Consider the following 57,671-nt stretch of genomic DNA (forward strand, 5'->3'; position numbering starts at 1 on the left):
GCGCCGCCGCTTTTTTTTTTACCTGCCTGCGATCAGAAACGGTAGCGCAGCGTCAGCGACGCATTGCGCGGCGCGGCATAGGTGATCTGGTTGTAGGCGGCGAACATCGCGAACGTGTTGCGGTCGGTGACGTTGTTGAAGTTCAGCTGGGCCGACAGCTGCTTGCTGAACTCGTAGCGCGCCATCAGGTTCACCAGCGCGTACGACCTCTGCTCCACCAGGCCGCCACCGACCGGGGACGGGTCGAAGGTCCAGGTGCGGCCTTCGAAGTTGACGCCGCCGCCGACGGTCAGCTTGCTCCATTCGCCCGGCAGGCGGTAGGTGGCGAAGGTGCGCAGCAGCTTGCGCGGGTAGATCGAGTTGAAGTCGGCGCCGTCCGCGTCTTTGGCGCGGTAGATCGAGTAGCCCAGGCCGGCGTTCAGGCCCGGCGCGAGTTCGCCCGAGACGTCGATCTCGATGCCCTTGCTGGTGGCGCCGTCGGCGGCGCGGTAATAGGCTTCGCCGACCGGCCGGCCGCTGCCCGGCTCGAACACGCCGGCGGGCTGGCCCAGCTTGTCCTGCTTGATGTAGAACGCGGCCAGCGCGGCATTCACGCGGCGGTCGAAGAATTCGCCCTTGATGCCCACTTCCGAGCTTTCGCCGACGATCGGGTCGAGCAGGTTGCCGTTGACGTCTTTCAGGTTCTGCGGCTGGAAGATGTCGGTATAGCTGGCGTAGACCGAATAGGTGTCGTTCAGGTCCAGCGTCAGGCCTGCATACGGCGTGACTTCATTGTCGTACTTCATGCGGTAGGCGGTGGTGAACACGCCCACGCCTTCCTTGTCGTACCGGGTCAGGCGCGCGCCCAGCACCAGCTTGAGGGTGTCGCTCAGGTTCAGGCGCGTCATGCCGTACAGGCCCTGCTGGGTCAGTTCGCTGCGCTCGTAGAAGGCGCGCGGCGCCCAGGTCGGCTCGAGGTAGCTGCCGTCCCAGTTGTTGATGTCGCCCACCGGCGGCGCCATGCCGCCCGGCTGGCCCGGATAGGTGGCGGCGCGCTGGTCCGAGTTGAAGTCGTTGTTGGCGTGCAGGTAGCCGAACGCGGCTTCGTGGCGGCGCCCGCCCGCCTCGTAGTCGCCGTTCAGATGCAGACTGAAGTCGTTCTGCACCGAATGGGTCAGGTACGAGGCCGGGAACGAACCCAGGCCCTCGCCGCTGACGCGGTCGGGCACGCCCGACAGGTACAGCAGGTGCGAATCGCCTTCACGCTCGCCGCGGGTGTAGGTGGCGCGCAGGTTCCAGCCGTTGGCGAAGCGGTGATCCAGTTCGACGAAGGTGTTGTTGGCCGAGCTGGCGTTGCGCGTCCACGGCGTGGCGGTGGTCTTCGAGCGGTCCCAGTTGGTGAGCGTGCCGTCCGAGTAGCGGTACGGCAGGCCGCCCCACATCGAGCCTTCCGGCGAGATCTGCTGGCGGCTGAAGCCGGCGCTCAGCTTGCTACCCTTGGCCAGGTCGGCCTCGACGGTGGCGTAGAAGGTGTGTTCGTTGTTCTTGATGAACTGCACCCAGCTGTCGCTGTCGACGTATTCGCCCACCACGCGGCCGCGCACGCTGCCCGATTCGTTCAGCGCGGTCGAGACATCGGCCATCACGCGCCGCTTGTCCCAGCGGCCCACCGTCACTTCGGCGCTGCCGGCCAGTTGTTTGCTGGAAGCGCGCTTGCGGACCAGGTTGATCGCGGCCGACGGATTGCCGGCGCCGGTCATCAGGCCGGTGGCGCCGCGCACCACTTCGACGCGGTCGTACTGCGCCAGGCTGCCCATCACTTCACCCGAGCTCCAGGCCTGGTTCCAGGTGGTCGGGATGCTGTCGACCTGCAGGTTGTCGATGTCGAAGCCGCGCGACACGAAGCCGCCGCGGTGGGTTTCGTACTGGTTGACCGAGACGCCGGTGACGTTGTTGGCGACGTCGGTGATGGAGAGCAGGTTCTGGTCGATGATGCGCTGCTGGGTGATCACCGACACCGATTGCGGGGTCTCGCGCAGCGACATGTCGAGCGGGGTCGCGGTGCGGGTCGCGCCGATGGTGTAGGCGCCGTTGTCGGTGACCTTCTGGGCCTGCACTTCGACCTGCTGCATGCGGGTGGTGCCGGCGTCGGTGACTTGCGCCATGGCGACGGCGGGGAATGCCATGCCGAGGGCGAGGGCCAGTTTGCTCATGCGGGTAGTGCGGCGCCCTGCGGCGCTGACCTGCAGTTCCATCTTTTTTCCTGTTGTTGACGGTGAGTGGCTGCCGGACCCGGTTACAGAAGGGTAGCGCGATCCGGTTATCATGAAATCCCATGAATGATAACCATTCTCATTTAATTGTCAATACCAGGATGCAACATAGCGATTTTTGCATCGCCGTGCGAGGTAGATGCAACGGTATCGCCGGCCGCAACGCAGGCAGCCGGCGGTGGAGGGATGATCGGCCTGCTTCAGGCAGCCGCTTCTTTCTTGTTGGCCTCGGTGATGGTCCAGTAATAAATCGTGCGGCCGTCGACCTCGACCGTCTTCTCGGCCGGCCATTCGCTGCCCATGTCGAAGGCGTGCGACACCACGCGCGTGCCGACCTTCAATTGCTTCCACAGCTGAGGGCGCAGTTTGGCGTTGACGGTCGGCAGCAGGTAGAGCGTGACCACGGTGGCCGACGAGACGTCGGTCTTGAACAGGTCGCCGACACGGAACGAGGCACGCTCGGACACGCCGGCCTTCTTCGCGTTCTCCCTGGCCTCGGCGATGCGGGCCGGGTCGAGGTCGATGCCGGTGCCGCGCGCGCCACGTTCCTTGGCGGCGGTGACGACGATGCGCCCGTCGCCGCAGCCCAGGTCGTACAGCACGTCGTTCTTGCCGACCTTGGCCAGGTCGAGCATCTTGTCGACCACTTCCTGCGGCGTCGGCACATAGGGCACGTCCAGGCGCGGCGGCGTGGCGGTTGCGGTGGCGCCGGACTGGGCGAGCGCGCGCCCGAACGGGATCAGCGACGTGCCGCCCAGAGCGGCGGCGGACAACAACAGGGTACGGCGGCGTGGTTGCGGGTTCATGGGGACATCTCCTTGGGTGGGGGGGACGCTGCAGGGAAATCGTTATGCCTTATTTCGGCACTCGCCGGTCCTTGTGCGATCGCAGCAACAGCAGCAAGACGCCGCCGCAGGCCAGCACGGCGACGCCGATCCACGCCGCGTTCAGGCCGCCGAGCGTCTGGCTGGAGACGTAGGAAAGGCTCGACCACAGCATATAGGCGCAGCTGGCGCAGAACAGCAGCGGCAGGATCGGATACAGCGGCACCTTGAACGGACGCGGGGTATGCGGTTCGCGCCGGCGCAGCACGAACAGCGAGATGCCGGTGAGCAGGAAGAACAGCCAGAATACCGGCGCGGTGAATTCGACCATCGCCTTGAAGCCGCTGCCCAGCGCCGCGCCGATGCCGACCAGCGCCAGCGCGGCGACGCATTGCACGGTCATGGCAACCCTGGGCGTGCCACGCTCGCCATCCCATTCGGCCATGCGCCGCAGCGGGCCCCAATCGCAACCCATGGCGTAGCCGGTGCGGGCGCCGACGATCATGGTGGCGTTGATCGACGTCAGCGCGGATACCGCCACCAGCACCGAGATCAATTTACCGCCTGTTGGACCGAAGGTTTGCTGCATCACGTCGGCCGCCACCGCCTCCGAAGCGGCCATGCCTTCCATGCCGAGCACTTTCCAGTAGGCCCAGGTCACCAGCAGATACAGCACGGTGATGATGACGATGCCCGCCGTCAGCGCGGTGACCATGCCGCGCGGCCCGCTGCGCATCTCCGCGCTGATGTAGGCGGCCTCGTTCCAGCCGCCGTAGGTCAGCAGCACGAACACCATCGCCATGCCGAGCGAAGCGGTGAGAGCGCCGCCGCCGGCGTCTTCGGCCGGAGCAGCGCTTGAAGCCGCCACCGGCGCCGGATCGGCGAACAGGGCGGCCGCGCCGACGATCAACAGCAGGCCCAGGATCTCGGTCAGCGTCAGCACGGTCTGGGCCCCGGTGCCGGCGCGGATGCCGTGCAGGTTCAGCAGCGACAGCGCGACGATCACCGCCACCGCGTACGCCGTGCTGCCCCAGCCGGCCGGCAGCATCGTCAAGGGAATGGCTTGCTGCATGTAGTCGCCGAACACGAAGCCGAGCAGGGCGATCGAGCCGGTGGTGATCACCGAGAAGCGCGCCCAGCCGAACAGGAAGGAGACCGAGCGGCCAAAGGCGCGCTGCAGGTAATGGTAGTCGCCGCCCGGATGGGCATAGGCGGTGGTCAGTTCGGCGTAGCACAGCGCGCCGATCAGGGACACCACGCCGCCCATGATCCACAGGCCGAACATCTGGCCCGCGCCACCGCTCAGGCCGGCAACCAGCGAGGGTGACTTGAAGATGCCGGCGCCGATGACCACGCCGACGATGATGGCGACCGCTTCGCGCAGGCCGATGGTGGGCCGCACGCGCGTGCCGGGGGCGGCTGATGCGGTGCGTTCTGCTTCGATGGCATCCATGTCGAAAGGGGGCTGCGCAAGGCGCGGCGGCCGCAGGACGGCGCCGCACGTGGTTGACGGAGGGGAACGTGTGGAACCACCGCCGCTCGCCCGCTTTTCGGAACAGCTTTGGATCTTATCGAGCCTGTCCAGCAGGCGTCGCACATTTGAATGCGCGACCTTCAGGCGGGCGGCGCCGGGGGCGCGACCCCGCGTGCGTGTCAATTACGCCTGCGCCGACGCGCGTCATCTCATTGTGCGGCGGCCGGCGCGGCAGTCGGGGCTGCGCCCGGCGCCGTCAGCAGCGGCGTGGCCGCCGGCGCGCCCAGCCACGCGAAGATCTGCGGCCACAGCGTCGCGTGCGCACTGCGCCCAACCAGCACGCCCACGTGCTGCAGGTTGACGCCGATGTCGCCGCCATACGACAGCACCTGCTTGCGCTCGCTCCCGGCCGCCTCGTGGAACGGCAGCACCGACTGCGGAGGAATCACCTTGCTGCGGAAGTCGACTACCGTCATCAATGGCGCGCGCAGGTCTTGCGGACCGAGCGTGCGCGTGCCGATGAGCAGGCGCCCCTGCATGAAGTCGTCGCGCCGGTACAGCGCTTCGACGATCTCGGTGAACAGCTTGCCGGGAAGGGCGAACTCGTCGTGGGTCCAGCGCTCGACCCGCATGTGGGTCGTCATCGCCTGCGGGTCGAGCAGCGACAGGTTGCGGTCGATGATGCGCTCCCACTGGAAGGCTTGCGGCTCGGCCATGGCGCTCATCATGTTGAGGAATACGCCCGGCACGTGGCGGAAGGCATTCGCGATCGCGCGTGCGTCCGGCGTCGCCTTGACCAGCGGCGTGAAGCAGCAGTGGGCGTGGGCAAAGCGCAGCGGCGCTTCCAGCAGGACCGTGGCGGCCACCCGCTCGGGATGGGCGGCGCTGTAGATCGCAGCCAGGATACCGCCCAGCGAATGGCCGGCGATGATCATCCGGTCCTGGCCGCTGTCCTCGGCGATCTTGTCCTGGCACACGGTCAGCAGGCGGTCGCCGTAGTCCGCCAGGCCGACCTCGCTGTCGCCCTCTGGCGTCGGCACCCACTCGGCCAGGTAGACGCGGTAGCCGCGTTCCAGCCAGCGCCGCACCACGCTGATCTCGGGCGCCATGTCCCAGATGTACGAGCGCTTGATCGGCGCCGGTACCAGCAGCACCGGCGGGCCGTCGCTCCTTGCGCCGGCGTAGCTCAGCAGATTCAGGCCCGGCTGGGCATGCAGCACGTGCGAGGGGGTGCGCTGCGGGCCGTAGCCGGCGCGCTCGAGCAGCGCGCCCTTGGCCTGGCGCCGGCGGTCCATGTCCTTCAGGGCCTGCGGCCCGAGTGTATCCAGGGTGTTCCAGTTCATTGCGTACATGGCGATCCCATCCAAAAGGCAATCACGCGACTTTACGCCTGCTGCACGCGCTGTCCAAGCGCGCACGCGCGGAACCGCGCGGGGGTTTGCGATGGGCTAAATCCGGTGTTTTGGATTTTAGCCGTGAAGCTATTTCTCTTTCATTCGGGCAGCGGAAACCGTGCTCGCAGTCAGCGTTTGACGTCGAGCGCGCCATCCATGATCGCTTCGATCTGGGCGCGCGACGCGGGGCTGAAGTCGCCGGCGATCGAATGCTTCATCGCTGCCGCGCCCAGGCCGAACGCTGCGACCTCATCCGGCGCCGCGCCGCGCAGCAAGCCATCGAGAATGCCGGCGGCGAAGGCGTCGCCCGTGCCGATACGGTCGACGATGTGCTGCAGCGTGCACGGTCCGGCCGTGTGCGCGCCGTCGCGGGTGTGCAGGTGGGCGTCCAGCTCGTGGTGGCCGACGCCGTGCTGGCGGCGGCCGGTGTGCGCGATCCAGGCCAGGTGCGGGAAGGCGGCGAAGGCGGCGCCGATGGCTTCGTCCTCGCGTCCCGAGTCGGCCAGTTCGGGCCGGCCCAGCACCAGGGCGAAGTCGCGCGCCCCGGCGAAGGCCAGGTCGGCCTGCGCGAACAGTGCGCGCAGGGTCGCGGCGCCATCGTCGCCGCGTGCCGCCCACAGCGAGGCGCGGTAGTTGCCGTCGAAGGCGATCTTTATGCCCAGTTCGCGCGCCGTGCGCATCGCTTCCAGCACCGCGCGCGCGGGACCGTCGCCCACCGCCGGCGAAATGCCCGATACGTGCAGCCAGTCGGCGCCGCGCAGCAACGCGTTCCAGTCGTAAGCGTCCGGCGCGGCATTGGCAAAGGCGGAGCCGGCGCGGTCGTAGACGATCTCGGAAGGACGCAGCACCGCGCCCGGGGTCAGGAAGTACAGGCCCATGCGCCCTTCGGCGCGCGCCACGTTCGCCACGTCGACGCCATGCATGCGCAGCGCATCGACCGCGGCCTGGCCAAGCGCGTTGCCGGGCACCCGGCTGACCATCGCCGCGTCGTGGCCCAGGGTGGCGAGTGACACGGCCATATTTGCCTCGGCGCCGCCGACGCACAGGTCGAGCGCCGCGGCGTGCTGCAGCAGGCGGCCCTCGGGCGCGGACAAGCGCAGCAGCAGCTCGCCGAAACAGACGACGCGCGGACGGGTGGATCGGTTCGGGTCAAGCATGGCGGCTCCTCGCGGGACAAGAAAGCCAGTATAGACGAGGTCGTGCCGCCTACAGGTATTTCACCCAGGCCCTGGTCGTCACCCGCTTGTAGTCGCCGAAGCGGCGCGTCGGCCAGTACAGCAGCGCCGACACGACCGCCGCGCCGAGCCACACCTGCCACACGTGGTCGACGTCGGCGCGCGGCACCCCCAGCATGGCGGCCGCGATGTGTTGCGCGGCCAGCAGCAGGTACAGGTGCAGGATGTAGAAAAACAGCGGCGCGCCGCCGAACACCGCCGCCACGCGGGTCCAGCCGGCATCAAACCGTTCGAGCAAGGCCAGCAGCGGCAGGCCGACGCCGAGTGTCATCAGGATGAAATCGAGCGAGGGCGGATACTTGGTGAAGTTCAGGTACGACATCGCGCTGCGCACGACGTCGGCCTGCGGCGCCCACGGCTGAGTCTCGCCGTAGATGTTCCAGGTGCGCAGCACCAGCAGCAGCGCCAGGCAGGCCAGGCCGAGCAGCGCCAGCCAGCGCCGGCGCAGCTCGGGCGCGGTGGCGCGCGCATACAGTGGGCCGCAGGCGTAGCCGAGCAGGATCACGCCGATCCAGGCCAGCAGCGGGTAGCTGATCTTCACCCGCACCGGATCCTCCAGCAAGAAGCCGCGCTGTTCCAGCACGGTCCACAGCGACGCGGGCATGCCGCCCGGTTCGAACGACAGGCCGGCCAGCGCATTGTGGCCGCCGACGATGACCAGGCCCGCCACCGCGAGCACGGCCAGCGGCAGGCGATGCAGCAGCGCCAGCGCCAGCATCGACAGGCCGATGGCCCAGATCACCTGCAGGTAGATGGTGTGCGGCGTGAAGCTGCCGGTCCAGGCGAAGTTGACGACCACGATCTCGAGCAGGATCAGGAAGGCGCCGCGCTTGGCCAGGAAGCCGGTGGCGTCGCGCGGCCCGCCCGCCGGATTGGCGTACAGCCAGGCCGACAGGCCGGTGAGGAACACGAACATCGGCGCGCAGAAGTGTGCGGCCAGGCGGGTGAAGAACAGGCCCGGGTCGGTCGTGGCGGCGTCCATCGGGTCGCTGACCTGGTGCTGCAGGAAGAAAGTCTCGCGCACGTGGTCGACCGTCATCAGGAGCATGACCAGGCCACGCGCCACGTCGATCGAGGCAATGCGCTTGCTGGCGGCGGTCATGGGGCGCTCCTTGCTGATGGAAGGGCGGCGGCTGGGAAATCGGAGGTACGAATCAACGTCATGAGTCTCTGCTGTGGTGCGCCGCCTTGCAACTTGCGGCGCGGTCTTGAATGGCGTGCAGCGGCAGCCGTAAGCATGCGGCTGCGCGCGTCCATGGCGAACATGGACGCGCGGCGTCAGGCGGAGAGCTGGAACGAGGGCGGCGCGTGCGGTTGCGGCAGCAGCCGGCTGGCATGGATGACGAACGGACCACCGGCCTTCGTGGTCGTGACCAGTTGCAGCAGGATGGGTTGGTAAGCGAACGGCGCCAGCCCAAGGGCCGGCGGCGCGGCGTGGGCCTGCGCCTGAACGGCGCAGGCGACGCATTCCTGCGTCCTGGACTGCTTCTCGTGATCGTGGCCGACCGCAGCGAACAACTGCAGGAGCAGGGCGATGGCGGCGAGCCACGCCAGCAGCCGGCCGCGCGCGGCGGCCTGGGGCTGTCGGTGTCGTTGGGTGCCTGTCATCGTCGCTCTTGCGTGGATCAAGCCAAAAATTGTACTCCATATCCGGCAACGACAAAAAGCCACGGCCAGCAAGCCGCGAATCGCTCTGGCATACTCGACATCGATATTCTTACCGAATCACCGAGGAAGCGAACGAATGAAACCGGAAATGCTAGTGTTGGGAAGCGTATGGTCGGCCGAGGTGCGCGAGCAGATACAAACTGCGTTCGAGTGCCATTTCACGAGCGGCATCCCGCAGGCGGGCGACCCTGAATTCGACGCGATCGCGCCGCGCATCCGCGGCGTGCTCACCAGCGGCACCGTGGGCGTGACGCCGGCACTGGTGGCCAGCCTGCCGGCGCTCGAGATCGTGTCGGTGCACGGCGTCGGCGTCGATGCGGTGCCGCTGGACCTGCTGGCCGCGCGCGGCATCCGCCTCACCAACACGCCGGACGTCCTGACCGACGACGTGGCCGACTTCGCGGTGCTGTTGCTGCTGGCCGCGGTGCGCCGCCTTCCGCTGCTGGACCGCTACGTGCGCGACGAGCGCTGGCCCGCCAAGGCGCCGCTGACGCAGGCGCGCAGCCTGCGCGGCAAGGTGGCCGGCATCGTCGGTTTCGGCCGCATCGGCCAGGCGGTGGCCAATCGCCTGCAGGCGTTCGGCGTCGAGATCCGCTACTACCAGCGTAGCGCCGGGCCGATGCCCGAGCGGCGCAGCGAGTCGCTCTTGGGGCTGGCGGAGGAGAGCGACATGCTGGTGCTGTGCATGCCCGGCGGCGCCGAGACCACGCGCATGATCGGCGCCGAAGTGGTCGAGGCGCTGGGGCCGGAAGGCACGCTGGTGAACATCGCGCGCGGCTCGGTGCTGGATGAAGCGGCCTTGATCGCGGCGCTGGAAAGCGGACGGCTCGGCGCGGCCGGCCTGGACGTGTTCGAACGCGAGCCCGAAGTACCGGCCGCGCTACGCGCGCTCGAGAACGTGGTGCTGACGCCGCACGTGGGCAGCTTCACGGTCGAGGCGCGGCGGGCGATGGGACGGCTGGCGGTAGCCAACCTGACGGCGTATTTCGCGGGCCAGCCGCCGCTTACGCCGGTGGTGTGAACTTAGTCCAGATGCTCGTGGTGGTCGGGCACGCCGTGCTTCCAGTAGGCCGACACGCGGGTCGCCTGGCGCGGCAGTCCCTTGTCCAGCAACAGCTGGCGCACGCGCACCATCAGCGCCGCTTCGCCGCCGCCCCAGGCGATGCCGGCGCCCAACTGTAGGGGCAGGCCGCTCAGCACGGCGATCAATGCGTCGCCTGATCCGACCCAGTGGATGTCGGCGTCCGCATTCGTGAAGAAGCCGCGGCGGTCGGCGGCGTCGGCCAGGATCACCACCTGGGCACGTGCACCCTGCGGCAGCTCTTCCAGGCGGCGCGTGATCGCCGGCAGCGCGCTGTCGTCGCCGATCAGCAGGTGCCAATCCATTTCCAGCGGCAGGATCATCGAGCCGCGCGGGCCGCCGATGATGGCGCGCTGGCCGACGCTCGCATTGCGCGCCCACTCGGCCGCGCCGCCGTGGCCGTGCAGGGCGAATTCCAGGGTCAGTTCGCGCGCTTCACGGTCGAAGCGGCGTGGCGTATAGTCGCGCCGCACCTGCTGTCCGTCCGCGCCGTCGAACATGAACTTGACGTGGTCGTCGAACGAGAGCGAAATGAAGTCGGACAGCGCCTCACCCTTGAAGGTAATGGCGGCGAAACCGGGGCTGAGCTGGTCGATGCGGACCACTTCGACGTCGCGCATCTTGAGATCGTGGCGTACGCGTTCGATGACGGGGACATTGGCGGGAGTACTGAATTCCGACATGCTACACTCCAGAATTAGTTGATAGTGTCTACCATTATGCGAAAAGAAGTTGATAGAGTCAACCAAAAACACGAAGCCAAGCGGGACAGTGCAGGTAACGACCCGCTCGAGCTGATGCATGCGATCACGCATCTCTACCGTTCGCAGCAGCTGCGCGGGCTGCGCGCCGGCGCGCACGAACTCGCGCATATGGAAGTCAAGGCGTTGATGTATTTTGCCCGGAATCCGGGCGCGACGTTGTCCGAGCTGGTGTCGCACTCGGGGCGCGACAAGGCGCAGGTGGCGCGCCTGATCAAGGGTCTGCGAGACGCAGGTTTGCTCGATGCGGTGGCCGATGAAGCCGATCGGCGCAGTACGCGCTTGTCGCTCAGCGACGCGGGGCGGGAGGTGTTCGCGTCGCTGCACCGGCATAACGATGCGTTGAGCGAAGTGGCGCTGGCGGGGGTGTCGGACGATGAAAAGTCCGTGCTGATGTCGTTGCTCGGGCGCGTGCGCGCGAATCTGGAAGCGCGCGAAGACCGCTGACGTTCCTGTTTCTCCGCACCCTCAAAACCGTCGTCACCGCGAAGGCGGGGACCCAGGTTTGCACTAGCAGCCACCTGAGCAAACGTTAGTGGCTGCGCAACGAACTTGGATCCCCGCCTGCGCGGGGATGACGTTGCCGAGGGTGCGGGACTGGCGTGCGGCTGCGCTGGTCAGCCGACGGCTTTGCCGTTAGCCGGCCGTGTACATCGCGCTTACTCCACCCACGCATGCCCATCGCNCCGAGGGTGCGGGACTGGCGTGCGGCTGCGCTGGTCAGCCGACGGCTTTGCCGTTAGCCGGCCGTGTACATCGCGCTTACTCCACCCACGCATGCCCATCGCGCGCCATCAGCGCAAACGCCTCCGCCGGCCCCCACGATCCGGCCGCATACGGGTGCGGCTTCTCGTTGAGGGACTCCCAGCCATTGATGATCGGCTCCACCCACTCCCACGCCGCTTCAAGCTCGTCGCGGCGCATGAAGTGCGTCAGGCGCCCGCGCACGACGTCGATCAGCAGGCGCTCGTAGGCCTCCGCGCGACGCTGCGCAAACGCCGACTGCAGATCGAGATTGAGCGCCACCTGCTGCATCTCCATCCCGCTGCCCGGCTGCTTGGCCATGATCTGCAGCTTGATCGCTTCTTCCGGCTGCAGCTCGATCACCAGGCGGTTGGCGACGCTGCCTTGCGACTGCGGGAACAGCGGGAACGGCGGATTGGCGAATTCGACCACGATCTTCGACGAGCGGCGCTGCATGCGCTTGCCGGTGCGCAGGTAGAACGGCACCTTGGACCAGCGCCAGGTGTCGATGTGGGCGCGCAGGGCGACGAAGGTCTCGGTGTGGCTGTCCGCCGGCACGTTGCTCTCGTCGTGGTAACCCTTGGCTTCCTGGTTGCCGCTCACGCCCTTGCTGTACTGCCCGCGCACGGTGTCGCGCGCGATGTCGGCCAGCGTCATGCAGCGCAGCGAGCGCAGGACCTTCAGCTTTTCGTCGCGCACCGCGTCTGGCGACAGCGAGGTTGGCGGCTCCATGGCGACGATGCACAGCAGCTGCAGCAGGTGGTTCTGCACCATGTCGCGCATCGCGCCGGCGCTGTCGTAGAAGCCGGCGCGGCTGCCCACGCCCACTTCTTCCGCCACCGTGATCTGCACGCTGGCGATGTTCGGCGCGCGCCACAGCGGTTCCAGGATCGAGTTCCCGAAGCGCAGCACCATCAGATTCTGCACCGTTTCCTTGCCCAGGTAATGGTCGATGCGGTAGATCTGCGACTCGGCGAAATGTTTGCCGACCGCCTCGTTGATCTCGACCGCCGAGGCCAGGTCGCGGCCCAACGGCTTTTCCAGCACCACGCGCGCGTTGTCGTCGACCAGGCCGGTGGCGGCCAGCTTGTCGCAGATCATCGTGAACAGCGACGGCGCCGTAGCCAGGTAGAACACGCGCTGCGCGCCGTCGCGCGAGGCTTCGCGCAGGCTGTCGAACAGCGGCGCGGCCGACACGTCCAAGCGCACGTAGACCAGCAGCTCGAGGAAGCCGGCCCACGTTTTCTCGTTGAAGTTGGCTTCGGTGATGAACGAGCGCGAATGTTCCTCGACAAACGCCAGGTAGGCGGCGCGGTCGTAGTCCTGGCGGCCGGTCGACAGGATGCGGGTCGATGGCGGCAGGTTGCCGTGCAGGAAGGCCATGTACAGGGCGGGCAGGAGCTTGCGCATCGCAAGGTCGCCCATGCCGCCAAAGATGGTCATGTCGAGGGGAAGTCCGGTATCGTGCTCGGTCGAGGTGGTCATGGGTCTTTCGCTAACGGTTGGGATGAACGCTTCGGCGTGGTGCATGTCGCACCTGATTGTAGCCTAACTACGGCGATTCTCTGAATAAGCTGACATGTCGCAGCATGGCATTGCAGGACGAAAAAAGGCCCGCACGCGGCGGGCCAGGAGAGCACTACAGGAAGATCGGTCAGAACTTGTAACGCAGCCCGGCCAGGTATTCGCGCCCGGTCACGTTGTTCACCACCACGCTGTTGCGCGCCCGGCTGATGAACTGGTCGTTCTCCTCATTGGTCAGATTCACACCCTCCAGCGTGAACTCGAGCCGCTCGTTGACCTTGTACGAAATCGACAGGTCGACGTTGAAGGTCTCGTTCTTGCCCTCGACGTCATTGTTGTTCTGCCCCGGCACGCGGGTGATGAAGCCCGAACGCTTGGAACCCGACAGGCGCGCGCTGAACTTGCCGTCGTCATAGAAGAAGGTGGCGTTCCACGACTTCGGCGACAGGTTCAGCAAGTCGTCGGTGATGCTCTCGTTGCTGGTCGGCGAAACCGCGTAGTTGATCTTCGACGACACCTTGGTGTAGTTCAGCAGCGTGCCGAAGTTGCGGCCCCAGCCCGGCAGGAAGGTGAACGGCTGCTGCCAGTTGACCTCGAAACCTTTCAGCTTGCCACCGTCGGTATTCACCGGCTGCGTCAGCTGGAACATTTCCTCGCCCGTGAAGTTGGCCGGCAGCAGCGACAGCGGCAGGCCCGAGTCGCGGAAGGCGACGTTGGTGCGCAGGCTCTGGATGTAGGTGTCGATGTTCTTCTGGAACAGGCCCAGGCCGACGAAGGCCTTGTTCGAGAAGTAGTACTCGAAGCTGCTGTCGAAGGTCTTTGCGCGGAACGGTTTCAGGAATGGGTTGCCGGAGTTGATCGACAGGTTGCCGGTAGTGGCGATGCTGCCGCCCGGCGACAGGAAGCCCAGCTGCGGACGGGTCATCACCTTGGCCGCGCCGAAGCGCACGATGAACGCGTCGGTGACATTCGCCGCCACGTTGAACGACGGCAGGGTGTCCTTGTAGTCGTGCTCGACCTTGACGGCGGTGCCGCCGCCGGCCGCCTGGTAGCCGATGGTTTCCAGTTCGGTCTTCACGTGGCGCACGCCGAAGTTGCCGCGCAGCGGGATGTTCCACAAATCGGTGCGGAATTCGCCCATCAGGTAGATGCCATTCGATTTCTCGGTGACCGAGCGGTTGTTGCCGCGCGCATTGCCGTTCTCGATCGACGACAGCGTGAAGTCGCCGGGACCGCCCGCCGGGCCGCTCTTGATGCAGTTGCAGTAGATGTCGTAGGCGGCGGCGATCGCCTGCAGGTTCGGCACCACCCAGCCGGTGGCGTTCCCGGCCGGCATGCCGAGGTTGCTGCCGAAGCCGGTTAGATTGGTGGTCAGACCCGTGGCGCCGGCCGGCGGGGCGAAGATGGTGTCGTTCTGGTTGACGCGGCGGAACTCGTAGGTATCCGAGCTGTACTTTTTCGAATTGACGCCGCCCTTGAAGGTCAGCGCTTCGCTGGCTTCCCACGCCAGGTCGAACTGGCCGACGTTGTTGACGTTGTCGGTGCCTTGCGGACGGATGCGGATTTCGCTGGTGGTGGTGTTCGGCACCGTGGTCGGCTGGGCGCCGCTGGCCACCTGCGGCACGCCGATCAGGCCCATGCCGCTGCCGTTGACGTCGATCGGGTAGGTAATCACCGGACGGCGGTCGCTGCCGCGGAAGTCGATGGCGTAGCCGTCGACGTTGAGCGCATCGAGCGTCACCGTGGTCTGGATCGGATTGCGGAACTTGGATTCGGCGCGGCCGTACTTGGCGCTGAAGCTCAGGGTGTCGCTCAGCTTGTGTTCCAGCGTCAGGGTCGGCTGGGTGAAGGTGGTCTTCAGTTCGTCGAAGCGCTGCTCGGAGCGCAGGTCGACGTTATTGTAGCGGCCGTACAGCAGCTGGCCGCTCGGCGAATACTCGGCTTCCAGCACGCCGACCTGCGGCTTGCCGCCCTGGCTGCCGCTGCGGCTGAACGAGGTCGCCTGCAGGAAGTCTTCCTGGCGCGTCGCGTCCAGCTTCGAGTACAGCATGTCGAAGGTGAGCAGGGTGCCGCGCTGCGGGCGCCATTGCACCGAGCCGGTCAGGCCCAGGCGGTCCTGGTCGTGGGTCAGGCGGCCGTAGCGCGGCAGGCGCGGGTGGAAGTTGTTCGGGTCGCTGGCGGCGTTGTAGGCGGCGATGTTCTGCGGCGTGCCCGGCAGACGCTCGGCGCCTTGCGCGGCCGGGCCGCAGGTGGTCGCGGTCGAGTTGCTCGGGTTGGCGGTCACGCCCTGTGGCGCGCACCAGCCGCCGGAGGATGGACCGTTATCCCAGCGCACCGTGCTGAAGCCGTCTTCCAGCACGCGGCGCTTGGAGAAGGCGCCCGAGACCAGCACGCCCAGTTTGCGGTCGAAGAAGGTGTCCGACACCATGAAGGCGATGCGCGGATCGGTCTTTTTCGAGCCGTCGTTGTACTTGCCCTTGACGGCGATGGTGGCGTTGCGGCCGCGCAGGTCGAACGGGCGCAGCGTCTGCAGGTCGACGGTGGCGCCGAGCGAGCCTTCGTCGACGTCGGCCGACGAACTCTTGCGCACGGTGAGCGAGCTGAACAGTTCGGAGGCGAACACGTTGAAGTCGAAGCCGCGGCCGCGGTTGGTGCCGCCCGAGCTGTCGGTGCCGCCGGTGGTGGCCAGGCCCTCGATGCCGTTGATGCGCACCCGGGTAAAGTCCTGGCCCAGGCCGCGCACCGTGATGTTGCGGCCTTCGCCGGCGTCGCGGTCGATCACCACGCCCGGCACTCGCTGCAGCGATTCTGCAAGATTAGTGTCAGGAAACTTGCCCATGTCTTCGGACTTGATCACGTCGACGATGCCGTTTTCCTGGCGCTTGGCGTTCAGGGCGCTTTCCAGCGAGGCGCGCAGGCCGGTCACCACCACGGTCTGGGCGTTGCCCGGGGCGGCGGCCGGGGAAGCTTGCACCTCCTGGGCGAAGGCGGGGCCGAGCGAGAGCGCCGAGATGGAAGCGGTGCCGAGCAGGCACAGGGTAAGTTTGCGCAGCGTTGCGCGCGGGGCGGGTTGGGTCATGCTGTCTCCATGCGTTTTTGTCGGGGCGGTGTGAAGCCGGTGCCGCAATAACTTGCTTTTATTACTGTTTTTATTGCTTGAGTTCTGGTCGGGCCAGTTTTGGAATTCTATGGCAACTTTATGAGTTTTGGTCAGGCCAGATGAAAAATATTTACGCTACTGGCCTGACCTGTCGCCAATCAGGTCTTTTTGTTGAGAACCTGGTTGTAGCGTTTGCCCGCGATGGTGACGTTGTCCAGCGTGATGTCGACGGCGTTATGCACGAACCACGGCTTGTCCGCGTTGCGCGGCGTGCCGAAATCGGAATCGCTGATGCGCACGCGCGAGATCGGCAGGATCGGGGTGCCGGCCTTGCCGTTGAAGCTCGACGCCACCGGTCCCAGCAGCACGAAAGCCTGGTAGCACGAGAAGCTGCCCTTGCCGGTGTCGACGTTGGAGGTGCGCACGTTGCGGATGTCGATGTCCGACACCTGCGGCGGCCGGATGCGCATGGTGTCGTCGCCCGGCACATAGTCGCAGTCGATGGTGACGATGGCGCCGGCGCTGGAGGCCACCGGTTCCCTGATCTCGTGTGCGCCCGCCAGCGGCTTGTACAGCCCCGGCTCCAGCGCCACGCCATGCGGCAGCGTCACGTCGCGCACGTACAGGTGGCGCAGGAAGCCGCCGCGGTTCATATTGGTCTTGAGCCGGATCGCCGTGTTCAGCGGATCGTCCTTCCAGTGCGTGTTGCGGAACTCGAGCTTCTCGGCATACACGTGCTCGATGCCGCCCGCCATCTCGCTGCCCAGGGTTACGCCACCATGGCCGCTGTTCATCACGCAGTTGCGGATCACCACGTTGCGCGTGGCGCCGCGGCCGGTGTCCAGGTTCTTGCCGGCCTTGATCGCGATGCAGTCGTCGCCGTTGTTGAACTGGCAGTCGTCGACCAGCACGCCGTCGCAGCTCTCCGGGTCGAAGCCGTCGCTGTTCGGGCCCAGGCTTTCCATGTTGACGCGCCGGATCAACAGGTCCTTGCAGTCGACCGGATGGTGCAGCCAGAACGGCGCGGCATTCACCTGGTAACCCTGCAGCAGCACCTTGTTGCAGCCGATCAGTTCGATCATGCAGGGACGCAAAAAGTGGCCGTGGCCGAACACGCGCCGGGTCGCCGGCACGCCGGCCTCGGACAGCGCCGGCAGGTAGCGCGAGTCGGTCTGCCAGCGGTCGCCTTGTCCCTGGATGCTGGCCTGGCGCCGCGCGTCGATGCCGGGCGCCACCTTGTCGAGCGCCGGGTTGTTCGGGTTGGGGTAGACTTCGGTGCGCTTGCGTACCGGCTTGCCGCGGCCCTTCCAGTCCCACCAGCATTCGGGTCCTTCGGCGAAGCCCGGCTCGAACGGCACGCCGCCCTGGCCGTTCAGGATGCTGGTCCAGTCCTCGCCGGTGAGCGCGATATTGCTCTGGTTGATGGCGTACACCATCGGCGAATAGTTCAGGCAATCGTTGCCCTGCCAGCGCGACAGCACCAGCTTGCCGTTGGCGCCGCAATCGTGCTCTCCGTGGCGCGCGTAGTGGGCCGGATTCGCCGCGAAGTGCACGCGCGCGCCGGCCGCCAGGTGCACGTGCACGTTCGAGCGCAGCACGATCGGGCCGGCGCAGTACCACTCTCCCTTCGGGATCAGCACGCGGCCGCCGCCCCTGGCGTGGCAGGCGGCGATGGCGGAGGCGATCGCCGGGTAGCAGTCGGGCGAATTCGGGGCCGGCGTGTGCAGCGTGCCCTCGACCAGCGACGCGACCTGGCCCTTCACCTGCACCAGCGTGCACGGCTTGGCGCCGTGGGCCGTGATCGGGAAGTCCTCGTTGCGGAAGGCGAGCGGCGTGGCGAAGCGGGCGACGATGTCGGCGGCGCGCTTCCACGGGTCCGGATTGGCGCCACTGGCGACGGCAGCGGCAGCGGCGGCTGCGCCGTCCTGGGCCTGGGCCGCGCGATGCAAACCAAGCCCGGACAGCACCAGCGAGGCGGCGGGAACGGAGCGCAGCAGCGCGCGGCGTTTAGGGTGAAAAGACATGGGATTCCTTACGGTTGTCGTGCGAGGGTGACGCGCACCGGGCTGGCGTCGCGGGCAGCCATGTCCTGCGTGACCTGGGTCCACCTGGCGCGGCTGGTGATCTCGCCGGCCCGGCTCCAGGCGCCGCCGGCGTAGTAGCGCAGCGGCTGGCCGGGCGTGGCCTTGGCCACGATCAGTTCATTCAGGGCGTCCTGGGCGAAGCCTTCGGCCGACGGCAGCACGACCGCGGTGCCGAAGGCGTCGTTGCTCTTCTGTTCGACCCACTGCAGCAGCACCTTGCCTTCGCGCACGGTCTGGATCTTCGGTTCCTGGCCCTTGTCGCCCGGGGTCTTGTTGAGGCCGATGGCGACGGTCAGCGGCGCATTGTCGCCGGCGCCCGTGGTGAAGGTGCTGTCGATGCGATCGAGCCAGTGGCCGGCATCGACCGTGAAGCGCTTGACTTCACTGACCTGGCGTCCGCCCGCGTCCCACGGCGCGTAGTGCAGCTCGAACACGGCGCGGATCGGGCCGTTGGCCAGGATCTTGTAGCTGGCGTAGTTCACGCCGGTGTGCAGCGTCTTGCCGTCCCACACGCCGCTGCCGCCGGCGCCGCGCGACTTGCCGACGTTGTACATGTCCATGCCTTCGCCCTGGTCCTTGTGGTAGTGGTCATGGCCCTTGTTGTACCAGCGGTCGACGATCGGGTAGTCGACCCGCTTGAACCAGATATCCAGGCCACTGGTCACCAGCACTTCCTTGACCACGCCGGCCGGTGCCGGTGCTGCCAGGGCCGGGCCGTAGGTGCGGTGCGCGATCTTGTCGTTCTCCCACGCGAAATCGTCGAGCCGTTCCGGCACCTGGCGTGCGAACGCTTTGATCGGGAACGGCGGCGCCACGCCATCGATGCGCTCGATGGTGAAGCCGGCGCTCTTTTCGCCGGCGGCGAAGCTGTGCTGGAACAGCAGCTCGCCGTAGGCGATGCCTTCGTTCTTCGGGTCTTTCGCCTGCGGCGCGATGTTGGTCACCTGGTGCGGCAGCACGCGGCCGGATGCGTCCTTGACCGCGATCTTCTGGATCATGGCGCCGGGCAGGGCGGCGTTGACGTCCTTCCATGGGATCGAAATGGTTTCGGACGGGCGCGCGATGGACAGGTCGTGCTGCACGGTGACCGCGACGCGGTCGCCCGCGAACGCCGCTTGCGCGCCGAGGGCGAGCGGCGCCCCCAGCAAGGTGGCCAGCGCCGCTGCCATTGAAAGTCGTTGCATGGTTCCCCCGGATCAGTGGTGTTCGCGGTAGTCGGTGGTCCCGCCCTTGGGCAGGTAGTGATAGGTACGCACCTTGTGCTGGATCTCGAACTGCGGATTCGTCACCAGGCGGATGATCTCGGCGCCGGCCAGCAGCATCGGGCCGTAGCCGTGCAGGGCGTCGACGCTGGTCGGGCGGTGGTAGTAATAGACCATGTCGCTGGCCAGGGTGGTGCCGACGCAGGTGCCTTCGACCTGGCCCAGCGCAGTAATCCGCGTGCTCAAGGCGTTCCAGCCGGTTTGCGCGATCGAGCCATAGGTGGTGGCGCTGATCCAGCCTTCGTTCACCGCGTGCGCGAACACATAGGTGAAGATGGCGCTGGCCGAGGTCTCCAGATACGAGTCGTTCCGGTCCAGCATCTGGTGCCACAGGCCGCTGCCGCTTTGCAGTTCGGCGATGCCTTTCAGCGAAGCGCGCAGCTGCGCCAGCACTTTCGGGTAGCCCGGATGGTCTTTCGGCAGCACGTCGAGCAGGTCGGACATGGCCAGCACCGCCCAGCCATTGGCGCGCGCCCAGTAAAAGCGTGGCGCATCCGGGTGATTCGCGTGCCAGCCGTGGGTGTAGAGGCCCAGCTGCGGATTGAACATGCGGCTCGACATGCCGATCACGTTGTTGACGGCGTCATCGAAGTGCTCGCGCTTGCCGGTGAGGCGTCCCATCTCGGCCAGCGCCGGGATCGACATGTACATGTCGTCGGCCCACAGCGAGACTTCCTGCGGACGCTTGCGCGCCATGGTGCCGTCTTCCAGGCGGAACTGGCGCTTGGCCACCCAGTCGCTGCAGGTGTCGATCATCTGCTTCAGGTCCGGGCCGACCCTGGCCAGGCGCGCCCGGATCAGGGCCGCGCACATCGAGCCGCTGTCGTCGAGCGAGCGCGGATCGAGGAAGCGCGAGAAGCTGTTGGCGCGCTCCAGCTTGAACTTCTGTTCCTGGGCGCGGAAGTAAGGGAGGGTGTCGTTGAAGAACTGGAAGTGACGACGCGTCATGCCGGTGAAGCCGGCGTCGCCGGTAACCTGGGCCGCCTTGAGCAGGCCCGAATGGACCACGCCCATCTCGTACACCTGGATGCCGTAGTCGCCCGCGCTCTTCTCGAAGACGGCGTCCGCGACCGGGTTCTTCATGTCGGTGATCGGCTGGCCGCTCTTCTTGCCGACGATGCGGGTCGGCGTGGCGCGGTCCATGAAGCCCCGGATCGCCTGCAGCTGGGCCGTGACTTCGGCCACCACCGGCTTTTTATACGGGATCGGATAGGTGCCTTCGCCCGGGTCGCCCAGGTTGCTGTTGTCGGGATTACGGTACTTGCCCTCGGCCAGGGCGGGTCCGCAGGCGAGCGCGCAGCCGAGCAGGGCTGCAAGCAGGTGCAGTGTGGGGCCTTTCATGTGTCTCCAATCGCTTTGTTGTGTTACCGGATATCGGTACTGCTTTTCTTGTGATGCAGGTTTTGCCAGCGCCCGGGTGGTCCCGTGGTCGCCGTGTTATTGCGTTTTGGTCAGGCCATTCTAATTTGGTCCGGCCAAAATCGCAAGGTGGACTAGCCGCATTCGATTTATTTATGGCATACTAAAAATGAACCGTTGAATCTCCCAACTCACACAAGCCAACCGACAGGCCAAGAAACATGAACCACCAAGTTCCGCGCACCATCCGCATGCAGGCCAGCGACAACGTCGCCATCGTCGTCAATGACGGCGGCCTGCCCGCAGGCACCGTCTTCCCGGACGGCCTGGTGCTGCTCGAAGGCGTGCCGCAGGGTCACAAGGTGGCGCTATACGACCTGGCCGACGGCGACGCCGTGATCCGCTACGGCGTCACCATCGGCTATGCCGACGGCGCGATCGCGCGCGGCAGCTGGGTCTCCGAGCGCGTGCTGCGCATGCCGGCCGCGCGCTCGCTCGACGACCTGCCGGTCGGCACCCATGCGGTGGACGCCGGCCCGCGCCTGGAAGGCTACACGTTCGAGGGCTATCGTAACAAGGACGGCTCGGTCGGCACCCGCAACATCATGGCCATTACCAGCACCGTGCAGTGCGTGTCCGGCGTGATCGACTACGCGGTGCAGCGCATCAAGACCGAACTGCTGCCGCGTTATCCCAACGTGGAAGACGTGGTCTCGCTCGAACACGTGTACGGCTGCGGCGTGGCGATCGACGCGCCCGGCGCCGACATCCCGATCCGCACCATCCGCAACCTGTCGAAGAACCCGAACTTCGGCGACAGCGTGATGGTGGTCAGCCTCGGTTGCGAGAAGCTGCCGCCCGCGCGGCTGTTCCCGGCCGGCGCCATCCCGATCGGCACCGGCGCGCCGTCGGTGGTGACGCTGCAGGACGGCCAGCACGTCGGCTTCATGTCGATGATCGATTCGCTGATGGCCACCGCCGAAAAGCACCTGCAGGAACTGAATGCACGCAAGCGCGAAACCTGCCCGGCGTCCGACCTGGTGGTGGGCGTGCAGTGCGGCGGCAGCGACGCCTTCTCGGGCGTGACCGCGAATCCGGCGGTGGGCTTTGCCACGGATTTGATCGTGCGCGCCGGCGGCGCCGTGATGTTCTCCGAAGTGACCGAGGTGCGCGACGGCATCGACCAGCTGACCGCGCGCGCCGCCACGCTAGAGGTGGCGCAGGCGATGGTGCGCGAGATGCAGTGGTACGACGATTACCTGGTGCGCGGCGGCGTCGACCGCAGCGCCAACACCACGCCCGGCAACAAGAAGGGCGGGCTGTCGAACATCGTCGAAAAAGCCATGGGCTCGATCGTCAAGTCGGGCAGCACGGCGATTACCGGCGTGCTCTCGCCCGGCGACCGGCTGCAGCAGAAAGGCCTGATCTACGCCGCCACTCCCGCCAGCGACTTCATCTGCGGCACGCTGCAGATGGCGGCCGGGATGAACGTCCACATCTTCACCACCGGGCGCGGCACGCCGTACGGCCTGGCGGCGGTCCCGGTGATCAAGGTGGCCACCCGCACCGAACTGGCGCAGCGCTGGCACGACCTGATGGACCTGGACGCCGGCAGCATCGCCAGCGGCGCCGCCACCATCGAGGACGTCGGCTGGGAGCTGTTCCGCCTGATCCTGGACGTGGCCAGCGGGCGCAAGACATGGGCCGAACACTGGAAGCTGCATAATGCGCTGGCGCTGTTCAATCCCGCGCCAGTGACCTGAACAAGATACAAGAGGAGACCCGAATGACCGAAGCAGCAAAGATCAAACCCTTCAAGCGCATCCTGCTGACCGGCGCCGCCGGTGGCCTGGGCAAGGTGCTGCGCGAGCGCATCAAGCCGTGGGCCGAGGTGGTGCGCCTGTCCGACGTGGCCGAGATGGCGCCGGCGGGCGAGGGCGAAGAGGTGGTCCGGTGCGACCTGGCCGACAAGGAAGCCGTGCTGGCGCTGCTGGACGGCGTGGACGCGGTGCTGCACTTCGGCGGCATCTCGACCGAGAAGCCGTTCGAGCCGATCATGCAGGCCAATATCCTCGGCGTGGCCAACCTGTACGAGGCGCTGCACAAGGCCGGCACCCGGCGCGTGATCTTCGCCAGCTCGAACCACGCGATCGGCTACCACCCGGTGACCACGGTGCTGGACGCCGATTCGCCGACCCGCCCGGACAGCTACTATGGCCTGTCGAAGGTGTTCGGCGAGCAGATCGCGCGCTACTACTTCGACCGCTTCGGCATCGAGACCGTGTGCGTGCGCATCGGCTCGAGCTTCCTGGAGCCGGCCAACAAGCGCATGATGAGCACCTATCTGTCGTACGACGACCTGACCGAACTGCTGCGCTGCGCGCTGTTCGCGCCGCGCGTCGGCCACACCATCGTCTACGGCGTGTCGGACAACGACAGCGTCTGGTGGGACAACCGCCTGGCGTCGCACCTGGGTTACAAGCCGAAGGACAGCTCGTCCAAGTTCGCGCACCTGTTCCCGGACACGTCCGAGTATCCGGCCAAGGATGACGTGACCACGATGTACCAGGGCGGGAAGTTCCTGCTCGACGGTCCGCAATACTGAGCGCATGACCGGGCGGCTGATCGAGCGCATGCGCCTGCGCAACGACAGCCTGCTGGCGGAGGTCGTGCCGCAGGTGGGCGGCGGGTTGGCGCGGCTGGACTGGCTTGGCGGCGCGCAGCCCGAACCGGTGCTGCGCGCGCTGCCTGCCGATGTCGAAGGTATCCCGTTGCCGGGGCAGCTGGCCTGCTTTCCGCTGCTGCCCTGGTCGAACCGCATGGCGCCGTCGGGATTCATGTTCGAGGGCGACCGCCATGTGCCTGCGCCGAACCGTGACGGCGAGCCGTGTCCGATCCACGGCGATGGCTGGCAACAGCCGTGGCAGGTTTCTTCGCGTACCGATACGTCACTGCTGCTCACACTGGCGCGCGCCGATGCCGGGCCGTTTTCCTACCACGCCGGGTTGCGCTACACGCTCGACGGACCCGCGCTGCTGGTCGACCTTGCAGTGACCAACACCGGTGCGGCCGCGCTGCCGTTCGGGATCGGACTGCATCCCTGGATGCCCGATCCTGGCGGCGCAGTGCTGCACGCGGCTGCCGCCAGCGTGTGGATGAGCGGGGCCGACAAGCTGCCCGTGGAACGCGGCGCCGTGCCGTTGCCTTGGCGTTTCGATGTTCCGGCCGCGCTGCCGCCGGATGGCGTCGACCACGTGTTCGAGGGCTGGCCTGGTCGCGCGCGCATCGCCTGGCCGGCGCGTGGCGTCTCTCTCGAGATCGAGGCTGACATGGATTACTTCATTCTGTACGCGCCGCCCGGGCGCGACTTCTTCTGCTTCGAGCCGGTCGACCATCCGATCAATGCGCACAATCTGGCCGGCTATCCCGGCTTGAGCGTGCTGGCGCCTGGCGCCACGCTGCGCCGGCGTTGCGTGTTCCGCGGCGGGCCGGCATGATGCGCCTGCGCCTGCGCCGGGCGTTCGCGCTCGCCGCCATTGCCATCGCCGCGCCGGCGTTGGCCCAAGCGCCGTACAACGCCGAAACCACTTACCGCAAGCTGGAGCGCGACTATCCCTTCATCCGCATCGCCAGCGCCGAAGCGCCGGCGCCGGTGCGCGTGCGCAAGGACCTGGTGTACGTGCGGCGCGGCGAGCTGGCGCTGGCGCTCGACCTGTACCTGCCCGCGCCTGATGCTAAGCCGGCGCCGCTGGTGCTGCTGGTGCATGGCGGCGGCTGGAGCAGCGGGGAGCGGACCAATATGGCGCCGCTGGCCGCGCGTCTTGCCGCACGCGGCTATGCAGCCGCCACCGTCAGCTACCGACTCTCCGGTCAGGCCCGCTATCCGGCGGCGATCGACGACGTCAAGGCGGCGCTGGACTGGCTGCGCGCGCAGGCGCCCGGGTTCGGGCTCGATCCGGCGCGGGTTGCCATCGCCGGAGGCTCGGCCGGCGGCCAGATCGCGGCGCTGGTCGGCATGACCCGCCCGCGCGAGGTGCGCGCGATCGTCAACATCGACGGCCTGTCCGACTTCACTTCCGAAGAGGCGCGGCGCCACGAGGACGATCCGGCCAAGAAGCCGTCGGCGGCCGGGGCCTGGTTCGGCGGGCGCTACGCCGACAACCCGGCGCCGTGGCGCGAAGCATCGCCCCTGACCCACGCCGGCAAGGACAGTCCGCCGGTGCAGTTCATCATCAGTTCCGTGCCGCGTTTCTCGGTCGGACGCGAAGCACTGGCAGCCCGGCTGGGCGCGCACGGTATCGCCACCGACACCGTGGCGCTGGCCGGCGCGCCGCATTCGTTCTGGCTGTTCGATCCGTGGCTGGCGCCGACGGTGGACGCGATGGACCGCTTCCTTGGCCGCATCCTGGGTCAGCCTGCGCCGCGCGCACCGTGGTCGCCCGACCTGGGCGAAGGCCGCTATCGCAACCCGATCCTGCATGCGGATTATTCGGACCCGGACGCGATCCGCGTCGGCGACCGCTACTACATGGTGTCGTCGAGCTTCGCCAACGCGCCCGGCCTGCCGCTGCTGACCTCCAGCGACATGATCAACTGGGAACTGGTCGGCCACGCCGTGCCGCAGCTGGTGCCGACGACCACCTTTGCCACGCCGCAGCACGGCAAGGGCGTCTGGGCCCCGAGCCTGCGCCACCACGACGGCCGCTTCTGGATCTTCTATCCCGATCCCGACCACGGCGTGTACGTCACCACGGCCACCGACTTCCGTGGGCCATGGAGCGCGCCGCACCTGCTGTTGCCGGGGAAGGGCATCATCGACCCGGCGCCGCTGTGGGACGACGACGGCAAGGCCTGGCTGATCCACGCCTGGGCCAAGAGCCGCGCCGGCTTCAACAACGTGCTGACGCTGCGGCGCATGGCGCCCGACGGCCGCAGCCTGCTGGACGGAGAGGGCCAGGTCGTCATCGACGGCAACCGCCTGCCGGGTTACCGCACGCTGGAAGGCCCGAAGCTGTACAAGCGCAACGGCTGGTACTACGTGTTCGCACCAAGCGGCGGCGTCGAGCACGGATGGCAATCGGTGTTCCGTTCGCGCCGCATCGAAGGCCCGTACGAAGACCGCATCGTGATGGAGCAGGGCGCGACCGGCATCAACGGCCCGCACCAGGGCGCCTGGGTCACGACGGCGCAGGGCAACGACTGGTTCTTCCACTTCCAGGACCGGCGCGCCTACGGCCGTGTGGTCCACCTGCAGCCGCTGCGCTGGATCGACGACTGGCCGCTGATCGGCGAGCCGTCCGCCAAGCCGGGCGTCGGCCAGCCGGTGCTGGAGCATGCCAAGCCGGTGCCGGGTGATTTTGCGCGGCGCGAACCGCTCATCGGCGACGAGTTCGATGGACCAGCGCTGGGACCGCAGTGGCAGTGGGCGGCCAATCCGCAGCCTGGCTGGCATGCGCTGGATGCACGTAGTGGTCATCTGCGTCTGTTCGCCCAGCCGGCGATGCCGGTGCGCGCGCTGCCATCGGTGCTGACCCAGAAGTTTCCTGGTCCGGCCTTCGGCGTCACGGCGCGGGTAGAACTGCGCGCACAGCGCGACGGCGACCAGGTCGGCCTTGGCATCATGGGACTGGCCAGCGACTGGTTCGGCGTGCGGCGCGTCGATGGCCAGCCACGCATCGTGTCGGTGCGCTGCAAGCAGGATGGCGCCTGTGCCGAGATCCTGGGCGCGTCGCTACCCGGCTACGCGGCCACGCTACGCACGCACGTCACCCACGGCGCGCGTGTCGCTTTCTCGTACAGTACCGACGGCGTAAGCTTCACGACGGTCGGCGAGCCGTTCGATGCCGCCATGGGCCGCTGGGTCGGCGCCCAGGTCGGCCTGTTCGCCACCGGTGCGCAGGGCGCCTGGGCCGACGTCGATGACGTGCGCATCACTCCCTGAACCGAAAAACCGGATTTGCATGGCTGTGATAAGGTCGGTCTACGAATCTTATCGTCTATGCAATCTGGTTTGAAAGGGGAAGCATGAACCGTTTTAACGAAAAAACCGTCCTGGTCACCGGCGCCGCTTCCGGCATTGGCCTGGCAGCCGCGCGCCGATTCCTGGACGAAGGCGCCCGTGTCGTGATGCTCGACATCGACGAAGCGAAGCTGAAGGAAGCAACCGCACAACTGCCGCAGGACCGCATCGTGGTGCAGGTCGGCGACACCGCCGACAAGGCCACCGCTGCCGCCGCCGTCAAGGCCGCCGTCGACAAGTTCGGCGGGCTGCACATCCTGGTCAACAACGCCGGCGTCGCCACTGAAGGCGACATCACCAAGACGAGCGAAGAAGACTTCGACCGCGTCATGTCGGTCAATGTGGCCGGCTATTACCACATGGCCAAGGCGGCGATGCCGGAACTGGTGAAAGCGCGCGGCTCGATCGTCATGACCTCGTCCGTGTCGGGCCTCGGGGGCGACTGGAACATGTTCGCCTATAACACCTCGAAAGGCGCGGTCAGCAACATGGTGCGCGCGATGGCGATGGATGCGGAGAAGGATGGCGTGCGCGTAAACGCCGTCAATCCGAGCTTCACCAAAACCGGCATGACCGAGGACATGGTGAGCGATCCCGAACTGGTTGCCAAGTTCAAGGAACGCATGCCGCTTGGCGCGCCGGAGGATGCGGAGGGCGTGGCGGCGGCGATGGCATTCCTGGCGAGCGAGGATGCGCGCCTGATCACCGGCGTCAACCTGCCGGTCGATGCCGGGCTGATGGCGTCGAATGGGCAGCCGCCGCAGTAAGGCTTGCCCAGTCGTTAGCTGCTCGTAACGGCCCTCCGTGAAAACGGTCTGGCGCGTTACGAGTGCTGCGGGTTACGGACGCCAGGGATATATTGCATGCCTGGCGCATCATCCGGGCGTTTGGAGAAGCCGTTCTTCACGTAGAAGTCCGCTTTGCCCTTTGCGCAGAAAAGTTGAATGTCCGTGATGCCCGATGCGTGGCACTGTTCAACAAGCAGCTTCAATAACTGCTCTCCCAGCCGGCGGCGTTGGTATGCCGGGTCCACGATCATTTCGGTAATAAATGCATGTAGCTTGCCATCCGAAATTGCGCGCGCAAATCCAATCAACCTGTCGTCATCGTAGGCCGCAACCAAAGCCCACGAACCGCGCAACGCGTCGGCATAAAATCCAACATCTCGCTCGACCGGCCCCCAATTTGTCGTGTCGTAGAGACGCTTGAAGGACTGGGCGGCAGGTGCCTCCGTCGAAAAGATAATTTCCATTTGTCGACAATTATTGCTGAGGAAAAGTCACTTATTCTGAACGCTAAGTTCAACTTCAGCAACTTCCCTATCGCAAATAGCGGTGTCAGATCCGACAAGTCGACACGGACTGAGCAGAAGTTCGAATACGGCAAGAATATGAAGGCGGGATTTAATGATCAGTTCGCGTCCATTTGTCGGACCTGACACCAGCTTGGAAATTGCTAGCGCGATGGATAGGTTTGACGCGTTATTGCTTGCCGGCCCCCGCGCCGGCACGTACGTGGGCCGGAACGGCTGCAGCAGGTAGCGGCGTGAATGCGTAGGGCACGTTCCAGGACGGTGCCTGATTCGCACCGCAGGGCGCAAGAGGCGCGCCGTTGAGCAGCGAACCCTGGTCGCTGAAGCTCCCGGCATCCGCACCGCTCGCGAACGATTTCACGGCGTCGGTGCAGGTGCGTGCGCCGGCGATCTCGAACGCATTGGCATGCGACAGGATCCGCGCCAGTTTGGCCACGCCGACACTGTAGCCGTGGCGGTAGGTTGGATGCTTGCGATCGCCTACATGGTAATTGTTGAACAGGTGGACCTGGCCGAAGCGCACCCGCGGCGCACGGCTGGCGACGTATTCGAACAGGTTGTGACTGATGGTGATGCGCAGGTGGCCGGCGTCGCCTTCGGCCTTGTCGCTGGCGCCGATCAGCATGTTCTTGGCGTGCAGCGCGAAGTGGTTGTACGAGACGGTCACGTAGTCGCTCGCGTCGCGGATGTCGAGTGCGCCGTCGTGGCATTGGCGGGTCTTGCCGTTCTCGGTCGGCAGCTTGTCGTCGGTGAGCGGGGCGTCGGTGAAGCTGTTGTGGTCGACCCAGACGTGGCGCGCGGCGACGATCGAGATGGCATCGAACTCCGCGTTCCAGCCGCCATCGCCGTCTTCCGGATCCCACTTCGGCGCGACGTCGCAGGGATTGCGCAGGTTGAGGTTGCGGATGATGACTTGCTCGACCTTGGCCACGTGCAGATGCGCGTTGACGAAGCCGGACTGCGCGCCCAGTCCGACCAGCGTGGTGCGCCACGGCAGCACGACACGCCCACGGCGCGACTGGTCGGCATGGTCGACAAACGTCCGGCCTTCGCTCATGTCGATCACGCCCGAGACCTGCACGATGCGGCTGCCCTCGACCGATTTGTCGAGCGCCTTGCGCAGCTGCGCGGCATCGCTCACGGTGAAGACGTTGGCGACAGGCGCATCGGCGCCACCACGGGTGCCGCCGGCCTGCGCCGCCCAGCCGTCGGCCGGCGCTACCTGGCGTGCCAGCGGGGACGATGAAGGCGATGGCGCGACGTTCGCGCAACCGGCGACGGCAGCGCACAGGATAACGGTCGATAGGATGTGCTTCATAAGACTCCGGCCGTCGCGCACGGGCCAAGGCGCGCGACTCAGATGAACAAGAAAAAACGGGATGGAAGGCGAAGCCAATCCATCCCGCACCCGGTACGACTACCGCACTCAGAACGTGTAGTCGGCACGCACCGTGAAGGCGCGTCCGATCGGCTTGGCGATATTCTGCGCAAACACGACGCGCGACGACAGGCGCTGGTTCGAGAGCGGCGGATCGTGGTCGAACAGATTATTGACGCCGACGCCGAGCTTGAACTTCGGCGTCACCTTGTAGGTTGTCGACAGGTTGTACACGCGGTACGGCGCGATCACGTTGTAGAACGGCTGGCCGGGTTGCTGGGTCGGCAGGGCATTGGTGTCCTCGTAGGTCGACGAATACTGCTGCGTCAACTGGGCGAAGAACGGGCCGTAGCTCCAGTTGACGCGCGCCGTGTGCTTCCACTTGAAGATGTAGGTGTTGGCCGAGGTGGAGCCGGTGGCCAGCGCGCCGATGCGGCCGACGCTGTCCACCCACGGGCTGCCTTCGTCGTTCTGGCCTTCGTACTTGTCCGTGTAGGTGCCGTCGAGCGCGAAGCCGAAGCGGCCCCAGTTCCTGGTCGAGACCATGTAGTTCAGGCTCAGGTCGATGCCCTGGGTCTTCAGGCCGCCCATGTTCAGGCGCGTCTTGGTGATGTACTGCAGCGTGCCGTCGGCGTTACGCACGAACAGGTCCTGATAGCGATCGAGGTTGTCGAAGATCGAGTCTTCGTTGATCTGGGCGATCGTCTTCTTCATGTCGATCTTCCAGAAGTCGATCGTGGCCACGAAGTTCTTCACCGGCTCGATCACGAAGCCGACCGTATAGGTCTTCGACTTTTCCGGCTCCAGGTCCGGATTGGCGCCCACCAGCGTGGTCAGGCGCGTATTGCAGACGCGTTCCGGATCCAGTCCCAGGCCGGCGTAACGCGGGTCGGTGGTCAGGGTGCCGGAGCCGGCCACGTTCGGCGTCGCGCTCGGGCACAGCAGCGGATCATCCCAGCTCGACGTCGACGGGGTCAAGGTGCGCGGAGTGCCGTACAGTTCCGGCAGGGTCGGTGCGCGGAAGCCCGTGCTGACCGTGCCGCGCACCATCAGCGCCTTGAATGGCCGGTAGCGGAAGCTGGCCTTCGGGTTGAAGGTCGAGCCGAAGTCGCTGAAATGGTCGCCGCGCACCGCGAAGTTCAGGTTCAGGTCTTTCGTCACCGGCGCGTCGAGTTCGGCGTACAGGCCGGACACGCGGCGCTGGCCGCTCGGGTTGTTGCCGGGCGAGCCGGACACCCGCCACACCACCTCGTCGCCGATCATGGTCGCGTTTTCCTCGAAGGTCTCGCGGTGCCAGTCGCCGCCGACCGCGATGCCGAGCGCGCCGCCCGGCAGGTCCATCAGCGTGCGACTGAGGTTGAAGTCGGCGCCGTAGTAGCGCACGTCGGCTTCGCGGAAGTTCTGGCCGTCGGCCGAGATGCTGGCCAGGTAGTCGCGGCCGGCCTGGTCCTGGGCGCCGAACGGGTTCAGGATGCCCTTGGCCACGCCCTCGTACACAGCCGGGGTGCGCACGAAGTTCTCCTTGAAGCCGCTGTCGCGGTGGCTGTAGCCGTAGGAAGCGCCGACGCGGTAGTCCCAGCCCTTGACCTGGCCTTCGTCGGCCACCACCAGGCGGTGGTTGGTCTGCACGTCGTGCAGCTTGGCGGCGCCCAGTTCGTCCAGCATCCAGGTCAGCGCCAGGTCTTCGCCATTCAGACCGGCCACCGCCGGCACGCCGCCGCTGCCACCCGGATACCAGGGGCTGGCCTTGGTGATCATCAGCGGGCGGCGCGAGGCGGTCAGGCGGTCGTAGTCGGTGTTGGCGCCGAACGGCTGCGGCGGGCTGATGGCGTCGATGTAGGAGCGCGATAGGTTCAGTTCCACGGTCAGCATCTTGCCTTCGCCGTGCGCCAGGCTGGCCTTGGTGAACAGCGTCACCTGCTGGTTCTCGGGCAGCAGCTGCGGATAGATGCCGGGGTCGAGGATACAGGTGTTGGCGCCGTTGGCGTTGGTGCGGGTCGACGGCACCGTGGTCTGCGGCAGGCCCGGGGCTACGCAGCCGGACGCGAAGTACGGGTTGCCGGTGATGCCGGCCGGGCGGCCGTTGCGGTAGATGGTGAAGTTGGCGGGCGAGGCCGAACCGCCCGAAGTGTTCGAGGTGAACGGGGTGCCGCCGAGCGAGGCCAGCTTGTCGGCGTCCCAGATCTGCGGCCGGTCGCGCTGCAGCAGCGATTCGCGGCGCTGGGCGCTGAAGGCGGTGTACACGTTCCAGCCGTCGGTCGCCAGGTCGCCCTTGCCGGCGACGATGGTCACGCGTTTCTGGTCGCCGCCGCCGGATTGCTCCGGCTGCACGGTGCTGGCATGCAGGGTCACGTCCTGCACCGAGCGCCTGGTGATGAAGTTGACCACACCGGCGATGGCGTCGGTGCCGTACAGGGCCGAGGCGCCGTCGCGCAGCACTTCCACGCGCTCGATGGCGGCCATCGGGATCACGTCGACGTTGACCGAGCTCGCGCCCAGCGCTTCGTTGGCCAGGCGGCGGCCGTTGAGCAGCACCAGCGTGCGGTTGGTGTTCAGGCCGCGCATATTGATCATGGTGCCGCCACCGCCGCCGCCCACCGGTTCGTTGGTGGCGGCCACCGTCAGCGCCACCGCGACCTCGGACATCGTGGTCAGGCCCTGGTTGGTGAGTTCCTCGGCTTTATATGTGGTCAGGGGCAGGGCGTTCTCGGTCGCCAGGCGCTTGATCGAGGAGCCGGTGACTTCGACGCGCTGGGTCGACGTGTCCTGGTTCTGTGCCGACGCTTGCTGCGCCAGCATCATGGCGGCGACTGCGATGGTGGTGAGGATAAGGCGCGGCCTGGCCGCGGTCCGGTGGTTGGTCATTGCATGTCTCCAGCTGTAATCATCAGATGCGTCCGGATGTGCCTCCGGATCGCGCATGGTCGCCTGCGGGCGCAATGCAAGCGCGGACGGCGCCAGGCCCCGCGATTGATTGGTATGAAAACAATTGTAAACTGGTCCGACCGCTTAATCAATCTGGACGAGCCAGATTATTTTGGTCTATCCGGACGTGTGGCGAATCGGCGAACTATGGCAGCTGCATTGACGAGCCGCGACGTCAGTGGCAGAGGAGGGGAGGCGCGGGATCGGCCGGTCTGCGCCGGCCGAGTGGGTGTGGATGAACGCGAACGTTGCGCGAATGCGGCGCGGATCAGCCGCGCGAGAAGGTGCGCGTGACGCGGTCCAGGTGGGCGCGCATGGCGGTGCGCGCGCCGGCCACGTCGTGCGAAGCGATGGCGGCGAAGATGGCGCGGTGGTCGATCAGCGTCTGCTGGCGCAGTTCTTCGGTCTGGAAGTGTTCCTTCAGCTTGTGCCACAGCGAGCCGCGCTGGCTCCACAGGTATTCGATCACGCCGACCATCGCGCTGTTGCCGGTGGCGCGCGCGATCGCCAGGTGGAAGTTGCGGTCGGCCGACTCGTTGCCGCTGCGGTCTTCGTGGTGCTGCTCCATCTGTTCGACCGCCACCAGGATAGCGTCGATCGCCGAATCGCTGGCGTGCCTGGCGGCCATCGCCGCCATCTCGACCTCGATCAGGCGGCGCGCCGCCAGCACCTCGAACGGACCCGGGCCGGCGGTCGGAACGTCGGCCTGCGGCGCGACCTGCTCGCTGACGTAGACGCCCGAACCGCCGCGCACCTCGACCTTGCCGCTCAGTTCCAGGGCGATCAGCGCTTCGCGCAGCGAGGTGCGGCTCACGCCCAGCTTGGCGGCCAGTTCGCGCTCGGCCGGCAGGCGCTCGCCGGCGCGGATGTTCTCGGCGCGGATCAGGTCTTCGATCCTGGCCGCCACGACCCGGTATAGCCGCGGCTCGTTGGTGCTTGGTTCATTGGGCGCTGGGGTCTTCTTCATTGATCGGTTCGTCCTGGAATATTGGCAGCCGCTGCCAAAACTAGCGAATCTTAGTTTGCCACGGTTAATGTTGCAAGTGGGCTAAGTAAATAGTTGGGCTGCATGGCGCAGCGTACTACGGCTGGGGATTCCATGCCCGGCCGGCAAACACAGCGGCGCGGTTCGACAGGCGCGCCGCCGCCTGCTGGTCGAGGACGAAGCCGCCGTAGCTGCGCGCCTGGCCGTCCGGGCCGCGGTTGCCGTACTCGCGCCAGCCACCGTGCAACGGATTGGGCAGCGGACGACGCAGCCAGCCATCGGCGGCGATGTGCGGGCCGACCGTGCACTCGATGAAGGCCACGTTGTCCCAGGTGTTGGCGGTGCCGGGCGAGCGCGCCAGGTAGGCGCTGCCGTCGAGCGGCAGGTTGCCGGCCGGGCCGGCGCCGCGGGTCAGGCGCGAGCGCAGGAACACGAAGCCCGGCTGGTCGGGGCCCACGGTGCGCGCCTGCACGATGTAGCCGCCGCTGTCGGGGCGCGCGCTATCGCCGATGCTGCGGATCACGCTGTCCTCGAACAGGGCGGCGCGGTTGTTCCCCCAGATGAAGTCGACATTGCCTTCCACCAGCGATTTATGGAACCAGCTGTAGCCGGTCAACTGCAGCGTGTCCTGCTCGCTCAGGAAGTGGGCGTTGCGTACCGCCAGGCGCCCGTCCGGACTGCTGAAGTACAGCGTTTCGGCCTGCGCCGAGTGGCCGTCGCTGCGCAGCGTGCTGTTGTGGAGAAGGATGTCGCGGATCTCGAGCAGGTCGCTGTCCTGGGCCAGGAACAGCGAGCGTCCGCCCAGCAGTCCTGGCACGCCTGCTTCCTGCCCGGTGCCGGAGCCGGGATTGAGCGTGTCGCTGTTGGCGGCGCGGATGATGGTCGCTTCGCGGCTGGCGCCGCGTAGCGTGACGTTGTCCTTGTCGCGCAGGTACAGCAATTCGGGGTAGACGCCGTCGCGCACGTTGATCGTGATCGCGCTGGCGCGCGGCAGCGACATGGCGTGGTCGAGCGCGCCCTGCACGGTGCGGAAGTGGGCGCGGCCCTCGCCGTCGACCGTGATGCTGTCGCCGACCGGACGATGCGGCGTGGTGCGGAAGGTCCAGCGCGCGCCCTGGAACGCCGCCCCGCGCACCAGGCGCGCCTCGGCCACGGCTTCGTAGTCGGTGTCGTAGTCGAGCGCCTGCGGCAGGCGCACGCGCAGTTCATTGCCGGCGAGGCGGATCGGATGCTGGCGCACCAGGCGCCGGCGCGGCGCGGGGCCGAGCGCGGTGACGGCGTCGCCCGCGCGCACGATCGCGACCAGCTTGCCGTCGCGCTTACGCAGCACGCGCACGCTGCCTTCGCCGCTGAGCGTCGCGCCGTCGGGCAGCGTCAGGCGCAGCGGGGTGTCGGGCGGCACCCCGCGCTCGCCGGCGGCCGGGCGCATCGCGATGCTGCCGGAGGCCGATCGCGGCATCGCGAACGGCGCGCCGACCACGACTGCGAAACGGGTCTCGGCCCACGGATCGCTCGCGCTGCGCACGGTGACCGACGTGCTGCCGATGGCGCGCGGCGTCACCTGCACGGCGCCGTCCTTGACCTCGACCGTCGCGATGCGCGGATCGGCGCCGACGGCGCTGAAGTCCGATGCGCCGCCGATGGCAACGCTGTCGGCCGGATCGCCGGCCTGCAGCGCGAGGCGCCCGCCGGCCACCTGCGCGGTGAGGCGCGCCGGCGCAGTTCCGGCGGGACTGCTGCGCAAGTCGAGCAGGGTGTGTACGCCCGCGTCCCAGTCGAGCGGTTGCTCGGCCGGCAGCGGCGTGGCGAGCGCATTGGTGACGCGCTCGCCGTTCACCAGCGCCTGCAGCTGGCCGTTGTCGGCGGCGAAGCCGAATACCAGCGGCCCGGAGCCCGGCGGGATCGTGCGTTTTACCTGTTTCAGACGCTCGACGGCGCCGCCACGCGCGGCAAGCAGTTCGACCTGCAGCGTGTCGCCACCATCGACCAGCTGCAGGCTGACGCCTTGCCAGTCGCCGTTGGCCTGGCGCCGCGCGCGCAGCACAAACGGCGCGCCGGCGGCCGGCGTCAGGCGCGCTTCGGCGAGGCCGCCGGCGGCGGCGCTCGCGGGACGCGGGCCGGCATTGGCGCGCACGTGCTGCGCCACTGCCTGCGCCGGCAGCGCCGCAAACGCGTAGGGAACGCGCCAGCCGGCGTCGCCGCCGAACGGGCAGCCCGACAACGGTTGGCCGTTGAGGATCGAGCCGCGGTCGGCGAACAGGCCGGGGCTGGACGCCGGGTCGCGCACGATCTGGGCGCAGCCGCTCGCTCCCGCCACTTCGAAGGCGTTGGCGTCTGAGATCAGGCGCGAGGCGTGCGCCACGCCGATGCTGTAGCCGTGGCGATAGACGGCGCGCCCGCGGTCGCCCACGTAGTAATTGTTGAGCAGGTGGACCTGGCCATAGCGCACGCGCGGGGAACGTTCGGCGACGTCCTCGAACAGATTGCCCTTGAGCGTGATGCGCAAACGTCCCTGGTCGCCGGTAAAACGGTCGCCGGCGCCGATCAGCATGTTCTTCTCGTGCTGGGCGAAGTGGTTGTAGGTGACGCTGACCAGGTCCGAGCCCTGGGTGATGTCGAGCGCGCCGTCGTGGCATTGCTTCATCTTGCCGTTGACGATTGGCGCGCGGTCGTCGGTCTCGGGCGCGTCGGTGAAGCTGTTATGGTCGATCCAGACGTGGCGCGCGTCGCGCACGGTGATGCCGTCGAATTCGGAGTTCCAGTTGCCCTTGGCGCCGTCCTTCGGATCCCATTGCGGGCCGACGTCGCACGGGTTGCGGATCGCAAGGTGACGCACGATCACCTGTTCGACGCCTGCCACCATCAGGCTGGCGTTGGCGAAGCCGGCGCCCGGCGCCACGCCGAGCAGGGTGGTGTTGGACGGGATGCGCACCACGCCGCGCCGGGCCTGGTCGGCGCTGTCGGCGAACGGACGTCCTTCGCTCATGTCGATGGTCGCCGCCACGCGCACGATGCGCGCCGGCGCGGTCGCCGCCAGCGCATTCACCAGCTGCGCGCGGTCGCGCACCGTGTACACGTGGGCGGCGGCGGCCATTGCGCCGCCACGGGTGCCGCCTTCCTGCGCGGCCCAGCCATCGGCCGGCGCGTGCTGGCGCTCGGTGACGGCGGCGGGGGCGGCGACCGGTTCGGTGGCCGGGTTGGCGATGGCTAGGGCGAGCGCCGCAGCGGCGGCGTTCATTGTGCACCCCGCGCGGCGGTCAGTTCGGTCGCGAAGGCAGGTTTCAGTCCCGGCACCTGGCGCACCAGCTCGCGCGCCATGATGTCGGCGAAGCGCTCGGCGCCGGCCGGTCCGACGTGGGTGTAATCGAAGTTGGCGCCGACCCGGGCCAGCTGGTCCGCCTCCTTTTCCCCCATGGCCTGGACCGCGGCCAGGGACAGGGCGTTCAGGTCGACCAGCGGCGCCTTGGTGACGGCGGCGATGCGGCGCACCGTGCCGGCCCATGGCGCCAGGTCGTTGTGCACGTAGCCGGCCTTGAAGCTGCGGCGGGTCAGCGGCGTCACCAGCACCGGCACCGCGCCCAGGGCGCGCGCCTCCTCGACATAGCGCGTCATATTGGCCGGGAACTCGGTCGCGAAGTCGGTTGAGCGTCCCGGTTTGCCCGGCTGGTCGTTGTGGCCGAACTGGATCAGCACATAGGTGCGGCGGTAGCCGGCGCCGTCGCGCAGCAGGCGCGTCACCTCGTCCCAGCGTCCCTCGGCGCGAAAGCTGCCCGAGCTGCGTCCGCCGCGCGCCAGGTTCAGGCAGGCGGTTTCCGGCGTGAGCCTGGCGCACAGCGCGTCGCCGTAGCCGGTGGTGCTGGCCATGGTCGAATCGCCGACCAGGATCACGCGATCGTGGGACGCCGGCGCCGCCCAGGCCTGAGCAGCAAACAAGAAGGGCAGCACGGGCAGCAGGGAGCGAGGGCGGGCGAACGGCATGGAGTCTCCTGGATTTTTTATGTTCGCTGATTCTAGTTTGGTTGGGCCAATTGCGCAACGTGGCCTAACCAGCATGTTCCATGCATGAGTACAGGTAAATGAGATGTCCTACAACTAGCGATATCGGCAACTATTCATTCGCGTATAATCGCGCCCATCCTGTCATTTTACGTAGACGAACCATGAATCTTCCCCAGCGCAAGCACCGCAGCCTCGCCCAGGGCGTGGTCGAGCAGATCAGCGGCACCATCCGCCAGGGGACCCTGAAGCCGGGCGACAAGCTGCCGACCGAGTCGTCCCTGATGAGCCAGCACGGGGTCAGCCGCACCGTGGTGCGCGAGGCGATCTCGCACCTGCAGGCGGCCGGCCTGGTGCAGACCCGGCACGGCATCGGCACCTTTGTGATCGAGCGCGCCCAGCCCAACCTCGGGCTCGAAGCCGAGAACATCCTGACCCTGCGCGACGTGCTGTCGATCCTCGAACTGCGCATCGGCATCGAGACCGAGACCGCCGGCCTGGCGGCCAGCCGCCGCAGCGAAGACCAGGTCGACGAGCTGGCCGCGGCGCTGGCCGAGATGCAGCAGGCGATGGCTGAGGGCAGGTCGGCGGTGGAAGCGGACAAGCGCTTCCACCTGTTGATCGCGCAAGGCACCGGCAACCGTTATTTCGTCGAGATGCTCGAGCGGCTCGGCAACGCCATCATCCCGCGCGCGCGACTGAACACGCCGGTACTGGAACAGTCGGTGCGGGCCGAAGACAAGCCGGCCGATTTCCTCGAGCGCGTCAGCCGCGAGCACGACGACATCTTCCGCGCCATCGAGCGGCGCGACCCGGAAGCGGCGCGCGCGGCAATGCGCACCCACCTGTCCAACAGCCGCGAACGCCTGCTGCAGGCGCAGCGCCGCCTGGAGAGCAAGCTCAACTAAAAATTCGTTTTTTTGCTTGCGGTCCAACCAATTGGGTTGTACGATGACTTACAACCTGACGCCATGACGTCAGATCAGTCCAACAACACAGACCCTTGGAGACCCCGCAATGCAACCAAACGAACTCAAGCAAGTCCTGTCGCACGGCCTGCTGTCCTTCCCGATCACCGACTTCGACGCCCAGGGCGACTTCGACCCGCGCGGCTACGCGGCGCGTCTGGAATGGCTTGCGCCGTTCGGCGCGACCGCGCTGTTCGCGGCCGGCGGCACCGGCGAATACTTCTCGCTGCATGGCGAAGAGTACGGCCAGATCATCAAGACCGCGGTCGACACCTGCGCCGGCAAGGTGCCGATCCTGGCCGGTTGCGGCGGCCCGACCCGCACCGCGATCGCCCACGCGCAGGAAGCCGAGCGCCAGGGCGCCAAGGGCCTGCTGCTGCTGCCGCACTACCTGACCGAAGCCAGCCAGGACGGCCTGATCGCCCACGTCGAAGCGGTGTGCCGCTCCGTGAGAATCGGCGTGGTGGTCTACAACCGCGCCAACTGCCGCCTGACCCCGGACTCGCTGGCCAAGCTGGCCGACCGCTGCCCGAACCTGATCGGCTTCAAGGACGGTAATGGCGACATCGAACTGATGGTCTCGATCTGGCGCAAGATGGGCGACCGCTTCAGCTACCTGGGTGGCCTGCCGACCGCCGAAGTGTATGCCGGCGCCTACAAGGCACTGGGCACCCCGGTGTACTCGTCGGCAGTGTTCAACTTCGTGCCGCAGATGGCGATGGACTTCTACCACGCCACTGCCGCCGGCGATACCGACACCACGAATCGCCTGATCGACGAGTTCTTCCTGCCGTACCTGGAGATCCGCAACCGCAAGGCCGGCTACGCGGTCAGCATCATCAAGGCCGGCGCGCGTCTGGTCGGCCATGGCGCCGGTCCCGTGCGTCCACCGCTCACCGACCTGACGGCCGAAGAAGACGCGATGCTGCTGGCACTGCTGCAAAAGAACGGAGTGCTGTGATCATGTCGATCCTCGGTGAAATGATCATCGGCCGCGCGTGCCTGCGCGGCAGCGCCGGCCAGGCCTTCGGCTACAACCCGGCCACCCGCGCCGACCTGGAACCGGCCTTCGGCCAAGCCAGCGGCGACGACGTCGAGCGCGCCTGCGCGCTGGCGCAGCAAGCGTTCGACCCGTACCGCGCGCTGCCGCTCGAACGCCGCGCCCGGTTTCTGGAAGCGATCGCCGAACAGATCCTGGCCGTCGGCCCGCAGCTGATCGAGCGCGCGATGCAGGAGAGCGGCCTGCCGCAGGCGCGCCTGGAGGGTGAGCGGATGCGCACCGTGAACCAGCTGCGCCTGTTCGCGAAGGTAGTCCGCGATGGCTACTTTATCGATGCGACGGTCGACAGCGCGCTGCCGGACCGCGCGCCGCCGCGTCCCGACCTGCGCCTGCGCAAGATCGGCCTCGGCCCGGTCGCCGTGTTCGGCGCCAGTAACTTCCCGCTGGCGTTCTCGGTGGCCGGCGGCGACACCGCGTCAAGCCTGGCCGCTGGCTGCCCGGTGGTGGTGAAAGCCCACGGCGCCCACCCGGGCACTTCGGAGCTGGTCGGCCGAGCCGTGCAGCGCGCCGCCATCGAGTGCGACATGCCGGAAGGCGTGTTCTCGATGCTGTTCGGCGACGGCCGCACCGTCGGCCAGCAGCTGGTGGGCCATCCGGCGATCAAGGCGGTCGGCTTCACCGGTTCGCGCCAGGGCGGCACCGCGCTGATGCGCACCGCCGCCGCGCGCAGCGAGCCGATTCCCGTGTATGCCGAGATGAGCAGCGTGAACCCGATGTTCCTCTTGCCGTCGGCGCTGCAGGCCGGCGGGGCCACGCTGGCGCAGGGCTTCGTCGATTCGCTCACGCTCGGCGTCGGCCAGTTCTGCACCAACCCGGGCCTGGTGTTCGCGCTAGCCGGCAGCGACCTGGATGCGTTTGTATCCGCCGCCGCCGAAGCGCTGGCCGCGAAGGCCGCCGGCACCATGCTCACCGCCGGCATCCACGAAGCCTACAACAGCGGCATCGCCAGGTTCGGCGCGCTCGACGGCCTGCAGCTGGCGGCCCAGGGCGGCGAGCAAGGGCAGGGCTGCGCCGCGCGCGCCGCGCTGTACGTGTGCGACGCCGATGCCTACCTGGGCAACCCGGCGCTGGAAGACGAAGTGTTCGGCCCGGCCGCGGTGCTGGTGCGCTTCACGGACGAAGAGCAGCTGCTGCGCGCCGCCGAAGCGCTGCACGGCCAGCTCACCGCCACCGTCCATGCGGGGGAAAGCGACCATGCGCTGGCGGCCAGGCTGCTGCCGGTCCTGGAGCGCAAGGCGGGCAGGGTGCTGTTCAACGGCTTCCCGACCGGCGTCGAGGTCTCGCATGCGATGGTGCACGGCGGCCCGTTCCCGGCCACCAGCGACAGCCGCACCACGTCGGTCGGCGCCAGCGCGATCGACCGCTTCCTGCGTCCGGTGTGCTACCAGAACATCCCGGCCAGCCTGTTGCCGCAAGAGCTGAGCGACGACAACCCGCTCGGCCTGGCGCGCCTGCTGGACGGGACATTGAAAGTCGGAGGGGCAGCGTAACGCAGTAGCTTCGATTGCAGCACCAGCCGGGGGAGACACCGGCTGCATCACACTTGAAAAGAACTGATCACCATGAATCAGCAAGTCATCACCCTCGCACCGCCACAAACGGTGGTGGGCAAGTATCGCTGGACGATCTGCGCCCTGCTGTTCTTCGCCACCACTATCAACTACCTCGACCGCCAGGTGCTTAGCCTGCTGGCGCCGGTCCTGACCGAGGAATTCGGCTGGTCGAATACCGACTACGCCAACATCACCGCCACCTTCCAGTTCGTGTACGCGATCTCGATGCTGTTCGCCGGCCGCGTGATCGACCGCATGGGCACCAAGCGCGCGTACGTGCTCGCGATCGTGGTCTGGTCGCTCGGCGCCATTGGCCACGCCTACGCGATCGCCATCGGCGAAGCGGTCAATACCGTGTTCACGGCGGTCGGCCTGGCCGTGGTGCCGGTCTCGATCGCCGGCTTCATGATCGGGCGCGCGGTGCTGGCGATCGGCGAGGCGGGCAACTTCCCGGCCGCGATCAAGGCCACCGCCGAATACTTCCCCAAGCGCGAGCGCTCGTTCGCCACCGGCATCTTCAACTCGGGCGCCAACGTCGGCGCGATCCTGGCGCCGCTGTCGGTGCCGGTGATCGCCGAGTTCTGGGGCTGGCAGGCGGCCTTCATCGTGGTCGGCGCGGTGGGCTTCTTCTGGATGGGACTGTGGATCTGGCTGTACGACGCGCCGGAGCGCCAGCCCCGCCTGAGCCGCGACGAGCTGGCGTACATCAACAGCGACGCCGCGACGCCGGCCGGCGCCTGCGAGGTGGCGCAGCGCTCGTCGTGGTTCAAGCTGCTCGGCTGCCGCCAGACCTGGGCCTTCGCCTTCGGCAAGTTCATGACCGACGGCGTGTGGTGGTTCTTCCTGTTCTGGCTGCCAAAGTACATGTCGGCCCACTACGGCCTGTCCGGCACCGAAATGATCGTGCCGCTGGCGGTGTTGTACAGCATGACAATGGTGGGCAGCATCGGCGGCGGCTGGCTGCCGACGTACTTCCTCAATCGCGGCGCCGACATCTACCAGGGCCGCATGCGGGCGATGCTGATCATCGCCCTGTGCCCGCTGGTGGTGCTGCTGGCGCAGCCGCTCGGCTACCTCGGCTTCTGGTTGCCGGTGATCCTGATCGGCATTGGCGCCTCGGCGCACCAGGCCTGGTCGGCCAACCTGTTCACCACCGTCTCCGACATGTTCCCGAAACACAGCGTCGGTTCGGTGGTCGGCATCGGCGGCATGGCCGGCGGCCTGGGTGGCGTGCTGCTCACCAAGCTCGGTGGCTGGCTGTTCGACCACTACGGCGCGCTGGGCCAGCTGCAGACCGGGTATATGATCATGTTCTCGATCTGCGCCCTGGCCTATATGGTGGCGTGGCTGGTGATGAAGGCGCTGGTGCCGCGTCACAGCGAGATCACTCACCTGTAAGGACAGCGATGGAGATGCAACGAATCGCCGGCGTGCACTGCGCCACCGGCGAATGCCCGATCTGGCACGCGGGCGAACAAAGCTGGTACTGGGTCGACATTCCGGCGCGCCGCATCTGGCGCATGGCGCATGCCGACGGTGCGCTACGTCGCTGGCAGGCCGACGAGATGGTGGCCTGCATTGCAGCGGCGGCTGGTGGTGGACTGGTGGCGGGGATGGAGACCGGCATCTACCACCTCGACCTGAACGACGATGGCGGCGTCGCGGCGCAGCGCCTTGCCGCGCCGCCGCCGCACGAGTTGGGCGAAGGGATGCGCTTCAACGATGGGCGCTGCGACCGTCAGGGGCGGTTCTGGAGCGGCACCATGTTCATGGACATGGGCGCCGCGCGCGAGGTCGGCGGGCTGTATCGCTACAGCCGTGACGGCGGCCTGCATGGGCCGGTGGTCACGCGGCTGCTGACCCAGAACGGCCTGGCATTCTCGCCCGACGGTCGCACCATGTACCTGTCCGATTCGCATCCACGGCGGCGCGTGGTGTGGGCCTACGATTACGACATCGAGGCCGGGCTGCCGTCGCGCGAGCGCGTGTTCCTCGACCTGGCGCAGCAGAAAGGGCGGCCCGATGGCGCGGCGGTGGATGCCGATGGCTGCTACTGGACCTGCGCCAACGACGGCGGGCTGCTGCAGCGCTTCACGCCGCAAGGAGCGCTTGATCGCGAGATCGCGCTGCCGATGGCGAAACCGTCGATGTGCGCGTTCGGCGGGCCGGATCTGCAGACGCTGCTGGTGACGTCGATCGATCCGGCCGGAGCCGGTGGCTCCGAGGGTGACGCCGGGGCCGTGCTGTTGCTGCGGCCCGGCGTGCAGGGGATTGCCGAGACGCCGTTCGGCGCCTGAGGTCAGCCGTCCAGCCCGAGGCGCGCGGCCTGTTTGCGCAGGAAAGCGATGTGTCCTTCGCGTGTGGCCGGGCCGTCGTAGGGCAGGATGGTCCAGCGCTCGGATGCCGCCATGCTCTCGTTCGGCGCCAGGCGCAGGTAGGGCGCGTGCACTTCCATCTCGAGCAGGCCTTGGTCCGGCGTCGCCGGATCGGCGTCCAGGTACAGCTCGACCTGGCCCTGTTCCGGATGGATCGCGGCGCGTGGCTGGTGCGCGAACTGCACGATGAAGGCCTGGCCGCCGTGGAAGCCGGCCATCCACCCGGCGGACGGCTGGGCGAACAGCTTGCCCTTGCGCGCCGCCTGGCCACGCTGCGGCAGGTCGAGCGACAGCACGCCGTCTTGCAGTTTGTACGGCAGCGCGGCGGCCGGTTCGATGCGCACGTCTTCCTTTGCGGCGACCGGCACGTAGACCATGGTGTCGGGCCGGACGCGAGTGTTGAACCACAGGTCCCAGGCGACCTCGGTGGCGCGGCGGTTGGTGGCGTCGGCCTGCAGTTCCAGCGTGTTCGGCTGGCCCTCGACCAGGGAGTAGCGCTTGCGCAGGGCGATGCCGTTGACCGGACTGGCGGGGCTATCCAGTTCGATCTGGCGGTCGCTGTGCGATGTGATCGTATACCTGGCGAGGCTCAGGTAGGGATCGGGCGGCCATGGCGCTTTCGCGGCGGCGCGGGCCGGATTCACGCTCTGGTGCTGCCACCACTGGCTTTGTGGACCGATCCAGACTTCGTGGCCGAGGTAGCCGATGTTGTTCGTGGTCGCGTCGACCGGAGCGTGCGGATCGCCCGCCGTTTCCTTCACCAGCAAGAAGTTCGGTTTCCCGACCAGGCCGAAGGACAGCAGCCGTCCGCCAATCGCTTCGGTAACCGAGGCGCGGATCGTGCCATTGTCGAGATGATGGACCGGGAGCCGGGCGTAGGCGCCGTTGGTCGCCAGAGCAATAGCGATGCCCAGCGCCGGGGCGACGTAGCGGAAGATGGACATCGGAACCTCTGTTCAAGAACGATGCCGCCCAGTGTAATGCAGCAGCCGGGCCGTGAATACGATGATCCGGCCGCAAAAACGCGCACGCCGTTCCCACTTGCGCGGGAACGGCGTGCTCACGGTGCCGATTGATGCGGACAGCGAATTACTTCGAAGCGTCCTGCATTTTTTCGCCGGCGCGTTCCACGCTACGGCCAGCCGCAGCGGTTGCGTCGCTGGCGGCAGCCTTCGCGTCCTGGGCGGCTTCTTTCGATTCCTGCTTGATTTCCTGGCCGGCAGCGTCGATGCGCGCGCCGGCACGGTCGGCAGCGGCTTCGGCGCGGTCGCCGGCAGCTTCGATCTTGGCGCCGGCGGTGTCGGCAGCGGCTTCCATCTTGTCGCCGGCGCGTTCGGCGGCGGCGTCGGCAGCCTGCACGGCTTCGCGCGATTCGGTCGCCACGGCGGCGCCCGCGTCGTCAACGGCCTTGCCTGCTTCTTGTGCAGGGCCCATGCCATCGTTCTTGTTGCACCCGGTAACCAGCACTGCCACTGCCAGCATGATGCCCGAGATAGTCGTCGTTTTCATGGTGTACTCCTTTAGTCAATGTTGTAATTTAGCTTACACTGTTTTGAAAAAAAGTGGCTCACGATACGGTTGTGTATCGTGCGCAACAACTTGACAGAAAGTTTCTGAAGCCTTCAACCGTTCGGTCCAAGGTAGCGGAGCAGGCGTTCGGCGTGTGGCGACAGCAAGCCCGGATCGGCGAAACAGACCCGCAATTCGCGGATCGCCCACGGATCTTCCAGCGCCACGATCCGCACCGGCATCTCTTTCGCAAACCTGGTCGCCGCGGCTTCCGGCAGCATGGCGATGCCGGCATCGCCCGCCACCAGCTGGGCGATCGCGTCGAAGCTCGACGCGCGCACCCGGATCTTCAATTCGCGCCCGCTGCTTGACGCCATCGCTTCGATGAAACGCTGCATGGCGCGTTTCTGCGGCAGGCAGATGAAGGCGTGTTCGAGCGCGTCGCGCAGGCGGATCGCCCCGCGTTCGGCCAGCGGGTGGTGCTGCGCCACCACCAGCACCAGCCGGTCGCTGCGAAACGGCAGCGAGGTGATGGCGTCGCCCGCCACGTTGCCGTCCAAAATGCCGAGTTCGACCTCGCCGCTGCGCACCGCCTGCAGCACCTCCGGGCTGCCGCGTTCCAGCAGCTGCAGGTCGACTTCCGGATGGTCGGCCAGGAAGCGGCCCACCGCCGCCGGCAGGAAGGTGCTGATCGCCACCGTGGTGCCGGCCAGGCGCAGCGTCACGCGGCGCTCGCCGCGCAGCTCGCGCACCGTGTCCTTCAGCTGCTCGACTTCGCTGGCCACGCGCGCCGCGCGCTCCAGGATGAAGCGCCCGGCCGCGGTCGGGGTCATGCCGTCGGCCGAGCGCGCGAAGATCTCGACCCCGCACGACTGCTCGAACTTGCGCAGGCGGTTGCTGGCGGCCGACAAGGCGATCGGGAAGCGCTGCGCCGCCTTGCTCAGGCTGCCGGCGTCGGCGATGGCCAGCAACAGGCGCAGGTCGATGAGTTCGAAGTGCAAGGTTTCTCCTGGCGAGAAGGGTGGCTAAAGAATTTGCGTATTCTACCGTCCGCGGCTTCGCGGCAGAATAAGGCTTTACCACCAAAGTACAATCATGGACGGTTCGACGACACGACTGGCGCGCTGGATGCAGGACGGGCGCTTCTATGCGGTACTGGCCGCCGCCGGTTTCAGCATGAAGGCGGTCTTCGTCAAGCTCGGCTACGCGGCGGCGCCGGTCGAGGCCTTGACCCTGCTGGCGATCCGCATGGGATGCGCGCTGCCGCTGTTCCTGTGGCTGCTTTGGATGGCGCGCGAGCGCGGCGCGGATCGCCTGAGCGCGAAAGACATCGGCCGCATCCTGCTGCTCGGCTTTACCGGCTACTACCTGGCCAGCCTGTTCGATTTCTTCGGGCTCGAGACCGTCACCGCCGGCCTTGAACGGCTGATCCTGTATCTCTACCCCAGCCTGGTGCTGATCTTCCAGGTCTGCCTCACCGGCGAGCGCCCGACGGCGCGCACGCTGCAGGCGATGGCGATCTGCTACCTGGGCCTGGGTGTGGGCTTCGTGCACGACATGCAGCTGGCCGGCTGGAGCCATGAAGTGCTGGCCGGCGCGGCCTGGGTGTTCGCCAGCGCGGTCAGCTACGCGCTGTACTACATCGGCACCGGCGCCGTGGTGCAGCGCATCGGCTCGATGCGGCTGGCGGGACTGGCGGGCAGCGCTTCGTGCGTGCTGGTGCTGGCGCACTTTCTGGCGTTGGGCGAGCCGGCCGCCTTGCCGGCGTTGCCGCCATCGGTCTGGCTGTATGGCGCGCTGATGGCGCTGGTGTCGACGGTGCTGCCGATCTACTGGACGGCGTTGGCGATATCGCGTCTGGGCGCGGCGCAGACCGCGGCCTTCGGCAACCTGGGGCCGGTGCTGACGGTGTTCGCGTCGTGGCTGCTGCTGGGCGAGCCGCTGTCGGTGTGGCAGCTGGGCGGCCTGGCGCTGGTGCTGTTCGGAGTGATGCGGCTCAAGCCGGCCCCTAGGAGGCCGGCGCCGGATCGAACAGGCCAGCCCCGTCCCAGCGTGGCGCAGCCGGGTCGGCGCGTGCCGTGACCGCTCGCCGCGCGTAGCGCGGGCCGAGGTTCTTGAGCAGGCGGGGAAAGGCGCGGCAATAGCTGGTCTGGATGCCGGCCAGGTGCGCCAGCCGCGCATAGGTCACGACGCTGCCCTCCGGCGCGGCATCGAGCACGCGAATCAGGCGCTCGCGCCAGTCGTCCGGCCAGGGATCGAGCAGCACGCCGAGGTCGTGGACCGGATCGCCTGTCTGTATCTCGCCGCCGCGCAGCACGCGCGTCAGGATGCCGCGCCGGGCGCCGATGCGCGCTGCCAGCCGTGCGCCGTGCCGGTCCAGCTGTCCGCACGCCTCGCAGGTAAACATCGCCCTGACCAGGGCCCGCTGTCCGATCCGCAGCACCGTGCCCGATGCGAGTGTGGACACGTCCGCCTCGAACAGCAGGTTTTCGCGCAGCGAATGCGGCGCCAGGCCGAATGCCGCATACGCATCGGCGCCGGCCAGCAGCAGCTGGCGCGGCGACAGCGCATCGGCATGGCGGTCGCCGTCGGCGCCGATGCCGGTCAGCAGGCGCATGCCGTCCACCGCGACCGGCGCCGGGGAACCGGCGGGCCGCAGCGACAGGCCGGCGACTTGCCCCAGGGACGACATGCGACGTGACGTGCTTACTTCGCCGCCTTCAGCGCGCGCGACGCGTCCAGGTACTTGGCGGCGTTCGGCACATTGGTCCAGCTGGGCGCGACGCGGTTGTTGGCGATGTCGCGCAGCGCCACCGCCACCATGCGGTTCACGCGCGCCATATTGTCGTAGTCGATCTTGTCCCAGGTGTCGTCCTTGCCGTGGTAGTCGGGGAAGCCGAACGCCACGCACAGGGTGTGGGCCGGCACGCCGGCGTCGGCCAGCGCCTGGTTGTCGCTGCGCGCAAAATAACGGTCGCTGTTGACCGGGTGCTTGTAGAAGCGCACGCCGGTCTGCCGGCCGGCGCGCTGCAGCGTGGCGCCGATGGTGGAGTAGTCGTAGCCGGTCATGGTCGCCGAATTGACCTGCGCCCCTTCGCTGTCGTCGGTGCGTCCCACTTGTTCCAGGTTCAGGTTGGCGACCGTGTCCTTCAGCGGGAACACCGGGTTGCGCGCGTAGTAGCGCGATCCGAGCAGGCCCAGTTCTTCGCCGAACAGCGCGATGAACACGATGCTGCGGCGCGGACGCTCCTTCTGCGCCGCCATCGCCGCCGCGATCTCCAGCACCGACACGGTGCCGCTGCCGTCGTCGTTGGCGCCGTTGAAGATCTCGCCGTCGCGGATGCCCAGGTGGTCGTAGTGGGCGCTGAGCATCACATAGGTGTTCTTCAGCGCCGGGTCGGAGCCGCGCAGCACGCCGATCACGTTGCGCAGCTTGACCGGCTTGATCTCCGGCGCGACCACGTTGGCGGCTACCGTGGCGGCGCCGCCGGCTTCCAGCGCCGCCGCCGCGTCGGCAGCGTGCAGCAGCACCACCGGCGGCGCGCTCTTGTTGACCGGTTGCGCCGGGTCGATCAGCCAGCCGCCCGCGCCGCGGCTGTGGCGGCGTTCGCGGTCGATCATCACGATCAGGGCCGGTGTCGATTTCAGCTTCGATTGCAGCTGGGCCGCGGCGCCCGAGATGGCCGGCGCCGGCACCACCAGCACCTTGCCGTTGGCGGCGCCGCTGTCGTCGAGCGCGGCCTGCCAGCTCATGAACACCGCCGGCGTGGCCGCCAGCGACACCGGATCGACGAAGTTGCCGCTGGCGCCGTTTGCGGGCAGGGACATCGTCTTGCCGCCGGCCGTGATGGTCAGCGCCACGTCGCCGTCCTTGCGCTGCGCGAACTGCCAGTTGGCGCTCTGGAAGTAACCGTCGTCGCCCGCCGCCTCGAGCCCGGCGCGGCGGAACTGGGCCGCGATGTATTCGGCCGCCAGGTCGACCCCGCGCGACGGCGTGCCGCGTCCTTCGAGCAGGTCGGACGACAGGAACGACAGGTGGCCGCGCAGCGAGTCGGCCGAGATGCGCGACGTCAGCGCGTCGAGCGGCAGGGCTTTCGACGCGGTCGGGGCTTCGGCCAGGGCGCTGGAGCAGGCAATGGCAAGGGTGAGGGCGGAGACGATGTGACGCATGTGCGAACGATCCAGGGATGGGAAGAATGGCAATATGACATGGCGGCGCGATCGGGGTCAACTGCTTGCCGAATCTTGCCGAATCTTGCCGCGCGTTGCGCGGTTGGACGGTGCGAACAATCGGGTCGATCGGACAGCCGCTTGGCGCCACGATTTCGCGACCTCGTCGCAATGGGCTTGTCCGGGATCGCCTTGCTGGGCACAATGAACCACATCGTTGCCTCTTTCACCAAGCGAGACCGCATGCCCCATGCCGCCAGTTCCACCAGCATCACCACGACCCCGCGCTCCGGCCTGCGACGCGTGCTCGCCGAACTGCCGCTCACGGTCGTCGTCAGCACGCTGCTGGCGGCCCTGATCACGCTGGTGATCGGCAAGCCCGAAGTGTTCCTGGAAAACCTGCTGTTCTCGGTGATGATCGGCGCGGTCGCCTTCGTGCTGCTCAACGGCGCGCGCCTGCTGTTCTGGGATTTGCCGGTCTGGGGCTGGCGCCAGTGGACGCCGTTCCTGGCGCTGACGGTGGTGGTGGCGCCGGTAGCGCATTTCACCGGCACCCGGGTGGTCGGCCTGCTGCTTGGCCTTCCGATGCCGACGCTGGCCGAGTACCCTTCGCGCGCCAGCGCCAGCATGATCCTGTTCACGCTGGGCGGCACCAGCATCATGACGGTGCTGCTGCGCCACCGCGAGCGCCTGCGCCGGGTCGAGGCCGACCATGCGGCGGCGCGCCTGCGCGCCGAGGTCCAGGAACGCCAGGCGCTGCAAGCGCAGCTGCGCCTGATGCAGGCCCAGATCGAGCCGCACATGCTGTTCAATACGCTGGCCAACCTACAGGGACTGATCGCCATCGACCCGGTGCGCGCCGAGGCCATGCTCGACCATCTGATCCAGTACCTGCGGGCGACGCTGAGCGTCTCGCGCGCCGAACAAACCACGCTGGCGGAAGAATTCGACGCCATGCGCGCCTACCTTGGATTGATGGGCGTGCGCATGGGCGCGCGGCTGGCCTACCGGCTCGAGCTGCCGCCGGCGCTGCGCGCGGCGCGCCTGCCGACCATGCTGCTGCAGCCGCTGGTGGAGAACGCGATCGTCCACGGCCTGGAACCGAAGGTCGACGGCGGCGAGATCGTGATCGCGGCGCGCGAGGACGCGGGGCGCCTGAAGCTCACGGTGCGCGATACCGGCCTGGGCCTGGGCCAGCCGCATGGCCGCCGCAGTAATGGACACAGCGGTGGCGTCGGCGTCGCCACCACGCGCGAACGGCTCGACGGCTTGTATGGACCGCGCGCCACGCTCGACCTTGCCCCGGCGCAGCCGCACGGCACGCTGGCCCGCCTCACCTTACCCCTGGAGACCGCATGACCCCGCGCGCACTGATCGCAGAAGACGAACCGATCCTGGCGGCCACGCTGGCCCGCACCCTCGGCCAGTGCTGGCCCGAACTGCAGATCGTGGCCAGCGTGCCGAATGGCCTGGCCGCGGTGGAACAGGCGCTGGCGCTGCGGCCCGACATCCTGTTCCTCGACATCCGCATGCCGGGCCAGAGCGGCCTGGAGGCGGCCGAGGAACTGGCCGAGCGCTGGGACGGTCCCGCGCCGTTCCCGCACGTCGTGTTCGTCACCGCCTTCGACGACTACGCGGTGCAGGCCTTCGAACAGGCCGCCGCCGACTACGTGCTCAAGCCGGTGAGCGCGGCGCGCCTGGGCAAGACGGTGGCGCGCTTGCGTGGACTGATGAATGAGCGGGGCGGGGGCCGCACGGAGCAGGGCGCCGCGCTCGGCCAGCTGCTTGGCCAGCTGCAGGCCTTGCTGCCGCAGGCGCCTGCTCCGGCCCCGCAGGAGCGCCTGAGCACGATCCGCGCCGCCGTCGGCAACGTGGTGCGCATGATCCCGGTCGAGGAGGTGGTGTTCTTCCAGGCGCTGGATAAATACGTCAACGTCGCCACCCCCGATGGCGAGGCCTTGATCCGGGTGCCGCTCAAGGACTTGCTGGCGCAGCTCGACGAGAAGCGCTTCCTGCAGATCAGCCGCGGCACGGTGGTCAATCTCGATTGCGTGCAGAGCGCGGCGCGCGACGACCTGGGCAAGGTGATGCTGGCGCTGCGCGGGCGGCCCGAAAAACCACGCGTCAGTCCCGTGTACGCGCACCATTTCCGCCAGATGTAGCGGTTCGCATGCGTGATGGGTAGGCGCGCCGGCCGCGTTGCCGTGCGCGCCGCAAATGGGTAGCATGGCGAACGACGAACCCTCGCCACGATGTTGGCGCACCCATTGGAGGATTGCTTGGTCTTCGACTTTTTCCAGAAAGTGTCGCGCGCCCCGACCAACCCGCGCACCACGACCGCGGCCCACGAATTCGACGTCGCCGACCTGTACCGGGGGCCGGTCGCCGCGGCAGGCGACGGCGCCGACGCGGCGCCGCGCGCGCTCGACGAAAAGCTGCGCCAGGCCTACTTCTGGATCGTCAACAAGGCCATCATCAGCCCGCACTACGACATCGAATACAACGACGGCCCGGCGCAGACCTTCGTGGTCGGCGACAGCAAGCGCGTCCTGACGCTGCCTTCGGGCCAGAGCTACTCGAGCTACGTGCTGCTGCCGCTGCTGACCTTCGCCGTCCGCCGCAAGTGCCTGTTCGTCGGCGGCCCCGGGCGCGGCAAGACCGCCAGCGCGATCCTGATGGGGGTGCTGGCCGGCTCTCCGGTAAGCGAAGTGCGGCGCGCCATGCAGCACGGCCACCCGCAGATGACGATCGCCGACCTGCTCGGCAATCCGCTGCCGGCCGACCTGGTGGCGGCGCAGAGCATGGACCAGATCCGCATCGCCTGGCGCGCCTGGCTGTCGATGCGGGTCAAGATCATCGACGAATACAACCGCATCCCGACCCGCACCCAGAGCGCGCTGCTGACGGTCATGGGCGACAACTACGCCGAGGTGCTGAACCAGGTGTTCGAGTGCCCGGAGTCGGCCTGGTACCTGACCGCCAACGACGACCAGGGTGGCGGCACCTACCAGGTGATCGACGCGCTGCGCGACCGCATCGACGTGGTGGTGCAGGCGCTGGCGTTCAATCCGCGCTTCCTCGAGGAGCTGCTGGTGCGGATCGAAGAAGACGCCCGGCCCGAGGAGCTGGTGCCGCACGAACTGGTGTTCGGCGAAGACGAGATCGACGCCATGGGCCGCGCCGTGCGCGCGGTGGCGCTGCCGCACGACGTGCGCCGCCGCCTGGAGTTCTTCGCCAGCCAGTTCGAATTGTCCGAGGCGGCCGGCGGCCAGTTCGAGTACATGACCAAGGACACCGCGCGCCTGTCGGGCATGGAGTGGCGCGAGGTAACCGCGCTAGACGCCGGGCGCGATCGCCTCAAGGATCTGGGCTGCCAGACCCGCAACGGCGTTTCGGTGCGCAACCTGATGACGCTGATCCTGTACGCCAAGGCGCTGGCCTGGTTCCGCGGCAACGGCGAGGTCGAACTGGAAGACGTGCGCCAGGTACTGCCTTTCGTTTTGCACGACAAGCTGCATCCGGATCTCGACGCGCCGTTCTTCGCCGCGCCCGAAAACGCGGCCTACCGCTTCGACCGCGTCAGCTGGCTGCGCCGCCTGTTCGATCTGTCGGGCGCGGAATTCCTGCGCCTGGACCTGGAGCGCGACGATCCGGTAGGCGAGCTGGCGGCGCAGTTCGCGCTGGGACTGGACGACGTGTCCGAACGCGAGACGCGCGCGCGCCTGGTGAAGATCGAGAAGCTGGTCGCGACGCTGACCAAGGGCCGCAAGCTGTATGGACACCTGTACGACGATCTGCTCAAGCTGAAGTACCTGCACCAGCGCTACACCAACTACCTGGCGTGGCTGCGCGCGCAATAGCACCGGCACGGAGCGAGCGATGATTTCCGGCGCCTTCGGCGCGGCGCTGGCCGCGCAACGCGATCGCTTCAATGCGCGCATGCGCGAAGCGCGCCGGCGCACGCCCGCGCTCGCGCCCGAGGTCGTCGCCGTCTTCCTGCAGGAGTGCGCGGCGCCGCTGGTCGATGCGGTGGCGGCGCAGGCGCCGGCGCGCGTGGACGCCGTGGTCGATGCGGTCTATGAGGCGGCGCTGGCGCTGGCCGCGCGCAAGTCGATCGGTCCGGGCGCGCGCAGCCAGCTACTGGCCGAAGCCTGGGCCGGAACCTTTGCCGCGTTCGCACCGCTGGTCGCCGCCCAGCCGGCGCCGCTGCTCGGCATGCTGAGCAACGCCATCGTGTACCTGGAAGCGCTGCCTGGCACGCGGCCGCGCCAGTGGCTGGCCGAGACGGCGGCGCTGGCGCCGCGCATCGAGAGCGCCGCGCAACTGGCGGTGGTCGGGCAGATCTCCGCCTGGCGCGCCGGCGCCGCCCACTTTCGCGAGGGCGCGCTCGGCGCCGCCGATGGTTTACCCGCCGCGCTGGCGCTGGCGGCGCTGGGCGCTCCGGCGGATAGCGATCTGCAGGCGCTGCTGCTGCGGATGATCGACGATCCCTGGTGGCGCGGCGCCGGCGACGCGGCGCGTGAGGACGTGGAAATCGGCGCATTCACCGGTTTCGGCGGCGCCTTCGCGACGCCGCCGCAGATCCGGGCGGCGCCGGATCGCTTTGTGGTGCGCTCCGGCGAGCGCTATTTCACCTTGATGGTCGACGCCTACGGCGCCGTGCTGCAGCCGGCCGGCGCGGACGATTTCGACCGCGCCGGCGCCGGCCAGGTCGCCCATACGCTCGACGGCGATACGCTGCAGGTCGGCGCGCGCCGCATCGCATGCGACTTGCCGGCGGCCGGCCTGGCGCTGTGCGCCAACCGCAGCACCGTCGCCATCGCTTCTCCCTTCACCCACGCCATTCGCCTGCTGCGCCGATGATCCGACTATTCAGCAAACCGCGTCCACCCGACACATTGATCGAGAACTGGCGCGCCGCCTGGCCGCAGGCCCTGGAGAGCTGGAGCCGCTACACCCGGCTGCGCGACCCGCGCCTGTGCGCCAGCACGGTGGAGGCGGCGAAAGAGGGCCTGAGCGGCAGCTTCGCCATGATCCGCCTGCTCGACCAGAGCGTCGTGATCGACCTGCAAGCGGTGCGCGCCAACCACCTGGACGATTACGCGGTCGAGATCCTGGCGCACGAGATCGGCCATCACGTGCTGGCGCCGGCCACGGCCCTTGAACACTTCCGGCTGATCGCGCGCATGCGCAAGGCCTTGCCGGGCGAAGAACGGCATGCGGCGATGGTCGCCAACCTGTACACCGACCTGTGCATCAACGACCGGCTGCAGCGTCAGGCCGGCCTGCGCATGGCCGACATCTACCGCCTGCTGCGGCAACATAAAACAGACGACAAGGGGTCCGCGCCGCTGTGGGTGCTGTACATGCGCATCTACGAGCACCTGTGGCAGATCGAGCGCGGCCAGCTGGCCGGCGCCGCCATCGACGACGCGCTCGACACCGACGCCTGGCTCGGCGCGCGTCTGATCCGGGTGTACGGCAGCGACTGGATGAAGGGCGCAGGCCGTTTCGCCGCGCTGCTGCTGCCGTACCTGGCCACGGACAAGGAGCCGGCCGCGCTGCGCGCCTGGCACGACACCGGCGCCGCCGCAGAGGGCTGCGACCCCGATGGCCTGCTCGACGCCGAAGTGGAAGAAATCGAGGACGCGCTGCATCCGGTGCTCGACCCGCGCATCACGGGCGACGCCGTCGGCACGCCGAAGGACCAGCCGCGCAACACGCAGTCGCGCGGCCAGCTGCGCGAGCCGTTCGAGTATGGCGAGATCCTGAAAGTCGGCGGCATCAAGCTCAGCGACCATGCGATCGCGATGCGCTATTACCGCGAGCGCGCCATGCCCTACCTGGTGCCGTTCCCGACCCGGCCCAGGCCGCGTTTGCCGGAACCCGAGCTGGAAGGGATCGAGCCGTGGGAAATGGGCGACCCGCTCGACCAGATCGACTGGCTGCAAAGCCTGACGCTGTCGCCGTTCGTGGTGCCGGGCGTGACCACGGTGCGCCGCACCTTCGATGCGCCGCCGTTCGAAGAGCGCGCGCCGTTGCCGGTCGACCTCGACCTGTACGTGGACTGTTCCGGCTCGATGCCCAATCCCCAGGTGGCGACGTCGTACACGGCGCTGGCCGGCGCCATCGTCGCCCTGTCGGCGCTGCGCGTGGGCGCCTCGGTGCAGGTGACGCTGTGGAGCGGCAAACGCCAGGTGATAGGCACCACCGGCTTCGTGCGCGACAGCGACCAGATCCTGCGCGTGCTCACCGGCTACCTGGGTGGCGGCACGTGCTTTCCGATCCACCGGCTGCGCGACACCTATGCCAACGCCGAGCGGCTTGCGCGACCGACGCACATCCTGATGATCTCGGACGAAGGCATCACGACCATGTTCGACCAGGACGAACGGCGCGCCAGCGGCTGGGACATCGCCGCCAGCGCGCTGGCGGTGGCCGGCGCCGGCGGCACCATGGCGCTCAACCTGCATCCCGCGTGGCACACCTGGGAAGGGCCACTGGATATCCTGCGCCGCGCACGTGACGAGCAGGGTTGGGACATCCACGCAGTGGCCGACCTGGAGCAGCTGGTGGCGTTCGCGCGCGCATTCAGCCTGCGCACGTACGGACCGGCGCCGCAGGGATCGGTGCGGTGATGGCGGACCTGGCTGCGTTGACCCGGCGCCTGGCGGAGACCCCGCAGGAATTCCTGGCCGAGCCGCGCGTCGCCGGCCATGGCGAGGTGGCGGTGGCGGCGCTGGTCAACGACGTGCTGCGTGTGTACGGCGCGCACGCCGGCGCCGCCGTGCTGGCAGAGTTCGAGGGCGTCGATGCCCGGCTCGATCGCAACCGCCTGGCGCTGGCCATGATCATGGCCTGGCTGCTGGCCGACGAGGCCTTGCGCGCGGCGCGCCCGGCGCAGGACGACCTGGTCGCGGCGTTGTCGGGGCTCGCGCGCGAGCTGGCGGTCGTGACCCGGGCGCACGCCTTCGTGCACGACGCCGAGCGGCGCGAGGAGCTGGTGCGCTCGGTGCTGGCGCGCCTCGGCTTGCGCCCGCAGGGCGAGACCGAGGCCCAGGCTGCCGACCGCCTGAGCGCCATCAGCGCGCTCCAGCGCCGCGCGCTGCTGGACGCCAGCCGCAAGGCCGAGGCGCGCGCGCGCAAGGTGCGCGAGGCGCTGGCGCGCAAGCTGGCCGAAGAGTCGGCCGACAAATGGACGCGCGAATGAACGCGCCAGGCACGCTTGATGCGCTCCACAGGGAGCGCTTTCCGACCTTGACCCCGGATGGCCAGCGCATGCTCGACTTCCTGCACGGTCACCCGTGCGCGCCGCTGTACCGCAACCGCAGCGGCAACCGCCTGCTGCAACACGAGGTCGAGGCCCAGCTGGCCTATGAACGCGCGATGGCCACGGCGCCGATCGGCTGGTCGCCCGGCCAGCCGCCCGGCTGGGTGATGCCGTTCGTCGCCCGGGCCTATGCCGACGTACCTTACTACCGCGCCCAGGGCGCCGCCCCGCGCCGGCTGGCGGACGTGCGGCCCATCGGTCGCGCCGAGCTGGCGGCGGACGTGGCGCAGTTCGTGCCGGACGACGCCCCACTGGCGCGCATGATGCAGTTCCGTACCACCGGCACCACCGGCAATCCGCTGGTGATCCCGTCGCATCCGGTGGTGGCGGCGCGCTATGCCGCATTCCACAAGCGCGCGCTGGGCCGGATCGGCATCGCGCCAAGCCATGGCCGCGGCCAGGTCGGCGTGGTGCTGCTGGGCTTCCAGCAGCGCTGCTTCACCTACGTGTCGGTGACGCCGACCATGGACGAGTCGGGCCTGGCCAAGATCAACCTGCACCCGGACGACTGGCGCCATCCCGACCACCGCGCGACCTACCTCGACGCGCTGGCGCCCGAGATCGTCGCCGGCGACCCGATCTCGTTCACCGAATACCTGACGCTGCCGACCGCGCGCCCGCCACGGGCGCTGATCTCGGTCTCGATGCAGCTGATGCCGGGCTTGCGCACGCGGCTCGAACAGCGCTTCGGCTGCCCGGTGCTCGACATCTATTCGCTGGGCGAGGTCGGCCCGGTCGGCGTGTTCGATGCGGCGCTGGGCGGGCATCTGCTGCTGCAGCCGGGCCTGTACGTCGAGCTGCTCGACCGCGACGGCGCAGCGGCGGCGCCGGGCGTGGCGGGCGAGATCACCGTCACCGGCGGCTTCAACTTCTGCCTGCCGCTGCTGCGCTATCGCACCGGCGACCATGCCACGCTGGCCACGAGCGCCGAGGGTCCGGTCTTGATCGGGCTTTCGGGCCGGCGGCCGGTGCGCTTCCTGACGCTGCGCGGCTGGGTCAACAATATCGACGTCACCCACGCGCTCGAAGCGTTTCCGATCTCGCACTTCAACCTGCACCAGGACGCCGACCGCAGCGTCACGCTGCGCCTGGCGCCCGCTGCGCTGGGCTGGTCCGATGCGGCGCGCGCTGCACTGGAAGGGCTGTTCGGTACCGGCGCGGTGCGGGTGCAACGGCTGGACGCGCAGGACAAGACGCTGCAGTACACCTCCGACGTGGCAGGAGCGCACGAGTGAAGGTCGTGAACGCCGTGAACGGGTTCAGCCAGGGCCTGGTGGTCGGCAAGTTCTGCCCGCTGCACCGCGGCCACATGCACCTGATCGATTCGGC

The 57,671-nt window shown here is 67.9% G+C and carries 45 protein-coding genes (1 of these 45 only partly in view); 21 read left to right on the forward strand and 24 right to left on the reverse strand.

Features of this window, described 5'->3' with window-relative positions; all coding sequences use genetic code 11:
• Positions 1-32: 32 nt before the first annotated feature.
• The 7 genes from QPK27_RS20050 to QPK27_RS20080 form a co-directional block, all read right to left on the reverse strand.
• The gene (locus QPK27_RS20050) at positions 33-2,234 is read right to left on the reverse strand and encodes a TonB-dependent siderophore receptor (RefSeq protein WP_290419941.1); all 2,202 of its coding nucleotides are present in this window, start codon (positions 2,232-2,234) and stop codon (positions 33-35) included.
• A 218-nt stretch (positions 2,235-2,452) separates the two neighbouring features.
• Positions 2,453-3,058, reverse strand: a complete 606-nt coding sequence (locus QPK27_RS20055; RefSeq protein WP_290419942.1) for a class I SAM-dependent methyltransferase — start codon at positions 3,056-3,058, stop codon at positions 2,453-2,455.
• A 49-nt stretch (positions 3,059-3,107) separates the two neighbouring features.
• Positions 3,108-4,529, reverse strand: a complete 1,422-nt coding sequence (locus QPK27_RS20060) for an APC family permease (protein WP_290419943.1) — start codon at positions 4,527-4,529, stop codon at positions 3,108-3,110.
• A gap of 230 nt (positions 4,530-4,759) precedes the next feature.
• The gene (locus QPK27_RS20065; protein ID WP_290419944.1) at positions 4,760-5,902 is read right to left on the reverse strand and encodes an alpha/beta fold hydrolase; all 1,143 of its coding nucleotides are present in this window, start codon (positions 5,900-5,902) and stop codon (positions 4,760-4,762) included.
• A gap of 170 nt (positions 5,903-6,072) precedes the next feature.
• On the reverse strand, positions 6,073-7,101 hold the full coding sequence (locus QPK27_RS20070) for a sugar kinase (RefSeq protein ID WP_290419945.1): 1,029 nt from the start codon (positions 7,099-7,101) through the stop codon (positions 6,073-6,075).
• A gap of 49 nt (positions 7,102-7,150) precedes the next feature.
• Positions 7,151-8,281, reverse strand: a complete 1,131-nt coding sequence (locus QPK27_RS20075; protein ID WP_290419946.1) for a DUF1624 domain-containing protein — start codon at positions 8,279-8,281, stop codon at positions 7,151-7,153.
• A gap of 176 nt (positions 8,282-8,457) precedes the next feature.
• Complete coding sequence (locus tag QPK27_RS20080) at positions 8,458-8,787, reverse strand: hypothetical protein (RefSeq protein ID WP_290419947.1); 330 nt, start codon at positions 8,785-8,787, stop codon at positions 8,458-8,460.
• A gap of 148 nt (positions 8,788-8,935) precedes the next feature.
• Between QPK27_RS20080 and QPK27_RS20085 the strand changes: the two genes are divergently transcribed.
• Complete coding sequence (locus QPK27_RS20085; protein WP_290419948.1) at positions 8,936-9,868, forward strand: 2-hydroxyacid dehydrogenase; 933 nt, start codon at positions 8,936-8,938, stop codon at positions 9,866-9,868.
• A gap of 2 nt (positions 9,869-9,870) precedes the next feature.
• Here QPK27_RS20085 and QPK27_RS20090 read toward each other — a convergent pair whose 3' ends face one another.
• The gene (locus QPK27_RS20090; protein ID WP_290419949.1) at positions 9,871-10,611 is read right to left on the reverse strand and encodes a siderophore-interacting protein; all 741 of its coding nucleotides are present in this window, start codon (positions 10,609-10,611) and stop codon (positions 9,871-9,873) included.
• A gap of 36 nt (positions 10,612-10,647) precedes the next feature.
• Between QPK27_RS20090 and QPK27_RS20095 the strand changes: the two genes are divergently transcribed.
• A complete protein-coding gene (locus QPK27_RS20095; protein ID WP_290419950.1) occupies positions 10,648-11,136 on the forward strand; it encodes a MarR family winged helix-turn-helix transcriptional regulator in 489 nt (162 codons plus the stop codon).
• A gap of 315 nt (positions 11,137-11,451) precedes the next feature.
• Here the strand turns inward: QPK27_RS20095 and zwf are convergent, their stop codons facing one another.
• The 5 genes from zwf to QPK27_RS20120 form a co-directional block, all read right to left on the reverse strand.
• On the reverse strand, positions 11,452-12,918 hold the full coding sequence (gene zwf / locus QPK27_RS20100) for a glucose-6-phosphate dehydrogenase (RefSeq protein WP_290419951.1): 1,467 nt from the start codon (positions 12,916-12,918) through the stop codon (positions 11,452-11,454).
• A 169-nt stretch (positions 12,919-13,087) separates the two neighbouring features.
• The gene (locus QPK27_RS20105; RefSeq protein WP_290419952.1) at positions 13,088-16,036 is read right to left on the reverse strand and encodes a TonB-dependent receptor; all 2,949 of its coding nucleotides are present in this window, start codon (positions 16,034-16,036) and stop codon (positions 13,088-13,090) included.
• 179 nt (positions 16,037-16,215) lie between these two features.
• Positions 16,216-18,081, reverse strand: a complete 1,866-nt coding sequence (locus QPK27_RS20110) for a glycoside hydrolase family 28 protein (RefSeq protein ID WP_290419953.1) — start codon at positions 18,079-18,081, stop codon at positions 16,216-16,218.
• Between the two features lie 8 nt (positions 18,082-18,089).
• Entirely contained in the window at positions 18,090-19,325 is a 1,236-nt protein-coding gene (locus QPK27_RS20115; RefSeq protein ID WP_290419954.1) for a DUF4861 family protein, read from the reverse strand.
• Between the two features lie 12 nt (positions 19,326-19,337).
• Positions 19,338-20,744, reverse strand: coding sequence for a glycoside hydrolase family 105 protein (locus QPK27_RS20120; protein ID WP_290419955.1), 1,407 nt, complete (start codon positions 20,742-20,744; stop codon positions 19,338-19,340).
• Positions 20,745-20,983: 239 nt separating this feature from the next.
• Between QPK27_RS20120 and garD the strand changes: the two genes are divergently transcribed.
• The 5 genes from garD to QPK27_RS20145 all read left to right on the forward strand — a co-directional run bounded on the left by garD (position 20,984) and on the right by QPK27_RS20145 (position 27,548).
• Positions 20,984-22,525, forward strand: a complete 1,542-nt coding sequence (gene garD / locus QPK27_RS20125) for a galactarate dehydratase (RefSeq protein WP_290419956.1) — start codon at positions 20,984-20,986, stop codon at positions 22,523-22,525.
• A gap of 23 nt (positions 22,526-22,548) precedes the next feature.
• On the forward strand, positions 22,549-23,367 hold the full coding sequence (locus tag QPK27_RS20130; RefSeq protein WP_290419957.1) for an NAD(P)-dependent oxidoreductase: 819 nt from the start codon (positions 22,549-22,551) through the stop codon (positions 23,365-23,367).
• 4 nt (positions 23,368-23,371) lie between these two features.
• Positions 23,372-24,259 (forward strand): aldose 1-epimerase, encoded by an 888-nt coding sequence (locus QPK27_RS20135; RefSeq protein ID WP_290419958.1) that lies wholly within the window; start codon positions 23,372-23,374, stop codon positions 24,257-24,259.
• Entirely contained in the window at positions 24,256-26,703 is a 2,448-nt protein-coding gene (locus QPK27_RS20140; protein WP_290419959.1) for a family 43 glycosylhydrolase, read from the forward strand. Before QPK27_RS20135 ends, QPK27_RS20140 begins: the two co-directional genes overlap by 4 nt.
• Before the next feature lie 83 nt (positions 26,704-26,786).
• A complete protein-coding gene (locus QPK27_RS20145; RefSeq protein WP_290419960.1) occupies positions 26,787-27,548 on the forward strand; it encodes an SDR family NAD(P)-dependent oxidoreductase in 762 nt (253 codons plus the stop codon).
• Between the two features lie 56 nt (positions 27,549-27,604).
• Here the strand turns inward: QPK27_RS20145 and QPK27_RS20150 are convergent, their stop codons facing one another.
• From QPK27_RS20150 to QPK27_RS20175, 6 genes are all read right to left on the reverse strand, one after another.
• Positions 27,605-28,033 carry a GNAT family N-acetyltransferase gene (locus QPK27_RS20150; RefSeq protein WP_290419961.1) on the reverse strand — a complete coding sequence of 143 codons (429 nt, stop codon included), beginning with the start codon at positions 28,031-28,033 and terminating at the stop codon, positions 27,605-27,607.
• Positions 28,034-28,262: 229 nt separating this feature from the next.
• Positions 28,263-29,411 (reverse strand): polysaccharide lyase family 1 protein, encoded by a 1,149-nt coding sequence (locus tag QPK27_RS20155; protein WP_290419962.1) that lies wholly within the window; start codon positions 29,409-29,411, stop codon positions 28,263-28,265.
• 108 nt (positions 29,412-29,519) lie between these two features.
• Positions 29,520-32,336 (reverse strand): TonB-dependent siderophore receptor, encoded by a 2,817-nt coding sequence (locus tag QPK27_RS20160; protein ID WP_290419963.1) that lies wholly within the window; start codon positions 32,334-32,336, stop codon positions 29,520-29,522.
• 328 nt (positions 32,337-32,664) lie between these two features.
• Positions 32,665-33,363, reverse strand: a complete 699-nt coding sequence (locus QPK27_RS20165; protein WP_290419964.1) for a FadR/GntR family transcriptional regulator — start codon at positions 33,361-33,363, stop codon at positions 32,665-32,667.
• A gap of 115 nt (positions 33,364-33,478) precedes the next feature.
• Positions 33,479-36,619 carry a pectinesterase family protein gene (locus QPK27_RS20170; protein WP_290419965.1) on the reverse strand — a complete coding sequence of 1,047 codons (3,141 nt, stop codon included), beginning with the start codon at positions 36,617-36,619 and terminating at the stop codon, positions 33,479-33,481.
• Complete coding sequence (locus QPK27_RS20175) at positions 36,616-37,359, reverse strand: rhamnogalacturonan acetylesterase (protein ID WP_290419966.1); 744 nt, start codon at positions 37,357-37,359, stop codon at positions 36,616-36,618. The genes QPK27_RS20170 and QPK27_RS20175 overlap by 4 nt, the downstream gene beginning before the upstream one ends.
• A 182-nt stretch (positions 37,360-37,541) precedes the next feature.
• On the opposite strand from QPK27_RS20175, the gene QPK27_RS20180 reads away from it, so the two are divergent.
• The 5 genes from QPK27_RS20180 (at position 37,542) to QPK27_RS20200 (ending at position 43,255) form a co-directional block, all read left to right on the forward strand.
• A complete protein-coding gene (locus tag QPK27_RS20180) occupies positions 37,542-38,285 on the forward strand; it encodes a FadR/GntR family transcriptional regulator (protein WP_290419967.1) in 744 nt (247 codons plus the stop codon).
• 109 nt (positions 38,286-38,394) lie between these two features.
• Entirely contained in the window at positions 38,395-39,306 is a 912-nt protein-coding gene (gene kdgD / locus QPK27_RS20185; protein WP_290419968.1) for a 5-dehydro-4-deoxyglucarate dehydratase, read from the forward strand.
• A 2-nt stretch (positions 39,307-39,308) separates the two neighbouring features.
• The gene (locus tag QPK27_RS20190) at positions 39,309-40,895 is read left to right on the forward strand and encodes an aldehyde dehydrogenase (NADP(+)) (protein ID WP_290419969.1); all 1,587 of its coding nucleotides are present in this window, start codon (positions 39,309-39,311) and stop codon (positions 40,893-40,895) included.
• Positions 40,896-40,967: 72 nt separating this feature from the next.
• Positions 40,968-42,356: an MFS transporter gene (locus tag QPK27_RS20195; protein ID WP_290419970.1), complete on the forward strand. Its 1,389-nt coding sequence runs from the start codon at positions 40,968-40,970 to the stop codon at positions 42,354-42,356.
• Positions 42,357-42,370: 14 nt separating this feature from the next.
• Positions 42,371-43,255 carry an SMP-30/gluconolactonase/LRE family protein gene (locus tag QPK27_RS20200; RefSeq protein ID WP_290419991.1) on the forward strand — a complete coding sequence of 295 codons (885 nt, stop codon included), beginning with the start codon at positions 42,371-42,373 and terminating at the stop codon, positions 43,253-43,255.
• 2 nt (positions 43,256-43,257) lie between these two features.
• On the opposite strand, the gene QPK27_RS20205 is transcribed toward QPK27_RS20200, so the two are convergent.
• The 3 genes from QPK27_RS20205 to QPK27_RS20215 form a co-directional block, all read right to left on the reverse strand.
• A complete protein-coding gene (locus tag QPK27_RS20205) occupies positions 43,258-44,277 on the reverse strand; it encodes a DUF4380 domain-containing protein (RefSeq protein ID WP_290419971.1) in 1,020 nt (339 codons plus the stop codon).
• Positions 44,278-44,422: 145 nt separating this feature from the next.
• Complete coding sequence (locus QPK27_RS20210; RefSeq protein ID WP_290419972.1) at positions 44,423-44,842, reverse strand: hypothetical protein; 420 nt, start codon at positions 44,840-44,842, stop codon at positions 44,423-44,425.
• 113 nt (positions 44,843-44,955) lie between these two features.
• On the reverse strand, positions 44,956-45,843 hold the full coding sequence (locus QPK27_RS20215) for a LysR substrate-binding domain-containing protein (RefSeq protein ID WP_290419973.1): 888 nt from the start codon (positions 45,841-45,843) through the stop codon (positions 44,956-44,958).
• Between the two features lie 94 nt (positions 45,844-45,937).
• Here QPK27_RS20215 and QPK27_RS20220 point away from each other — a divergent pair, with 94 nt between their 5' ends.
• On the forward strand, positions 45,938-46,924 hold the full coding sequence (locus QPK27_RS20220) for a DMT family transporter (RefSeq protein WP_290419974.1): 987 nt from the start codon (positions 45,938-45,940) through the stop codon (positions 46,922-46,924).
• On the opposite strand, the gene QPK27_RS20225 is transcribed toward QPK27_RS20220, so the two are convergent.
• Together QPK27_RS20225 and QPK27_RS20230 are read right to left on the reverse strand one after the other, a co-directional pair.
• Positions 46,851-47,534 (reverse strand): MOSC domain-containing protein, encoded by a 684-nt coding sequence (locus QPK27_RS20225; RefSeq protein WP_290419975.1) that lies wholly within the window; start codon positions 47,532-47,534, stop codon positions 46,851-46,853. The two genes, QPK27_RS20220 and QPK27_RS20225, sit on opposite strands and share 74 nt — an antisense overlap.
• A gap of 14 nt (positions 47,535-47,548) precedes the next feature.
• A complete protein-coding gene (locus QPK27_RS20230; protein ID WP_290419976.1) occupies positions 47,549-49,012 on the reverse strand; it encodes a M28 family peptidase in 1,464 nt (487 codons plus the stop codon).
• Between the two features lie 243 nt (positions 49,013-49,255).
• Here QPK27_RS20230 and QPK27_RS20235 point away from each other — a divergent pair, with 243 nt between their 5' ends.
• The 8 genes from QPK27_RS20235 to QPK27_RS20270 all read left to right on the forward strand — a co-directional run.
• Positions 49,256-50,371, forward strand: a complete 1,116-nt coding sequence (locus QPK27_RS20235; RefSeq protein WP_290419977.1) for a sensor histidine kinase — start codon at positions 49,256-49,258, stop codon at positions 50,369-50,371.
• Positions 50,368-51,174, forward strand: a complete 807-nt coding sequence (locus tag QPK27_RS20240; RefSeq protein ID WP_290419978.1) for a LytTR family DNA-binding domain-containing protein — start codon at positions 50,368-50,370, stop codon at positions 51,172-51,174. Before QPK27_RS20235 ends, QPK27_RS20240 begins: the two co-directional genes overlap by 4 nt.
• A 117-nt stretch (positions 51,175-51,291) precedes the next feature.
• Entirely contained in the window at positions 51,292-52,872 is a 1,581-nt protein-coding gene (locus tag QPK27_RS20245; protein ID WP_290419979.1) for an AAA family ATPase, read from the forward strand.
• A 19-nt stretch (positions 52,873-52,891) separates the two neighbouring features.
• Entirely contained in the window at positions 52,892-53,875 is a 984-nt protein-coding gene (locus tag QPK27_RS20250) for a hypothetical protein (RefSeq protein ID WP_290419980.1), read from the forward strand.
• The gene (locus tag QPK27_RS20255; protein WP_290419981.1) at positions 53,872-55,650 is read left to right on the forward strand and encodes a vWA domain-containing protein; all 1,779 of its coding nucleotides are present in this window, start codon (positions 53,872-53,874) and stop codon (positions 55,648-55,650) included. Before QPK27_RS20250 ends, QPK27_RS20255 begins: the two co-directional genes overlap by 4 nt.
• Positions 55,650-56,222 carry a hypothetical protein gene (locus QPK27_RS20260; RefSeq protein WP_290419982.1) on the forward strand — a complete coding sequence of 191 codons (573 nt, stop codon included), beginning with the start codon at positions 55,650-55,652 and terminating at the stop codon, positions 56,220-56,222. Before QPK27_RS20255 ends, QPK27_RS20260 begins: the two co-directional genes overlap by 1 nt.
• Positions 56,219-57,577, forward strand: a complete 1,359-nt coding sequence (locus tag QPK27_RS20265) for a capsule biosynthesis protein CapK (protein WP_290419983.1) — start codon at positions 56,219-56,221, stop codon at positions 57,575-57,577. The genes QPK27_RS20260 and QPK27_RS20265 overlap by 4 nt, the downstream gene beginning before the upstream one ends.
• Positions 57,574-57,671: the beginning of an AAA family ATPase gene (locus QPK27_RS20270; protein ID WP_290419984.1), read on the forward strand. It continues 988 nt past the right edge of the window; 98 of the gene's 1,086 nt are visible here — the first part of the coding sequence; the start codon lies at positions 57,574-57,576; its stop codon lies off the right edge, out of view. Before QPK27_RS20265 ends, QPK27_RS20270 begins: the two co-directional genes overlap by 4 nt.

Origin of the sequence: Massilia sp. YIM B02443 (assembly GCF_030411955.1) — a bacterium.
Taxonomy (GTDB): Bacteria; Pseudomonadota; Gammaproteobacteria; order Burkholderiales; family Burkholderiaceae_D; genus Telluria.

What these genes read in the sequence shown, in the direction of transcription:
- QPK27_RS20110 (WP_290419953.1), bottom strand. Translation starts at nt 18,081, where the DNA reads ATGTCTTTTCACCCTAAACGCCGCGCGCTGCTGCGCTCCGTTCCCGCC.
- QPK27_RS20140 (WP_290419959.1), top strand. Translation starts at nt 24,256, where the DNA reads ATGATGCGCCTGCGCCTGCGCCGGGCGTTCGCGCTCGCCGCCATTGCC.
- QPK27_RS20115 (WP_290419954.1), bottom strand. Translation starts at nt 19,325, where the DNA reads ATGCAACGACTTTCAATGGCAGCGGCGCTGGCCACCTTGCTGGGGGCG.
- QPK27_RS20210 (WP_290419972.1), bottom strand. Translation starts at nt 44,842, where the DNA reads ATGAAAACGACGACTATCTCGGGCATCATGCTGGCAGTGGCAGTGCTG.
- QPK27_RS20120 (WP_290419955.1), bottom strand. Translation starts at nt 20,744, where the DNA reads ATGAAAGGCCCCACACTGCACCTGCTTGCAGCCCTGCTCGGCTGCGCG.
- QPK27_RS20090 (WP_290419949.1), bottom strand. Translation starts at nt 10,611, where the DNA reads ATGTCGGAATTCAGTACTCCCGCCAATGTCCCCGTCATCGAACGCGTA.
- QPK27_RS20240 (WP_290419978.1), top strand. Translation starts at nt 50,368, where the DNA reads ATGACCCCGCGCGCACTGATCGCAGAAGACGAACCGATCCTGGCGGCC.
- QPK27_RS20225 (WP_290419975.1), bottom strand. Translation starts at nt 47,534, where the DNA reads ATGTCGTCCCTGGGGCAAGTCGCCGGCCTGTCGCTGCGGCCCGCCGGT.
- QPK27_RS20180 (WP_290419967.1), top strand. Translation starts at nt 37,542, where the DNA reads ATGAATCTTCCCCAGCGCAAGCACCGCAGCCTCGCCCAGGGCGTGGTC.
- QPK27_RS20095 (WP_290419950.1), top strand. Translation starts at nt 10,648, where the DNA reads ATGCGAAAAGAAGTTGATAGAGTCAACCAAAAACACGAAGCCAAGCGG.
- QPK27_RS20080 (WP_290419947.1), bottom strand. Translation starts at nt 8,787, where the DNA reads ATGACAGGCACCCAACGACACCGACAGCCCCAGGCCGCCGCGCGCGGC.
- QPK27_RS20250 (WP_290419980.1), top strand. Translation starts at nt 52,892, where the DNA reads ATGATTTCCGGCGCCTTCGGCGCGGCGCTGGCCGCGCAACGCGATCGC.
- kdgD (WP_290419968.1), top strand. Translation starts at nt 38,395, where the DNA reads ATGCAACCAAACGAACTCAAGCAAGTCCTGTCGCACGGCCTGCTGTCC.
- QPK27_RS20220 (WP_290419974.1), top strand. Translation starts at nt 45,938, where the DNA reads ATGGACGGTTCGACGACACGACTGGCGCGCTGGATGCAGGACGGGCGC.
- QPK27_RS20145 (WP_290419960.1), top strand. Translation starts at nt 26,787, where the DNA reads ATGAACCGTTTTAACGAAAAAACCGTCCTGGTCACCGGCGCCGCTTCC.
- QPK27_RS20165 (WP_290419964.1), bottom strand. Translation starts at nt 33,363, where the DNA reads ATGAAGAAGACCCCAGCGCCCAATGAACCAAGCACCAACGAGCCGCGG.
- QPK27_RS20200 (WP_290419991.1), top strand. Translation starts at nt 42,371, where the DNA reads ATGCAACGAATCGCCGGCGTGCACTGCGCCACCGGCGAATGCCCGATC.
- QPK27_RS20150 (WP_290419961.1), bottom strand. Translation starts at nt 28,033, where the DNA reads ATGGAAATTATCTTTTCGACGGAGGCACCTGCCGCCCAGTCCTTCAAG.
- QPK27_RS20055 (WP_290419942.1), bottom strand. Translation starts at nt 3,058, where the DNA reads ATGAACCCGCAACCACGCCGCCGTACCCTGTTGTTGTCCGCCGCCGCT.
- garD (WP_290419956.1), top strand. Translation starts at nt 20,984, where the DNA reads ATGAACCACCAAGTTCCGCGCACCATCCGCATGCAGGCCAGCGACAAC.
- zwf (WP_290419951.1), bottom strand. Translation starts at nt 12,918, where the DNA reads ATGACCACCTCGACCGAGCACGATACCGGACTTCCCCTCGACATGACC.
- QPK27_RS20130 (WP_290419957.1), top strand. Translation starts at nt 22,549, where the DNA reads ATGACCGAAGCAGCAAAGATCAAACCCTTCAAGCGCATCCTGCTGACC.
- QPK27_RS20060 (WP_290419943.1), bottom strand. Translation starts at nt 4,529, where the DNA reads ATGGATGCCATCGAAGCAGAACGCACCGCATCAGCCGCCCCCGGCACG.
- QPK27_RS20170 (WP_290419965.1), bottom strand. Translation starts at nt 36,619, where the DNA reads ATGAACGCCGCCGCTGCGGCGCTCGCCCTAGCCATCGCCAACCCGGCC.
- QPK27_RS20050 (WP_290419941.1), bottom strand. Translation starts at nt 2,234, where the DNA reads ATGGAACTGCAGGTCAGCGCCGCAGGGCGCCGCACTACCCGCATGAGC.
- QPK27_RS20070 (WP_290419945.1), bottom strand. Translation starts at nt 7,101, where the DNA reads ATGCTTGACCCGAACCGATCCACCCGTCCGCGCGTCGTCTGTTTCGGC.
- QPK27_RS20075 (WP_290419946.1), bottom strand. Translation starts at nt 8,281, where the DNA reads ATGACCGCCGCCAGCAAGCGCATTGCCTCGATCGACGTGGCGCGTGGC.
- QPK27_RS20230 (WP_290419976.1), bottom strand. Translation starts at nt 49,012, where the DNA reads ATGCGTCACATCGTCTCCGCCCTCACCCTTGCCATTGCCTGCTCCAGC.
- QPK27_RS20065 (WP_290419944.1), bottom strand. Translation starts at nt 5,902, where the DNA reads ATGTACGCAATGAACTGGAACACCCTGGATACACTCGGGCCGCAGGCC.
- QPK27_RS20260 (WP_290419982.1), top strand. Translation starts at nt 55,650, where the DNA reads ATGGCGGACCTGGCTGCGTTGACCCGGCGCCTGGCGGAGACCCCGCAG.
- QPK27_RS20235 (WP_290419977.1), top strand. Translation starts at nt 49,256, where the DNA reads ATGCCCCATGCCGCCAGTTCCACCAGCATCACCACGACCCCGCGCTCC.
- QPK27_RS20205 (WP_290419971.1), bottom strand. Translation starts at nt 44,277, where the DNA reads ATGTCCATCTTCCGCTACGTCGCCCCGGCGCTGGGCATCGCTATTGCT.
- QPK27_RS20190 (WP_290419969.1), top strand. Translation starts at nt 39,309, where the DNA reads ATGTCGATCCTCGGTGAAATGATCATCGGCCGCGCGTGCCTGCGCGGC.
- QPK27_RS20135 (WP_290419958.1), top strand. Translation starts at nt 23,372, where the DNA reads ATGACCGGGCGGCTGATCGAGCGCATGCGCCTGCGCAACGACAGCCTG.
- QPK27_RS20195 (WP_290419970.1), top strand. Translation starts at nt 40,968, where the DNA reads ATGAATCAGCAAGTCATCACCCTCGCACCGCCACAAACGGTGGTGGGC.
- QPK27_RS20085 (WP_290419948.1), top strand. Translation starts at nt 8,936, where the DNA reads ATGCTAGTGTTGGGAAGCGTATGGTCGGCCGAGGTGCGCGAGCAGATA.
- QPK27_RS20265 (WP_290419983.1), top strand. Translation starts at nt 56,219, where the DNA reads ATGAACGCGCCAGGCACGCTTGATGCGCTCCACAGGGAGCGCTTTCCG.
- QPK27_RS20255 (WP_290419981.1), top strand. Translation starts at nt 53,872, where the DNA reads ATGATCCGACTATTCAGCAAACCGCGTCCACCCGACACATTGATCGAG.
- QPK27_RS20160 (WP_290419963.1), bottom strand. Translation starts at nt 32,336, where the DNA reads ATGACCAACCACCGGACCGCGGCCAGGCCGCGCCTTATCCTCACCACC.
- QPK27_RS20105 (WP_290419952.1), bottom strand. Translation starts at nt 16,036, where the DNA reads ATGACCCAACCCGCCCCGCGCGCAACGCTGCGCAAACTTACCCTGTGC.
- QPK27_RS20155 (WP_290419962.1), bottom strand. Translation starts at nt 29,411, where the DNA reads ATGAAGCACATCCTATCGACCGTTATCCTGTGCGCTGCCGTCGCCGGT.
- QPK27_RS20175 (WP_290419966.1), bottom strand. Translation starts at nt 37,359, where the DNA reads ATGCCGTTCGCCCGCCCTCGCTCCCTGCTGCCCGTGCTGCCCTTCTTG.